Annotated in this window: 47 protein-coding genes, 1 tRNA gene and 2 pseudogenes (2 of these 50 cut by a window edge); 27 read left to right on the top strand and 23 right to left on the bottom strand. The window is 72.2% G+C overall.

Annotation, left to right across the window (positions count from 1 at the left end):
- Nucleotides 1-29: pseudogene (locus PJ985_RS04275) on the top strand (TetR/AcrR family transcriptional regulator); its annotated part reaches 203 nt to the left of the window's first position; the annotation flags it as partial.
- A gap of 68 nt (nucleotides 30-97) precedes the next feature.
- Here PJ985_RS04275 and PJ985_RS04270 read toward each other — a convergent pair.
- The 7 genes from PJ985_RS04270 to PJ985_RS04240 all read right to left on the bottom strand — a co-directional run bounded on the left by PJ985_RS04270 (nucleotide 98) and on the right by PJ985_RS04240 (nucleotide 7459).
- On the bottom strand, nucleotides 98-883 hold the full coding sequence (locus tag PJ985_RS04270; protein WP_271682169.1) for an alpha/beta hydrolase family protein: 786 nt from the start codon (nucleotides 881-883) through the stop codon (nucleotides 98-100).
- A gap of 40 nt (nucleotides 884-923) precedes the next feature.
- Nucleotides 924-1640, bottom strand: a complete 717-nt coding sequence (locus tag PJ985_RS04265) for an adenosylcobinamide amidohydrolase (RefSeq protein ID WP_271682168.1) — start codon at nucleotides 1638-1640, stop codon at nucleotides 924-926.
- Between the two features lie 139 nt (nucleotides 1641-1779).
- Entirely contained in the window at nucleotides 1780-2088 is a 309-nt protein-coding gene (locus PJ985_RS04260) for an anti-sigma factor family protein (protein WP_271682167.1), read from the bottom strand.
- The gene (locus tag PJ985_RS04255) at nucleotides 2085-2654 is read right to left on the bottom strand and encodes an RNA polymerase sigma factor (RefSeq protein WP_271682166.1); all 570 of its coding nucleotides are present in this window, start codon (nucleotides 2652-2654) and stop codon (nucleotides 2085-2087) included. The genes PJ985_RS04260 and PJ985_RS04255 overlap by 4 nt, the downstream gene beginning before the upstream one ends.
- A gap of 76 nt (nucleotides 2655-2730) precedes the next feature.
- The gene (locus tag PJ985_RS04250; protein WP_271682165.1) at nucleotides 2731-5457 is read right to left on the bottom strand and encodes a multicopper oxidase domain-containing protein; all 2727 of its coding nucleotides are present in this window, start codon (nucleotides 5455-5457) and stop codon (nucleotides 2731-2733) included.
- A complete protein-coding gene (locus PJ985_RS04245; RefSeq protein ID WP_271682164.1) occupies nucleotides 5454-6713 on the bottom strand; it encodes a hypothetical protein in 1260 nt (419 codons plus the stop codon). The genes PJ985_RS04250 and PJ985_RS04245 overlap by 4 nt, the downstream gene beginning before the upstream one ends.
- Complete coding sequence (locus tag PJ985_RS04240; RefSeq protein ID WP_271682163.1) at nucleotides 6710-7459, bottom strand: helix-turn-helix transcriptional regulator; 750 nt, start codon at nucleotides 7457-7459, stop codon at nucleotides 6710-6712. Before PJ985_RS04240 ends, PJ985_RS04245 begins: the two co-directional genes overlap by 4 nt.
- A gap of 90 nt (nucleotides 7460-7549) precedes the next feature.
- On the opposite strand from PJ985_RS04240, the gene PJ985_RS04235 reads away from it, so the two are divergent.
- The 9 genes from PJ985_RS04235 to PJ985_RS04195 all read left to right on the top strand — a co-directional run bounded on the left by PJ985_RS04235 (nucleotide 7550) and on the right by PJ985_RS04195 (nucleotide 18989).
- Complete coding sequence (locus tag PJ985_RS04235) at nucleotides 7550-8356, top strand: DUF2249 domain-containing protein (RefSeq protein ID WP_271682162.1); 807 nt, start codon at nucleotides 7550-7552, stop codon at nucleotides 8354-8356.
- A gap of 406 nt (nucleotides 8357-8762) precedes the next feature.
- Nucleotides 8763-9923, top strand: a complete 1161-nt coding sequence (locus PJ985_RS04230) for an MFS transporter (RefSeq protein WP_271682516.1) — start codon at nucleotides 8763-8765, stop codon at nucleotides 9921-9923.
- A 259-nt stretch (nucleotides 9924-10182) separates the two neighbouring features.
- Entirely contained in the window at nucleotides 10183-14028 is a 3846-nt protein-coding gene (locus PJ985_RS04225) for a nitrate reductase subunit alpha (RefSeq protein WP_271682161.1), read from the top strand.
- A 25-nt stretch (nucleotides 14029-14053) separates the two neighbouring features.
- Nucleotides 14054-15766 carry a nitrate reductase subunit beta gene (narH, locus tag PJ985_RS04220; RefSeq protein ID WP_271682160.1) on the top strand — a complete coding sequence of 571 codons (1713 nt, stop codon included), beginning with the start codon at nucleotides 14054-14056 and terminating at the stop codon, nucleotides 15764-15766.
- The gene (gene narJ / locus PJ985_RS04215; RefSeq protein ID WP_271682159.1) at nucleotides 15763-16440 is read left to right on the top strand and encodes a nitrate reductase molybdenum cofactor assembly chaperone; all 678 of its coding nucleotides are present in this window, start codon (nucleotides 15763-15765) and stop codon (nucleotides 16438-16440) included. The genes narH and narJ overlap by 4 nt, the downstream gene beginning before the upstream one ends.
- Nucleotides 16437-17231 carry a respiratory nitrate reductase subunit gamma gene (gene narI, locus PJ985_RS04210; RefSeq protein ID WP_271682158.1) on the top strand — a complete coding sequence of 265 codons (795 nt, stop codon included), beginning with the start codon at nucleotides 16437-16439 and terminating at the stop codon, nucleotides 17229-17231. The genes narJ and narI overlap by 4 nt, the downstream gene beginning before the upstream one ends.
- Nucleotides 17232-17349: 118 nt before the next feature.
- Entirely contained in the window at nucleotides 17350-17556 is a 207-nt protein-coding gene (locus tag PJ985_RS04205; protein ID WP_271682157.1) for a hypothetical protein, read from the top strand.
- Between the two features lies 1 nt (nucleotide 17557).
- Nucleotides 17558-18109, top strand: a complete 552-nt coding sequence (locus PJ985_RS04200) for a YdeI/OmpD-associated family protein (protein ID WP_271682156.1) — start codon at nucleotides 17558-17560, stop codon at nucleotides 18107-18109.
- Between the two features lie 229 nt (nucleotides 18110-18338).
- Nucleotides 18339-18989, top strand: a complete 651-nt coding sequence (locus PJ985_RS04195) for a class I SAM-dependent DNA methyltransferase (RefSeq protein WP_271682155.1) — start codon at nucleotides 18339-18341, stop codon at nucleotides 18987-18989.
- A 96-nt stretch (nucleotides 18990-19085) separates the two neighbouring features.
- On the opposite strand, the gene PJ985_RS04190 is transcribed toward PJ985_RS04195, so the two are convergent.
- Nucleotides 19086-19161, bottom strand: a tRNA-Arg gene (locus PJ985_RS04190).
- 286 nt (nucleotides 19162-19447) lie between these two features.
- Here PJ985_RS04190 and PJ985_RS04185 point away from each other — a divergent pair.
- The 10 genes from PJ985_RS04185 to PJ985_RS04140 all read left to right on the top strand — a co-directional run bounded on the left by PJ985_RS04185 (nucleotide 19448) and on the right by PJ985_RS04140 (nucleotide 32711).
- On the top strand, nucleotides 19448-21091 hold the full coding sequence (locus PJ985_RS04185) for a GTPase (RefSeq protein ID WP_271682154.1): 1644 nt from the start codon (nucleotides 19448-19450) through the stop codon (nucleotides 21089-21091).
- Between the two features lie 98 nt (nucleotides 21092-21189).
- Nucleotides 21190-23214: a GTPase gene (locus PJ985_RS04180; RefSeq protein WP_271682153.1), complete on the top strand. Its 2025-nt coding sequence runs from the start codon at nucleotides 21190-21192 to the stop codon at nucleotides 23212-23214.
- A gap of 256 nt (nucleotides 23215-23470) precedes the next feature.
- Nucleotides 23471-24925 (top strand): thioester domain-containing protein, encoded by a 1455-nt coding sequence (locus tag PJ985_RS04175; protein WP_271682152.1) that lies wholly within the window; start codon nucleotides 23471-23473, stop codon nucleotides 24923-24925.
- A 169-nt stretch (nucleotides 24926-25094) separates the two neighbouring features.
- Nucleotides 25095-26759: an energy-dependent translational throttle protein EttA gene (gene ettA, locus PJ985_RS04170; RefSeq protein WP_271682151.1), complete on the top strand. Its 1665-nt coding sequence runs from the start codon at nucleotides 25095-25097 to the stop codon at nucleotides 26757-26759.
- Between the two features lie 41 nt (nucleotides 26760-26800).
- Nucleotides 26801-27202: an acyl-CoA thioesterase gene (locus PJ985_RS04165; protein WP_271682515.1), complete on the top strand. Its 402-nt coding sequence runs from the start codon at nucleotides 26801-26803 to the stop codon at nucleotides 27200-27202.
- On the top strand, nucleotides 27199-27858 hold the full coding sequence (locus tag PJ985_RS04160; RefSeq protein ID WP_271682150.1) for a hypothetical protein: 660 nt from the start codon (nucleotides 27199-27201) through the stop codon (nucleotides 27856-27858). The genes PJ985_RS04165 and PJ985_RS04160 overlap by 4 nt, the downstream gene beginning before the upstream one ends.
- A 163-nt stretch (nucleotides 27859-28021) precedes the next feature.
- Nucleotides 28022-29380, top strand: coding sequence for a hypothetical protein (locus PJ985_RS04155; protein ID WP_271682149.1), 1359 nt, complete (start codon nucleotides 28022-28024; stop codon nucleotides 29378-29380).
- 219 nt (nucleotides 29381-29599) lie between these two features.
- Nucleotides 29600-30109 (top strand): hypothetical protein, encoded by a 510-nt coding sequence (locus tag PJ985_RS04150; protein WP_271682148.1) that lies wholly within the window; start codon nucleotides 29600-29602, stop codon nucleotides 30107-30109.
- A complete protein-coding gene (locus tag PJ985_RS04145; protein ID WP_271682147.1) occupies nucleotides 30109-32172 on the top strand; it encodes a hypothetical protein in 2064 nt (687 codons plus the stop codon). Before PJ985_RS04150 ends, PJ985_RS04145 begins: the two co-directional genes overlap by 1 nt.
- A gap of 35 nt (nucleotides 32173-32207) precedes the next feature.
- Nucleotides 32208-32711: a hypothetical protein gene (locus PJ985_RS04140; protein WP_271682146.1), complete on the top strand. Its 504-nt coding sequence runs from the start codon at nucleotides 32208-32210 to the stop codon at nucleotides 32709-32711.
- 487 nt (nucleotides 32712-33198) lie between these two features.
- Here PJ985_RS04140 and PJ985_RS04135 read toward each other — a convergent pair.
- Nucleotides 33199-33883, bottom strand: a pseudogene (locus PJ985_RS04135) (alpha/beta fold hydrolase); the annotation flags it as partial.
- A gap of 426 nt (nucleotides 33884-34309) precedes the next feature.
- Between PJ985_RS04135 and PJ985_RS23315 the strand changes: the two are divergent.
- Entirely contained in the window at nucleotides 34310-34993 is a 684-nt protein-coding gene (locus PJ985_RS23315) for a histidine phosphatase family protein (RefSeq protein ID WP_333909826.1), read from the top strand.
- Here PJ985_RS23315 and PJ985_RS04125 read toward each other — a convergent pair.
- The 8 genes from PJ985_RS04125 to PJ985_RS04090 form a co-directional block, all read right to left on the bottom strand.
- Nucleotides 34977-35381, bottom strand: coding sequence for a globin (locus PJ985_RS04125; protein WP_271682145.1), 405 nt, complete (start codon nucleotides 35379-35381; stop codon nucleotides 34977-34979). The genes PJ985_RS23315 and PJ985_RS04125 overlap by 17 nt on opposite strands.
- Before the next feature lie 22 nt (nucleotides 35382-35403).
- Nucleotides 35404-36255 (bottom strand): hypothetical protein, encoded by an 852-nt coding sequence (locus tag PJ985_RS04120; RefSeq protein ID WP_271682144.1) that lies wholly within the window; start codon nucleotides 36253-36255, stop codon nucleotides 35404-35406.
- Between the two features lie 301 nt (nucleotides 36256-36556).
- Nucleotides 36557-37621 carry an ABC transporter permease gene (locus PJ985_RS04115; RefSeq protein WP_271682143.1) on the bottom strand — a complete coding sequence of 355 codons (1065 nt, stop codon included), beginning with the start codon at nucleotides 37619-37621 and terminating at the stop codon, nucleotides 36557-36559.
- Nucleotides 37618-38346, bottom strand: coding sequence for an ABC transporter ATP-binding protein (locus PJ985_RS04110; RefSeq protein WP_271682142.1), 729 nt, complete (start codon nucleotides 38344-38346; stop codon nucleotides 37618-37620). The genes PJ985_RS04115 and PJ985_RS04110 overlap by 4 nt, the downstream gene beginning before the upstream one ends.
- A gap of 96 nt (nucleotides 38347-38442) precedes the next feature.
- The gene (locus PJ985_RS04105) at nucleotides 38443-39408 is read right to left on the bottom strand and encodes an FHA domain-containing protein (protein ID WP_271682141.1); all 966 of its coding nucleotides are present in this window, start codon (nucleotides 39406-39408) and stop codon (nucleotides 38443-38445) included.
- A 16-nt stretch (nucleotides 39409-39424) separates the two neighbouring features.
- Nucleotides 39425-40813 carry a vWA domain-containing protein gene (locus PJ985_RS04100; protein ID WP_271682140.1) on the bottom strand — a complete coding sequence of 463 codons (1389 nt, stop codon included), beginning with the start codon at nucleotides 40811-40813 and terminating at the stop codon, nucleotides 39425-39427.
- A gap of 22 nt (nucleotides 40814-40835) precedes the next feature.
- Nucleotides 40836-42335 carry a protein phosphatase 2C domain-containing protein gene (locus tag PJ985_RS04095; protein ID WP_271682513.1) on the bottom strand — a complete coding sequence of 500 codons (1500 nt, stop codon included), beginning with the start codon at nucleotides 42333-42335 and terminating at the stop codon, nucleotides 40836-40838.
- A 2-nt stretch (nucleotides 42336-42337) separates the two neighbouring features.
- Nucleotides 42338-44482, bottom strand: coding sequence for a tetratricopeptide repeat protein (locus tag PJ985_RS04090; RefSeq protein ID WP_443033400.1), 2145 nt, complete (start codon nucleotides 44480-44482; stop codon nucleotides 42338-42340).
- Between the two features lies 1 nt (nucleotide 44483).
- On the opposite strand from PJ985_RS04090, the gene PJ985_RS23435 reads away from it, so the two are divergent.
- On the top strand, nucleotides 44484-44879 hold the full coding sequence (locus tag PJ985_RS23435; RefSeq protein ID WP_443033399.1) for a hypothetical protein: 396 nt from the start codon (nucleotides 44484-44486) through the stop codon (nucleotides 44877-44879).
- 93 nt (nucleotides 44880-44972) lie between these two features.
- On the opposite strand, the gene PJ985_RS04085 is transcribed toward PJ985_RS23435, so the two are convergent.
- The 3 genes from PJ985_RS04085 to PJ985_RS04075 all read right to left on the bottom strand — a co-directional run bounded on the left by PJ985_RS04085 (nucleotide 44973) and on the right by PJ985_RS04075 (nucleotide 48899).
- Complete coding sequence (locus PJ985_RS04085; protein ID WP_271682511.1) at nucleotides 44973-46232, bottom strand: hypothetical protein; 1260 nt, start codon at nucleotides 46230-46232, stop codon at nucleotides 44973-44975.
- A gap of 34 nt (nucleotides 46233-46266) precedes the next feature.
- Complete coding sequence (locus PJ985_RS04080; RefSeq protein WP_333909834.1) at nucleotides 46267-47325, bottom strand: glutamate ABC transporter substrate-binding protein; 1059 nt, start codon at nucleotides 47323-47325, stop codon at nucleotides 46267-46269.
- A gap of 110 nt (nucleotides 47326-47435) precedes the next feature.
- Complete coding sequence (locus tag PJ985_RS04075) at nucleotides 47436-48899, bottom strand: hypothetical protein (RefSeq protein WP_271682138.1); 1464 nt, start codon at nucleotides 48897-48899, stop codon at nucleotides 47436-47438.
- A 260-nt stretch (nucleotides 48900-49159) separates the two neighbouring features.
- Here PJ985_RS04075 and PJ985_RS04070 point away from each other — a divergent pair, with 260 nt between their 5' ends.
- The gene (locus PJ985_RS04070) at nucleotides 49160-49711 is read left to right on the top strand and encodes a GNAT family N-acetyltransferase (protein ID WP_271682137.1); all 552 of its coding nucleotides are present in this window, start codon (nucleotides 49160-49162) and stop codon (nucleotides 49709-49711) included.
- A gap of 111 nt (nucleotides 49712-49822) precedes the next feature.
- On the opposite strand, the gene PJ985_RS04065 is transcribed toward PJ985_RS04070, so the two are convergent.
- Nucleotides 49823-50452: a GNAT family N-acetyltransferase gene (locus PJ985_RS04065; protein WP_271682136.1), complete on the bottom strand. Its 630-nt coding sequence runs from the start codon at nucleotides 50450-50452 to the stop codon at nucleotides 49823-49825.
- 111 nt (nucleotides 50453-50563) lie between these two features.
- Nucleotides 50564-51529, bottom strand: a complete 966-nt coding sequence (locus PJ985_RS04060; RefSeq protein ID WP_271682135.1) for a mechanosensitive ion channel family protein — start codon at nucleotides 51527-51529, stop codon at nucleotides 50564-50566.
- A 187-nt stretch (nucleotides 51530-51716) separates the two neighbouring features.
- Between PJ985_RS04060 and PJ985_RS04055 the strand changes: the two genes are divergently transcribed.
- The 4 genes from PJ985_RS04055 (at nucleotide 51717) to PJ985_RS04040 (ending at nucleotide 55261) form a co-directional block, all read left to right on the top strand.
- The gene (locus PJ985_RS04055) at nucleotides 51717-52253 is read left to right on the top strand and encodes an HNH endonuclease (protein ID WP_271682134.1); all 537 of its coding nucleotides are present in this window, start codon (nucleotides 51717-51719) and stop codon (nucleotides 52251-52253) included.
- A 180-nt stretch (nucleotides 52254-52433) separates the two neighbouring features.
- Nucleotides 52434-52775: a hypothetical protein gene (locus PJ985_RS04050; RefSeq protein WP_443033397.1), complete on the top strand. Its 342-nt coding sequence runs from the start codon at nucleotides 52434-52436 to the stop codon at nucleotides 52773-52775.
- The gene (gene malQ, locus PJ985_RS04045; RefSeq protein ID WP_271682133.1) at nucleotides 52775-54943 is read left to right on the top strand and encodes a 4-alpha-glucanotransferase; all 2169 of its coding nucleotides are present in this window, start codon (nucleotides 52775-52777) and stop codon (nucleotides 54941-54943) included. The genes PJ985_RS04050 and malQ overlap by 1 nt, the downstream gene beginning before the upstream one ends.
- Nucleotides 54944-55000: 57 nt before the next feature.
- A complete protein-coding gene (locus PJ985_RS04040; protein ID WP_271682132.1) occupies nucleotides 55001-55261 on the top strand; it encodes a hypothetical protein in 261 nt (86 codons plus the stop codon).
- A 176-nt stretch (nucleotides 55262-55437) separates the two neighbouring features.
- On the opposite strand, the gene pepN is transcribed toward PJ985_RS04040, so the two are convergent.
- Nucleotides 55438-57671, bottom strand: partial view of an aminopeptidase N gene (pepN, locus tag PJ985_RS04035; protein WP_271682131.1) — the 3' portion only. Its footprint extends 355 nt past the window's final position; the window shows 2234 of its 2589 coding nt (coding positions 356-2589); its start codon lies beyond the right edge, outside the window; it ends in the stop codon at nucleotides 55438-55440.

Here is a 57671-nt window from a genome sequence, read left to right as displayed (position 1 = left end):
TGTGCTTCAAACTCGACAACCGGCGGATTGTCTGGACGGAGGAGTCCACCCAGCAGTCAGTTGGGCGCTACCTCCACGCCCGTCCCGCAAGGCCGGGTCACGTTGACGCGGGGTGGGCCAGGTAGCGGGAGGCCCAGGCGGCGAGCAGTTCGGCGACCCAGTCGGCGTCCGCCCGGTCGGTGAGCAGGTGGTCGGAGCCGTCCAGGGAGACGAAGGACTTGGGGTGCCGGGCCGTCACGAAGATCCGGCGGGACTGGTCGATGTCCACCACCTCGTCCTGGGGAGAGTGCATGACGAGGAGCGGGATGCCGAGCTCCTCGATGTGGGCGTGCTGCGGCTGGTCGGCGATGTCGTCCAGGAACTCCCGGCGGATGCGGAACGGGCGCCCGGCCAGCTGGACTTCCGCCTCGCCGGTACTGCGGATCTCCTCCAGGGCCGCGGCCGTCAGGTGCCGTTCGACGTTCGACGGGTCGGCCGGTGCGGCCAGGGTGACGACGGCCCGGGTCTCCGGGACCCGGTGTGCGGCGGCCAGCACGGCCGCACCGCCCAGGGAGTGCCCGACGAGCAGCGTGGGAGCGGCGTACTCGCTGCGCAGGTGGTCGGCGGCCAGGACCAGATCGTCGACGTTGGAACTGAAGTGGGTGTGGGCGAAGTCCCCGCCGGATTCCCCGAGGCCGGTGAAGTCGAAGCGGAGCACGCCGTAGCCGCGTGCGGCCAGCCCGCGGGCGATCCGGGTGGCGGCGACCACGTCCTTGCCGCAGGTGAAGCAGTGGGCGAACAGCGCGTACGCCAGGGGTTCCCCGTCGTCGGGCAGCTCCAGCCGGGCGGCGAGGTGATCGCCGTACGCTCCGGGGAAGGTCAGCTTCCGGCTCTTCGCCGCCATGGTGGCTCCGTCTCTCTCCGAAGGGGTGGTGCCCGGTGTCTCACCGTAGAAGATGTCCGCTGCCGTGTACCTCGGCTTCGGCCTCGAGGGCGTGCAGGCAGGCGCGGCGGGTGGCCTGGTGGACGGCGCGGGCGATGCGTGCTCCCCACACCGATCGCGGCCCGGCGAACGGTTCCACCCGCAGACCGGTCTCCGGTGGGAGCGCGGCGACGCACACGGCGTCGGTGGGGGTGCCGGAGGCATCGATGCCCGCGTCACGGAGCGCCTGGACCTTGGCCTCGGTCGCGGTGGCGACGGCGTTGACCAGCGCCGCGTCCGCGAGCGGAACCGGGACGGACACCAGGATGTTGATGGTGCCCGCGGGAGCCGGGCCGGCCTCCCCCCGGTCCGGTGCGGCGGCCCAGCCACGTACGCCGATTCCGGCGGTCACCAGGGCCTCCACCCCGGAGTCCGCGGCCCAGCAGCTGTCCCGGACGGACGCGGCTGTCATCAGGCCCACGCCGCGTCCGGGTGCTCCGTTGTCCGCGGCCAGCCGGGCCAGGTGCACCGCCGGATCGAGCCGTCGGTAACCCGGCGGCACCTGCGCGTTGAGCACCCACTGACGGGTGCCGATGCCGCCGCCCAGCAGGGCACTGCTGCACATCCGCCGGGGGGTTCCGGGCACCCACAGCAGCAGGGGCCAGGTGCCGCCCTGCTCCTCGCGCGAGCGCGGCGGCAGGTCATGCAGTGCGGAAAGGCCGGAGGTCACCGGAGACATGCCGCACCTTAACCCGGCCGGTGGGGACGGCCGCGTGGGGCCGGTGCACCGCAACATGCGGGGGCTGCTGCCACGCCGGCGCGGGAGTCCGGGCAACCGGCCGCGCACGACCGGCGGGTGCATCCGTCGGCGGGTTCGGTCAGCCCGCCCGGGTGTCCCCGCCCGGGCGGGGCGGCTCCTCGCCGCGGGCCAGCGACTCCCCGAAGGCACGCAGCCGGTCAAGCGCGTCGGCCGACGGTGCCGCGCGGCGGTTGAGGGCGTCCTTGACCTGCCGGTAGGCGGCGGCTTCCAGACCGCACTTGTGGCACTCCTCCAGATGCACCGCGATCCGGCGGACGGTCCTCGGGTCGTCGAGCTCGCCGTCCAGATACCGCTGAAGCAGCACATGCACGCGCAGGCAGTGGATACGGCGCTCCTCCGCCGCGCGCCGGCGCCAGGGCCACGTCATCGCTGGTCACCCCGCCTCGGCGCGAGCCCGGCCGCTGCCAGCCGGGCCTTGATCTTTCTGCGTGCCCGGTGGAGCCGGCTCAGCACCGTGCCCTGCGGGATGCCGAGGACTTCGGCGGCCTCCGCGCAGCTCAGACCGTTCACGTCCACCAGCCGTACCACCTGCTGGTGTTTGTCCGGCAGCGCCGCCAGGGCGGCGTCCACGCTCTCGTCCAGGGCGTCGCCGATCACCAGCGACTCGGGGGAGCCGCCGGGGTCGGGGGCGGCGAGCCGCTCAAGGTCGCGGTCGGGGTCGTCCAGCAGGTGCGGTCGGCGACGGCGGTGCCGGTTGATCTCGGCCCTGCGCATGATGGTGAGCAGCCAGGCCCGCGGGTGCCGTCCGTCGAAGCGGTCCACGGCCCGGTACGCGCGCAGCAGGGTCTCCTGCACCAGGTCCTCGGCATCGGCGGGCTGGGCCGTCAGCGTCATCGCCACTCGCAGCAGGACTTCGGTCTCGGGCAGCACCCAGCGCGCGAACGCGGCTTGCCGCCGGGCTTCCGTGCCCGCTCCGGCCTCCTGCTGCTCCACCGCCGGTCACCCCCTCCGTGCGCCGACGTCAGTATCCCGGTTCTGCAGCGGAGCGGGACCGGCGGGGGCGGATCCGTCACGGGAGGACCCGGAACGCGCCCTGGGCTCCGCGCTCGGCGTCGATCATGCGGTGCGAGACGAACGGGTAGGTCCCGGCCTCGGGGAAGGACAGCTCCACGAAGCCTCCGGAGGCCGCTTCCAGGCCGAGCACTTGCGCACCGCCGTTTCCGGGGTCCTCCGGCCGGAGCCGGTGGGCGCCCTCCAGGTAGAGGGTGTCGAACTGTCCGCCGACCACGTGGAAGGCGCTCGGCCGGTTGGGTCCGGCCGCCAGTACCCAGATGCGCACCCGCTCGCCGGTCCGGGCGGTCAGCGGGTCATGGACGTACTGGTTGGCGTACCCGTTGAACACGACGGCGTCCGGCTGTTCGGCCCGCAGCTTGTCCGCGTCGGTGGTGCCGCCCTGAGGCCCCAGGTAGAGCTCCGACTGGACGAGCAGGTACTCGTGGTCGACGGGCGGCAGGTCCGGCGGGTCGATGACGACCGCTCCGAACATGCCGGAGGCGATGTGCGCGGACATCGGCATCGTGGAGCAGTGGTACATCCACACGCCGCTGTGGGTGGCGGTGAACCGGTAGGTCAGCGTCTCACCGGGCGGGATGGTGCGCATCGGGCGGTCGGGTGCCAGCGAGCCGGCGTGGAAGTCGATCGAGTGGCCGAGGGAGCCGTCGTTGACCAGGGTGATCTCGAAGGTGTCGCCCACCCGCCCGCGCAGCGCCGGACCCGGGGCGGTGCCGCCGAAGGTCCACAGGGTCTGCCGTACTCCGGGGGCGACTTCGTGCGCGGTCTCCTCGACGGTGAGGGTGTGCCGGTGCACCCGGGCTCCGGAGCCTTCGGTCGCGGGCGGCAGCCGGGCGTCCCGGGCGGCGAAGCCGTCGTCCGGGACGGCCATCGGGTCGAAGTCCGCCGCGGCGGAGTCCGCGCCGTCGCGGTCCGCTTGAGCGCCGTCCGGTTCACCGCCGTGGCCCGGCGCCTCACTGCCCTCGTCATGTCCGGTGGCTTCGCCCGTGACGCGCACGTCGAACACCATGCCCATCTGCCGGTGGCCGACGAGTGAGCACCAGCCTTCCAGGTCGCCGTCGATGACGCCCGCCTCCAGGGTCTCCTGCTCGCCCGGGGCCAGCCGGCCGGTGCGGGTGCCGTTGCCGAGCACCAGATCGTGGTGATCGTCACCGGTGTTGTGCAGGTCGACCACGAGCCGGTCCCCGGCGGGCACGTCGACGCTGTCCGGGGTGAACCGCATCCCGTTCACCCGCACGGTGACGGTGGTGGTGGCGCCCGTCGCCACCACCTCGCCCCCGCCGACCGCCCCGGCCGTGGTGGGTGGCCCGGCCACGGGGAGGGAGCCCACGTCGGCGGCGCCGCCCCCGGCGACGGCCAGCACGACGAGCGCCAGCCCGGTGGCCGTGCCGCCGAGGACGCGGTGCCGCTGACCGGCGTCCGGGGGCACGGCAGGCGCCTTCGGGGCCGGGTTCCGGCGCGCTCGCCGGTTGGCGAGGACCGCTCTGACCAGGAGCACCAGGAAGGCCACCAGCATGGCGAGCAGCACGAGCGAGGACGTGACGCGCACCGTGCTGGGGACCGGCAGGAGGCAGAGCAGCAGCGCGGCGTTGGCCGCCGCCAGCCGGGCGGGCCACGCCCGCTCCAGTTCACCGGTGGCCGCCCGGACGGCGGCCGGTCCGCCGCCGAGGACGACGGGCACCAGGAAGCTGAGGGCGCCCAGCAGCACCTGGGCGATCCATCCGGCGGCGAGCGGGGCGGTCAGCGCCGGGGTGCGTTGCGCCACCTCCGCCCAGGAGCCGGCCGTCACCAGCAGTGCGGCCAGCGCGAACAGGGTGCCGGTCAGCCAGGCGGCACCGGCCGCCACCGACCAGGTGGCGAAGGAGTGCGGCGGCCGTGCGCGGGCCTCGCGCACCCAGGGCAGGGCGGCGATGACGAGCCCGGCCGCGTATCCGGCCACGCCCAGGGCCGCCGCCGGTGGCGGCCCCAGGAAGGCGGCGGCCACCGCGACCCCGAGACCGGTGAGGAGGACGGGGAGGGCGCGGCGGGCCGCCCGCTCCGCGCCCTCCGCCACCCGGGTGCGCAGCATGGTCGGCCACAGGGTGATGAGCGTCCCGGTGACGGTGAGTCCGACCCAGCCGAGCAGGTTGACGAGTTCGTGGGCCAGCAGCAGCCGGGCCTCGCCGTCGGCGGAGTGACCGCCCGAGGCCATGATCACGCCCAGCGCGGCGCCGGCCGGCAGCAGCGCTGCGGCGGCGATGTAGTAGCGCACGGTCATGGCGAAGCGGGCGGGCAGCGCCCGGCGGAGCATGCGCACCAGCCACACCGCGTGGGCGAGGGCCGCGCCGGCGACGGCGGCGGCGCCGGCTGCCACGAGTCCCGGTATGCCGGCGGTCATGCCGGCGATCACGCCGATCACCCCGGCGTTGAGGGCGGCCAGGCGCAGCACGGCCGGGGTGCCCCGGTCAGCTTCCGGCAGCCGGAGCACGGAGGCGGTGAAGTGCCCCGACCAGATCACGATGGCGTTGCTGACGGCGCCGAGCAGCAGCAGGTGCACGAGCAGCCAGCGGGCCACCGGCACGAACGGATGGGCCACGGTGCTGACGGCGAACAGCAGAAGCCAGGCCGCCACGAGGGTGTTCACCCCGAGGTGCCAGCGGGTGCGCGGTGAGTGCGTCCGGGGGGCGGACGGCTTCGCGGACGGCTGCGGAGACCGCGGGCCGGACGGGGGCGGGAGCGCGGTCACCGCGGGTCCTTCCGGTGGTGCGGGCGGGCGGGGGCCCCGGTGACCGGAGGTCCGGCCGGACGGTGCGGTGCCTCGTCGGTGCCGGCGGGGCGGGGCGGTTCGGCGGTCCTCGGGGCGCCGCCGATGGCGGCCCCCGGCGCAGGGCTTTCCGGCCGGTGTTTCCGGCGGCCGGCGGTCGCCGCCAGGACGACCGCGGCGAGGGCGAACAGCAGGACGGCGACGATGTTCAGTGCCCCGCCGGCCCGCCAGGCCCACTCGGTCTCCCGCAGGTCCCCGGCCAGGACGCGCAGGGCGAGCGAGGCGTGGAGCAGCCAGGCCGGTCCGGCGAGGACGGGGTGATAGGGCAGGGGACGGCGGAGCACCGCGGGCAGGATGACCGGGGCGTGCGCCATGATCATGGAGAGCACGAAGCCGAGGAAGACGGCGTGCACGACCGCGTCGTACAGGTAGCCCTCGGTGAGCGGCCCGCGGAGGAACCACAGGGCGCCGGCGAGCCCCAGCCAGGAGTATCCGGCCAGCAGGCAGGCCGCCGTGTACCGGGGCAGGCCGGGGGACCTGAGGGTGTGCCGGGCGACGTCGTGCGTGAGGAGCCAGGCGACCAGACCCATCAGGGCGGCGCCCAGCAGCAGGGTCCCCGGGACCGGCCACAGCAGGGCGGCGACCGGGCCGGCGAGCACGGCACCGGCGCACAGCACGTACAGGTGACGGGCAGCGGGCGGCAGGACGACCACCCGGGCGAGCTCCCGGCGTTCGCCCGCGATGGTGAGGACCAGGAAGGCCACCAGCCAGGGGAGCAGCCGGGGGACGTCGAGTCCGCCCAGCCACAGCAGCGCCGCGCCGAGGGCCGCCACCGCGCCGGCCGCCTGGGTGAGCAGCGCCGGACTGGGCTGCCGGTCCCAGAACCGCACGTACAGCGCGAGCAGCAGGGCGCAGCCGGCGAGCAGCGCCAGCTGTCCCGCCCGGAGGTCGACGGGGAGTACGAGGAGAATGCCGCCCGCGCCGAGGAGGAGGGGAGCCAGGTAGCCCCAGCGGCTGCCCAGGGCGACCGCCCGCTCCAGGGCCACGAGGGTGCCGGCGAATCCGAGGACCAGCAGCACGCCGTGCACCTCGGGCAGCCGGTCGGCGCGCACCGGGGTCGGCAGCCCGAGCAGCATCAGACCGGCATTGAGGCCGGCGAGGAGGGCGAAACCGGCAGGAAGCAGCAGGAACAACCGCCGGCCGGCCGCACGCCGTGCCCGGTCCGGTGCGCCCGTCACCGGGACTCCTCGGTGCCGTCGGGGCTCTCCGGGTCCGCGGCGGTGCCGGTGGCGGTCCCGGCCGGCTCCGGTGCGGCGTCGAGCCGGAGCAGGCAGGCGCCGGGCTCGGCGAAGGGGTGCAGGGCGACGCGTTCCGGCTCGCCGCCCAGGGCGGCGAGCCCGGCACGCACCAGGCCCGCGTGCACGGTGCAGATGACGCCCGGGTGTTCGCGGGCGACCTCGATGAAGGGGCAGCGCGGAAGCCGGGCGCCGAGGGCGTCCTCGTCCGTCTCGGGGGCGAACCCGATGTCCCCGAGCAGGTCCATGACCCGGCCGCGGGCCTCCCGCGGGGAGGCCGCCGGCTCCTGCCCGGCGAGCAGGGCACGGCCCCACTCCTCGCCGGCGGCGAGGGCGTCCGCCTGCGGATCGGCGCTGGACCGGGCGATCTGCCGGGCGAGCACGGCCGCCAGCCCGGCGTACTCGCGCGCCGCGGACGCCTCCGGCGGGCGGGCCCGGTAGCGCCAGGCGGGCCGTCCGCGGCCAGAGACCGGGGCGCGGGTGCGTTCCGCCAGACCGGCCTCGACCAGGGCGTCCAGGTGCTCGCGGACCGTGTTCGGGTGCAGTCCGCAGACCTCGGCGAACGCGGTGACCGTGACGGTTCCCGCCTCGCCGCGCAGGTGCTGCAGGACGGTGCGGCGCTGCCGGGACACCGGTGGGTGATCGTCGGAGCCGCCCCCGGGGAGCGGGCCCTTATTTTTCACGGACATGTCCGTAGTATATTGCAGGCACCGGCCCACCGGCCCACCGGACCACCCGGCCCGGCCCGGCCGCACGTCAACCGCTGGGAGATGCCCGCCATGACCACCACCAGCCCACTCGTCATCGCCTCCGACCCCGAGGACGCCGCCGCCGTCGAAGCCGTCGAGGCGCACCACACCCACCTGGCCGGTGAACTGGCCGGACGCGTCTCCCTGCTGCTCGACGCCGCCGGCAACAGCCCCGGCGCCGCCGCGGAGGTCCGCGCCGGGCTGGTCGCCTTCTGCGACCGCGAACTCCTCCCGCACGCCGCCGCCGAGGAGTCCGCGCTCTACCCGGCCGCACACCGCGACCCCGCCGCCCGCCTGCTCGTCGACGGCATGCTCGCGGAGCACCGCCGGATCGGAGCCCTGGTGGACGCGCTGCGCGCCGCTCCCTCCGAGACCCGCGGAGCCGGGGAGGCCCGGGCCCTTCAGGTGCTGTTCGAGGAGCACCTGCTGAAGGAGAACACCCTGGTGCTGCCGCTGCTCGCGGGCTCACCCGAGGTGTCGCTGTCGGGCCTGCTCGCCGGCATGCACGACCTGCTCGGCCATCACGCCCACGAAGCGGAGGGCCTTCAGGAGGGTGCGGAGGCGGCCGGTGGCTGCGGCGGCACCTGCGCCTGCGGCGACGCCGAGGAGGCCGCGGTTCCCGAGCTCGACGTCCGGGAGATCCCGCACGCCCTGCGCCACGCGACGGTGTTCGGCGCGCTGGACGCCGTCCCGGCCGGCCGGGCCATGGTGCTCGTCGCCCCGCACGACCCGCTTCCCCTGCTGGGCCAGCTCGAGGACCGGGCGCCGGGCGCCTTCGCCGTCGAGTACCTCGAACGCGGCCCGGAGGCGTGGCGGCTGCAGCTCACCCACCGCTGACACCTCCCCGGGTGAATTGGCCGGAAGCCGCCGGCCGGTTCACCCGCCCGGCCTCCCCGGTGCGGCTGACCGCTGCACCGGGGAGGCCGGGCGGCACAGCCCCGGTCGGCCCTCGCACAGGGCCCTGATGGTCCCTGTCCCCCGACCGGATGAATGCGGACTCTTGACCGGGTACCGGACCTGCACGGTCGCCGGGCACGCATAGGGTGCCTGGCCGGACCTCGGGGTACCTGTCGGGGACCGTACCCGGCCCTGCCGGCACGCACAGGGCACGGAAACGTCAGCCAGATTCACCGATCACGGGACGGATGCGGACGAGATCATGGACAACAAGCCGGGAGCCGGCACCGCCACGCCCTCGACACCCGCCGACGCCGCAGCGGTGTCCGCGGGACGCCGCGGCCTGATGCTGGCTCTGGCCACCCTCGGGTTCGCCGTGAACTTCTGGGCCTGGGCCCTGCTCAGCCCGCTCGGGCCACGTTTCAAGGACATCCTCGACCTGACCGCCTTCGAGCAGTCCCTGCTCGTCGCGGTACCCGTGGTGGTCGGCTCGCTGGGACGGATCCCGGTCGGGGCACTGACCGACCGGTACGGCGGCCGGGTGATGTTCCCGGTGGTCTCCCTCGTCACCGTCGTCCCGGTGCTGTTCATCGGGCTGGTCGGGCACTCGTCCCTCGCGGCCCTCCTGATCGGCGGGTTCTTCCTCGGCATCGGCGGCACCGCGTTCGCCATCGGAGTGCCGTTCGTGAACGCCTGGTTCCCGCCCGCGCACCGCGGACTGGCGACCGGCATCTTCGGCGTCGGTATGGGCGGCACCGCCATCAGCGCGCTCACGACGGTGAACCTGGTCAACGACCACGGCACCGCCACCCCCTTCGTCCTCACCGCCGTCGTGCTGGCCGTCTACGCGCTGCTCGCCGCCCTGCTGCTGCGGGACGCGCCCGGACGCACCATGCCCTCCGGCTCGCTCGGCCGCCGCCTTGCCACCACCGCCCGGCTGCCCATCACTGTCCAGGCGTCCGCGCTCTACGCCGTCGCCTTCGGTGGCTTCGTCGCCTTCTCCGTCTACCTGCCGGTCTACCTGCAGACGGCGTACGGGCTCGAGCCGGCCGACGCGGCGAACCGGATGGCGGGCTTCGTGCTGCTCGCCGTCCTCATGCGGCCCACCGGCGGATGGCTCTCGGACCGTCTCGGGCCCGTCCGGGTGCTCACCCTCTCCCTCGGCGTCGTCTCGGTCACGGCGCTGATGCAGTCCTTCACCCCGCCGCTGGCGCCGCTGGGCACGATCGCGTTCCTGACCATGGCCGCCGCCCTGGGGGCCGGAAGCGGCGCCACCTTCGGGCTGGTGGCCCTCGCCGCACCCGCCGACAAGGTCGGCTCCGTCACCGGCATCGTGGGCGCGGCCGGCGGACTCGGCGGATTCATCCCGCCACTGATCATGGGGGCCGTCTACGGCCTCACCGACTCCTACGCCATCGGCCTCGTGCTGCTCGCCCTGACAGCCGTCGCCGCCGCGGCACTGGCGGTGACCACAGTGCGCCAGGGGCTGGCCGACCGCACCGCCTGACCGGCCGTCCCGCTGCCCGGGGCGGCGCCGTCCCGCGGCACCCCGGGCGCTCCGGGAACAGCAGCGCCCGGGGAATCACCACCGCCGAAAAAAATAAGGACAACTACCCGCTTTTCTGCCGGACATGCCTGTCAGGGACGGAATTCCGCCATCCTTCCCACCCTGATCCGGTCGTGCCGCCGTGTTCACGTTTCCGCCGGTCGGGTGGCCGAAAACGGCAATGAACATGCCGACGCGTTCTCTTGCGTGGAGAGTCTTCATGACCTTGGGTGGCGGCCGTGGGTATCTCACCCACAGGCAGGCGCACCGGGAGGAAAAAACCGTGGCGATGGCGGGAAAAAAGGGGACGGCCGGCAAGGGCAGTGCGGGCAGCAGGCGCGAGGCGGGAAAGCGAACGGCCGGTCCGGACAGTGACCTGACGGATGCTCTGGTGGGCACCAGACGATTCTTCACCCGCTCGGACGTCTCCGGCGACCAGCGGACCCTGTACAAGATCGGCGGCCGGCAGGCGGACAGCTTCTACCGCGACCGCTGGAGCCACGACAAGGTGGTGCGCTCCACCCACGGAGTGAACTGCACCGGCTCGTGCTCCTGGAAGGTGTACGTCAAGGACGGCATCATCACCTGGGAGTCGCAGCAGACGGACTACCCGTCCGTGGGGCCGGACTCCCCGGAGTACGAGCCGCGCGGATGCCCCCGCGGCGCCGCCTTCTCCTGGTACACCTACTCGCCCACCCGGGTGCGTTACCCGTACGTGCGCGGCGTGCTCCTGGAGATGTACCGGGAGGCCAAGGCCCGGCTCGGGGACCCGGTGCTCGCCTGGGCCGACGTGGTCTCCGACCCGAAGCGCTCCCGCCGCTACAAGTCGGTGCGCGGCAAGGGCGGCCTGGTGCGGGCGAGCTGGGACGAGGCGGCCGAGATGATCGCCGCCGCCCACGTCCACACCATCAAGGAGTACGGCCCCGACCGGCTGGCGGGCTTCTCGCCGATCCCGGCGATGTCGATGGTCTCCCACGCCGGCGGCGCCCGGTTCTACTCCCTCATCGGCGGCGCGATGCTGTCGTTCTACGACTGGTACGCCGACCTGCCGGTCGCCTCGCCGCAGGTGTTCGGCGACCAGACCGACGTGCCGGAGTCGGGGGACTGGTGGGACGCCGGCTACCTCATCATGTGGGGCTCCAACCTGCCGGTGACCCGCACCCCGGACGCCCACTGGATGGCCGAGGCCCGCTACCGGGGGCAGAAGGTCATCGCGGTCGCCCCGGACTACGCCGACAACGTCAAGTTCGCCGACGAGTGGGTGCCCGCCCGGCCCGGCACCGACGGCGCGCTGGCCATGTCGATGGGGCACGTCCTGCTCAAGGAGTTCTTCGTCGACCGCCGGGCCGGCTACTTCGACGGCTACGTCAAGCGTTACACCGACCTGCCGTTCCTGGTCACCCTCGACAGCTCCGGCGACGGCCCCGGCGCGCCGTACACGCCGGGCAAGTTCCTCACCGCCGCCGAACTCGGCGGCGAGGAGGCCGACGCGGAGAACGCCGTGTTCAAGACGGTTCTCCTCGACGCCGGCACCGGCCGGCCGGTGGTCCCCCACGGCTCACTGGGCCACCGCTACGGCGAGGCCGGTGCGGGCAAATGGAACCTCGACCTCGGCGACACCGACCCGCTGCTGAGCATCGCCGACGCCCCGGACACCGCCGGCGGCCCGCCGGAGTCCGTGGAGGTGGCGCTGCCCCGCTTCGACACCCCGGACGGCACCGCCGGGCAGCTGCGCCGCGGAGTGCCCGTGCGCCGGGTCGGCGGCCGGCTGGTCACCACCGTGTTCGATCTGCTGCTGGCCCAGTACGGAGTCGGCCGCGAGGGCCTGCCGGGGGAGTGGCCCACCGGCTACGACGACGCCGAGCAGCCGTACACCCCGGCCTGGCAGGAGGCCATCACCGGAGTGCCGGGCCAGCAGGCGGCGCGCATCGGCCGTGAGTTCGCCGCCAACGCCGAGGAGTCCAAGGGCCGGTCCATGATCATCATGGGGGCCGGGGTCAACCACTGGTTCCACTCCGACACCATCTACCGCTCCTTCCTCACCCTGACGACGCTGGCCGGCTGCCAGGGCGTCAACGGCGGCGGCTGGGCCCACTACGTCGGCCAGGAGAAGGTCCGGCCGATCACCGGCTACTCCGCCATCGCCACCGGCGCCGACTGGAGCCGTCCCGCCCGCCAGATGATCCAGACGGCCTACTGGTACCTGCACACCGACCAGTTCCGCTACGACCCGTTCGGCGCCGACACCCTGTCCGCGACCACCGCCGGCGGCACCTTCACCGGCAAGTCCACGGCCGACGTCATCGCCCAGTCCGCCCGCATGGGCTGGATGCCGTCCTACCCGACCTTCAACCGCAACCCGCTCACCCTCGCACCGGACGCCAAAGCCGCGGGCCGCGAGGTGGGTGACTACGTGGTCGACGAGCTGAAGAGCGGCCGGATGCGCTTCGCCGGAGAGGACCCGGACGCACCCGAGAACTTCCCCCGCATCCTCACCGTCTGGCGGGCCAACCTGCTCGGCTCCTCCGCCAAGGGCAACGAGTACTTCCTCAAGCACCTGCTCGGCACCGACTCCGCCGTCCGCGCCACCGAAGCACCCCCCGGCGCGCGGCCCCGCGACGTGAAGTGGCACGAGGAGGCCCCGACCGGGAAGCTCGACCTGCTGCTGTCGCTGGACTTCCGGATGACCAGCACCACCATCTACTCCGACATCGTGCTGCCGGCCGCCACCTGGTACGAGAAGCACGACCTGTCCACCACGGACATGCACCCGTTCGTGAACTCCTTCAACCCGGCCATCCCGCCGCCCTGGCAGACCCGCACCGACTGGGACGCCTTCCACACCATCGCCCGGGTTTTCAGCCGGCTCGCCGCCGGACACCTGGACACGGTCACCGACGTGGTGGCGGCCCCGCTGATGCACGACACCCCCGACGCCATGGCGACCCCCTACGGCCGGGTCCGCGACTGGAAGGCGGGGGAGTGCGAGCCGGTCCCCGGCCGCACCATGCCGAAGCTGGTGCCCGTGGAGCGCGACTACACGGCCGTCGCCGACAAGATGGGCGCACTCGGCCCGCTCCCCGACACCCTCGGCGCCACCACCAAGGGCATCACCTTCCGCGTCGACCGGGAACTGGAGTACCTGCGCCGCAAGAACGGCACCGTGCGCGGCGGAGCAGCCGACGGCCGCCCCTCCATCGCCCGCGACTCCCAGGCGTGCGAGGCCATCCTCGCGCTGTCCGGAACCACCAACGGACACCTCGCCACGCAGGGCTTCCGCACCCTGGAGCAGCGCACCGGCGTGCAGCTGGCCGACCTGGCGGCCGAGCACGAGGGCAAACAGATCACCTTCGCCGACACCCAGGCCGCACCCGCGCCCGTCGTCACCTCCCCCGAATGGTCGGGATCGGAGTCCGGCGGCCGCCGCTACTCGCCCTTCACCATCAACGTCGAACGGCTCAAGCCCTGGCACACCCTCACCGGGCGCCAGCACTTCTACCTCGACCACGACTGGATCGCCGAACTCGGCGAATGGATGCCTGTCTACCGGCCGCCGCTCAACATGCACGCCCTCTTCGACGAGCCCGAGCTCGGCCACCAGGGCGAGCTCGGCCTGACCCTGCGCTACCTGACCCCGCACAACAAGTGGTCCATCCACTCCGAGTACCAGGACAACCTGTTCATGCTGTCGCTCTCCCGCGGAGGGCCGACGATCTGGATGAGCACCCCGGACGCGGCGAAGATCGGCGTGCACGACAACGACTGGATCGAAGCCGTCAACCGCAACGGCGTCGTCGTCGCCCGCGCGATCGTCTCCCACCGGATGCCCGAGGGCACCGTCTACATGCACCACGCCCAGGACCGGCTCATCGACGTGCCCCGCACCGAGACGAACGGACGCCGCGGCGGCATCCACAACTCCCTGACCCGGCTGCTGGTCAAGCCCACCCACCTCATCGGCGGCTACGCGCAGCTCTCGTTCGCCTTCAACTATCTCGGTCCGACCGGCAACCAGCGCGACGAGATCACCGTCATCCGCCGCCGCAACCAAGAGGTCCAGTACTGATGACGCAACGGAGCGGAGCGCGCGCATGAAGGTCATGGCCCAGATGGCGATGGTGATGAACCTCGACAAGTGCATCGGCTGCCACACCTGTTCGGTCACCTGCAAGCAGGCGTGGACCAACCGCACCGGCGTCGAGTACGTCTGGTTCAACAACGTGGAGACCCGCCCCGGCCAGGGATACCCCCGCCGCTACGAGGACCAGGAGACCTGGCAGGGCGGCTGGGAACTCAACAAACGCGGACGCCTGTCGCTCAAGTCCGGCGGCCGGTTCAAGAAGCTCATCACCATCTTCTCCAACCCCAAGCTGCCCGCCCTCGACGACTACTACGAGCCCTGGACCTACGACTACGAGACACTGATCAACGCACCGCTCCAGGAGCACACCCCGGTCGCCCGCCCCAAGTCGCTGATCACCGGCGAGGACATGAAGATCTCCTGGTCCGCGAACTGGGACGACGACCTCGGCGGCTCCAACGACCACGGCGACAAGGACGTCCTGCTCGCGGGCATCGAGGAAAAGGTCAAGTTCGAGTTCGAACAGACCTTCATGTTCTACCTGCCCCGCATCTGCGAGCACTGCCTGAACCCCTCCTGCGCCGCCGCCTGCCCCTCCGGCGCGATCTACAAGCGCAGCGAGGACGGCATCGTCCTGGTCGACCAGGACCGCTGCCGCGGCTGGCGGATGTGCGTCACCGGCTGCCCGTACAAGAAGGTCTACTTCAACCACCGCACCGGCAAGGCCGAGAAGTGCACCTTCTGCTTCCCCCGCATCGAGGTCGGCCTGCCCACCGTCTGCTCGGAGACCTGCGTCGGTCGGCTGCGCTACATCGGCCTCATGCTCTACGACGCCGACGCCGTCCTGGAGGCCGCCTCCACCACCGAGGACACCGACCTCTACGAGGCCCAGCGGAACGTCTTCCTCGACCCCAACGACCCCCAGGTCATCGCCGCCGCCGAAGCGGAAGGCATCCCGCGCGACTGGATCGAGGCCGCCCAGCGCTCCCCGATCCACGCCCTCATCAACACCTACAAGGTCGCGCTGCCCCTGCACCCGGAATACCGCACCATGCCGATGGTCTGGTACATCCCGCCGCTCTCCCCCGTCATCGACGTCATCCGCGACACCGGATACGACGCCGAGGACACCGGCAACCTCTTCGCCGCGATCGACGCGCTCCGCATCCCCGTCGACTACCTCGCCCAGCTGTTCACCGCCGGCGACCCCGCCCCCGTCGACGCCGTACTGCGCCGCCTCGGCGCCATGCGCTCCTACATGCGCGACATCAACCTCGGCCGCGAACCCGACGCCTCCATCCCCGCCTCCGTCGGCATGAGCGAAGAGCACATGTACGACATGTACCGGCTGCTGGCACTGGCCAAGTACGACGAGCGCTACGTCATCCCTCCCGCCCACGCCGAACAGGCCCACGGCCTCGAGGAACTCGCCACCGAGTGCAGCCTCGACTACGAGGGCGGCCCCGGTATGGGCGGCTCCGGGCCGCTCGGTGAATCCTCCGGCGGCCCCGACCCGATCGCCGTGGAGAACTTCCACATGCTGCAGAGCCGGCAGACCTCCGACACCACCGCCGCGCCCGACGACAAGGGAGCCAGGGTGAACCTCCTCAACTGGGACGGCAAGGGCCGCCCCGACGGCATGTTCCCGCCCAACCCCTCCCACGGCAACGGGGACGACGCGGGCCGCACCGCATCCGGCGGGGAGGTCGAGCCCAAGCCATGACCCCCAAGGACACCCTGCGGCGCAGGAGCAACCGGAACCGCAACGACACCTGGACCCCGGCCGCCTGGCAGATCCAGTCCCTGCTGCTGGCCTACCCCGACGACCAGCTGCTGCGGCACACCGCACTGGCCCGCCGCACCGCAGCCGCCCTGCCCCCGCCGGCCGGCCACCCACTGGACCGCTTCCTCGACCACGTCGAGCGCACCCCGCTCACCGAACTGGCCGCCGACTACGTCGCCACCTTCGACCACCGCAAACGGTGCTGCCCCTTCCTCACCTACTACGCGCACGGCGACACCCGGAAGCGCGGTGTCGCCCTGCTGCGACTGAAGCAGGCCTACGCCGCCGCCGGGATGCGGCTCACCGACGACGAGCTTCCCGACCACCTGGCCGTCGTCCTGGAGTTCGCCGCCGCGGGCGACCCGGCGGCCGGCGCCGCCCTCCTCCAGGAACACCGGGCGGGCGTCGAGCTGCTCCGGCTCGCCCTCACCGACCTGGGCTCCCCCTGGGCCCACGTGCTGGAGTCCGTCTGCGCCACCCTGACCCCGCTGGCCGGGGACGAACGGCAGGCCGTTGCCCGGCTCGCCGCCGAAGGGCCGCCCGAGGAGCAGGTCGGTCTCGCCCCCTACACACCCCCGCAGTTCATGCCCGACCCGGTGGAAGGCCGCCGATGAAGCCGCACGCCCCCCTCCCCACGGACCTCCCGGCCGGCGCCCCCGCCCTGGCCGCCGCCGGCGACAGCGCCCTCGACATCTTCCTCTGGAACGTCCTGCCGTACCTGGCGCTGGTTCTGTTCGTCGGCGGACACCTCTGGCGCTACCGCTACGACAAGTTCGGCTGGACCACCCGCTCCTCCCAGCTCCACGAGAGCCGGCTGCTGCGCATCGGCAGCCCGCTGTTCCACTTCGGCATCCTGGTGGTGATCCTCGGCCACATCGGCGGACTGCTCATCCCCAAGAGCTGGACCGAGGCCGCCGGCATCAGCGAGGACGCCTACCACGTCACCGCCGTGGTCCTGGGCACCATCGCCGGCATCTGCACCCTGGCCGGCATCGCCATCCTCGTCTACCGGCGCCGCACCGTCGGCCCGGTCTTCAGCGCCACCACCCGCAACGACAAGTTCATGTACGTCCTGCTGCTGCTCGCCCTGATCACCGGCCTGGTGGCGACCGTGGACGCCAACGTCACCGGAGGCGGGTACGACTACCGCACCACCATCTCGCCCTGGTTCCGCGGCATCTTCACCCTCTCGCCCGACGCCTCCCTGATGAGCACCGCGCCCTGGCTGTTCCAGCTGCACGCGCTCAGCGCCCTGGCGCTGTTCGCCGTCTGGCCCTTCACCCGCCTGGTGCACATGCTCACCGCCCCCGTCGGCTACCTCACCCGCCCCTACATCGTCTACCGCAGCCGCGACACAAACATGGGCTCCCGCGCCCCCCGCCGCGGCTGGGAGCGCGTCAAGTAGGGACTACCCGCAGCCTGTTCTGCACGGCACCGCACCGCCCCCGGCCCCGCCCCGGCCGGTCCCGGCCGGTCCCGGTGACCTGGTGCCGTGTCGGCCACGCGGCACTAGCATGAAGGCCATGCGCATGCTGCCCCGCATCATCGTCCGTGACCCGGACCGCGCGTCGGCGTTCCACCAGGAGGCCATGGGTGCCGAGGAGGTGTTCCAGGCACCCGATCTCGACGACGGCCGTCCGGCCGCGATGGCCGGCCTGTTCGGCGACCTGCTGGGCGTCCCGCACGACCGGCACCACCGCGATGTCCTCCCGGCCGTCGGGCGGTCCTGACATGGACGTGCTCGAGTTTCCCGACGCCGCCGGGTGGGAGGCCTGGCTGGAAGCGGAACACGAGGTGCGGTCCGAGGCGTGGCTGCTGATCGGCAAGCGGCACTCCGGGGCCGCGCTGCTCCCGAACAACGAGGCGCTCGACGTGGCGCTGTGCTTCGGCTGGATCGACGGTCAGCGCAGGGCGCACGACGAGGTGTCGTACCTCCAGCGGTACGTGCGCCGCAGGCCGAGGAGCACCTGGTCGCAGGTCAACGTGGGGAAGGCTGAGGCACTGCTGGCGGCCGGGCGCATGCGGCCGGCCGGGCTCGCGGCGATCGAGGCCGCCCGCGCGGACGGACGGTGGGAGGCGGCGTACGAGCCGCAGCGCACCGCCGAGGTGCCGCCCGACCTGGCGGCCGCGCTGGCCGGCGACGCCCGCGCGCAAGCCGCCTTCGCGCGGCTCGGCCGGTCCGACCGCTACGCCGTGATCCTGCCGCTGCTCAAGGCCCGCACACCCGAGACGCGGGCGAAGGCCCTGGCCCGGGCGATCACCCGGCTGACCGAAGAGCAGTAGGTCCCGGCAGCCCGCCTGCCGCCGGGGTTCCGCGTGGTCGAGAACGAGCGACACCGCCCGCCCGGCCGCCGTACGGCCGAGGATCGCTGCGAACATCCCAAACGCCTCGCGCGGGATCTCGACTGTGCCGGCCCCGATCAGCACCGGAACTCCTTGCCCGTCCAGGGGTGGCGAGCGAGCCGGCGCATCACCAACCGCTCGACGGCTCTGCCCGCTAGGGTCCTTGCTTGTGCTTGATCTCTCCTCGCATCACCGTGCGACAGCGGACGCCTACGATGCCGTCGCCGTCCGCTATGCCGCATTCGCCCGTCACGCACTCGATGCCCTTCCGCTGGATCGCGCGGTGCTCGCCGCGTTCGCCGAGACGGTGCGGGCCGTCGGCCCCGGGCCCGTCGCGGAGCTGGGATGCGGCCCCGGGTGCGTCACCGCACACCTGAGAGATCTGGGGCTGGACGTCTTCGGCGTCGACCTGTCGCCCGCGATGATCGATCTTGCCCGTGAGGCATACCCCGACCTGCGGTTCGAGGTCGGTTCCATGGACGCACTGGACCTGGCCGACGGCCGGCTGCAAGGCATCGTGTCCTGGTACTCGGTCATTCACACCCCACCGCAGGACGTGCCCCCGTACCTCGACGAGTTCCGTCGAGTACTCGCACCTGACGGAACTCTCCTGCTCGCCTTCTTCGAGTCGGACGGTGAGCCGCCCACGGCCTTTGACCACAAGGTGGCGACGGCCTACCGATGGCCGATCGACGAGCTCGCGGGGCTGGCCGGTGCGGCCGGCTTCACCGAGGCCGGCCGGATGCTGCGTGAGCCACACGAAGGCGAACGGTTCCGCCGGGGACATCTGCTGATGCGCCCCGGGAAGCAACCCGGGTGATCACGGCCGGCCGCATCACGAAGGCACCTGGTCCATGAGCGATGTGCTCACGCCTCTGCGGCGCCGACCCCAGCATTTCTGCAGGTCAGGTAGCGTTGGTGCCCCCGGCAGGACTCGAACCTGCGGCCAAGTGCTTAGAAGGCACCTGCTCTATCCACTGAGCTACGGGGGCCGGGTCTCCGTCACGGCGTGGACAGCGCCCCCGATGACCTTCCCGAGCACAGGATACGGCTCCCGGGGGGTTCGTCCCGTTTGCTTCACTGTTGTGCTGTCGTGTGGAGATCCAGTGAAGCAGCCCTGATAATCGCAGGCGGGCGTCCCCCACGCAGTGGTTTGGGCCGCCGTATGCGGGGGTGTTGCTCACTCGTTATGCCCGTGAGAGCGGTCGCCGGTGTGGTTTCGGGCGAGTTCGGCGGAATATACTTCAGAAACCGGCGAAACTTGGGCATTCTTCCCGTGTGGCAATCCTGGACGCACGGCCCGACCTGCTGGACGCGCTCACTCTGCTCCGAGGGTGCGTCGCCTCGGCGCGCTTCCCGCTGGCTCTCCCCGGCGCCGAGCGGGCCCGGCGCTCCCGTGCCGAGCTGCTCGCCCAGCTCGACGGCTACCTGATGCCGCGGCTCCGGGAACCGGACGCCCCGCTGCTGGCCGTCATCGCCGGCCCCACCGGAGCGGGGAAGTCGACACTCGTCAACGCCCTGGTCGGCCGGCGGGTCAGCGAGGCCGGGGTGCTGCGCCCCACCACCCGCACCCCCGTCCTCGTCTGCCACCCGGAGGACCACCACTGGTTCGCGGCCCGCCGGGTGCTGCCGCAGCTCGGCCGGGTGTGGCTGCCCCGGCGTGAGGACGACGAGAACGTCCCCGCCGCCCCGCCCCCGGCCACCCCCGACGGCCTGCCCGCCGTGGCGGTGGAAACCTCCCGGGCAATCCCCCGGGGACTGGGCCTGCTGGACGCTCCCGACATCGACTCGCTCCTGCCGGCCAACCGTGATCTGGCCGCCGACCTGATCTGCGCGGCCGACATCTGGGTGCTGGTCACCACCGCCGCCCGCTACGCCGACGCCCTCCCCTGGCACCTGCTGCGCAGCGCCCGCGAGTGCGAGGTCACGGTGGCCACCGTCCTGGACCGGGTGCCGCACCAGATCGCCCCCGAGGTCTCCCGGTACTACGCCGGCCTGCTGGACCGGGCCGGGCTCGGCGGTATCCCCCGGTTCACCGTCCCGGAGCTGCCGGAGTCCGCCTCCGGCGACTCCGGGCTCCTGCCCGCCAGCGCGGTCGCCGGGCTGCGGGACTGGCTCACCCAGCAGGTCCAGGACCCCGCCGCCCGGTCCGTCACCGCTTTCCGCACGGCCGCCGGCACGCTCCGCTCGCTGCGCGGACGGGTCGGCGCCCTGGCAGGCGCCGCCTCGGCCCAGCACGCGGCAGCCGCCCGACTGGAGCAGCAGCTGGCCGAGGCCTACGCGACGGCCGCCGAACGGGTGACGTCCTGTCTGGAGAGCGGCGGTCTGCTGACCGGCCAGGCCCGGGCGCACTGGCTGGCGTTCCCGGTGGACAGCAGCGGCGACGAGCTGTCCCACGCCCTCACCGAAGCCCTCGGCACCCTGCTCGCCGAGGCGGCCGTGCAGGCGAACGAACGGACCACGGCGGCCTGGCGGCGCGAACCGGGAGCCCCGCAGGGCACCTTCGAGGACTCCAAGGGCGTCCGGGAGCGCACCGGTGTCCTGGTGCGCCGCCTGCGCCGCTGCCTGGAAGAGCTGGCCGACGAGGCAGCCCGGGCCGCCGGTCCGGCCCGGGGGCGGGCCGCCGAGTTCCGCTCGGTGGGCGATGCCGAGGAGACGGCCGCGCTGCTCCTCACCGAGCTGCTGGGAGGCCGGGAGGCCGCACCGGCGGGCAAGGCGCTGGACGCGCTGTTCGGCCCGGAGGGCCGGGCGGCCGTGTGCGAGCAGGGCCGGCAGCTGCTGCGGAGCTGCGTGGAACAGGCCCTCACCGGAGAGCGGGTGCACCGCGGCACCGCGCTGCACCGGCTGGACGTCACCGCGGATCACCAGGTCGAGCTGGTCGCCGCGTTCTCGGCGGTCCGTCGGCGCATCCCGGTCCCGTAGCGGTATTGCCCAGGTCCCGCTCCGTCGTCCCGGACGGCCGGGACAGGAAGCGGGAGCAGGTACGGCCTCGCCAGAGCACAGGAACAGGAGGGATCGCAGTGCGCAAGGACACCACGAGCCCGGCGCCCACCCCGCCCACGGCCACCCGCGACGCCGGCACCGGCGCTCCGGCCGGCCCGGAGGGCGCCGCCGGCCCGGACGGGGCCGGCGCAGCCGTCACCGGCACCGCGTGGAACGGCAGCTGGGACGACGGCTTGATCGCCCGCCGCGTCCGCCCCGGGGAACGGGTGCCCGGCGCCGGCCCGGCGCAGAACCTGAGCCCGGACCCGGAACAGGCGACCGCGGAACCGGACGAGGACGCCGAAGCGCCCGGGAAGGAGGCCGGGGAAGACCTCGCGGAACGAACCGCGGCAGAAGCAGCCGAAGAGGAAGTACCGCAGCGCGAACCGGTGGTCGCAGGGCCCCCGCCACCTCCCGAGAACCTTCCCGAGACCCCCCAGGACCTGGCGCTGCGCATGCGCCTGGGTGCACTCCGGGAACTGGTCGGCCTCTCCCGCACCCGCCTGGACGGCAACGAACTCGCCGAGGCGGGCCGGGTGCTCGACGAGGCGGCGGCCCGGACCCGGCTGCCGCGGGCCTACACCACCGTCGCCCTCGCGGGAGCCACCGGGAGCGGCAAGTCCACCCTGTTCAACGCCCTTGCCGGCGCCCAGCTTTCCGAGGCGGGAGTGCGCCGGCCGACGACCTCCGGTGCCGTCTCCTGCACCTGGGACGCCGGCCCGGGACCCGGCCCGGAAGGGCTGCTGGAGAGGCTCGGCATCCCCGGCCGGGCCCGTCGGCGCGCCCACGTCATCGACCCCGCGCTGCGCGGCCTCATCCTGCTCGACCTGCCCGACTACGACTCCTTCGCCCGAGGACATCGGGAGCAGGCCGACCGTCTGCTGTCGCTGGTCGACGCGGTGATCTGGGTCGTCGACCCGGAGAAGTACGCCGATGCCGTGCTGCACGAGCGCTACCTGCGGGCCTTCGCCGGACACGCCGAAGTCAGCTTCATCGTCCTCAACCAGATCGACCGGCTGCCCGGCGAGGCGGCCGACGCGGTGCTGCACGACGTGCGGCGGCTGCTCGACGACCGCGGGATCGCACTGGACGAGCACGGGGAGCCCGGTGCCACGGTGCTGGGCGTCTCCGCGCTGAACGGCGAAGGGGTGCCGGAACTGCGCCGCGCGGTCGGGGAGCTGGTGGCCGAACGAACCGCCGCGGCCCGGCGGCTCACCGCGGACGTGGACGGTGCGGCCCGGCGGCTGCGGCCCGTCTATCTCGCGGAGAGTGTGCAGGCCCCGGCCGGGCTCACCGCGCGGGCCCGGGAGGAGTTCGAGGACCGGCTCGCGTCGGCGGTGGGTGCGGAGGCGGTCGGTCAGGCCGCCGAACGGGTGTGGCTCCGCCGCGCGGACCTCGTCTGCGGCACCCCCTGGGCGCAGCTCGTCCGCCGCCTCGCGGACGGCAGGGCCGCCCGCCGCGGAGAGCCCGCCGTACTCAGCAGCCGCCAGCAGGCGCTGCTGAAGCCCCCGGTTCTCTCCCGTCCGGCGCTGGATCAGGCGGTACGCCGGCTCGAGGACGACGCGTCCGCCGAGCTCCCGCCGCCGTGGGAGAAGGCCGTGCGGTCCGCTGCCCGGCGCGGGGCCCGGGACCTGCCGCGGGCGATGGAGACGGAGCTTGCCCGGCTGCCCGGCCGGGCAGCCGGGGAGCGCCGGCGGATGCTTCCCTTCCCCGGCTGGTGGATGGGCGCGGCGGTCGGTCAGGCCGTCCTGCTGGCGGCACAGCTGCTGGGCCTGTGCTGGATGCTGCTCGCCGTGTTCGACCAGCCGGTGGTGGCCCGCTGGCTGCCGCTGGCGCTGCTCGGCGCCGGGGCGGTGGGCGCGCCGCTGCTCTCCTGGTGCTGCCGGCTCGCGGCCCGTACCCCGGCCCGCGCGTGGGGGCAGGAGGAGGAGACGCGGCTGCGCCGGATCGCGGCCGCCTGCGGCCGCAATCTGGTTCTGGAGCCGGTGGCGGCGGAGTTGCTCCGGTATCGGGAGGCGCGCGAGCAGTACGTCGTCGCGGCGGGTCGTATCGACCCTGGCTGAACTCCCCGCCGCTGCCGGGCTGTCCGGCCCGCCTGTCCGACCGTCCGGTCGTGTCGCGGCGAACTGCCCGATCTGCAGGGGTTTTTACCGTCCGTTCCATAACGATTAGGAGTCGGTATGCTTAACGTTCCGGAGCGGTGGGGACTGCCGTCCGTTACCTCCATACGATCCCCTCGTACGCACGGGGCCGTTGATGAGCTCGCCGACGAGAGTTGCGGCTGCGGTCCGAGTGCTTGTCGTGGAGGGGAACTCATACATGATTTCAGTACGGAGGCGGGCCCTCACCCGCCTGGCGGCCACAGCTGCGGCCACCGGCCTGCTCGCCGGCGGCGCGATCGCGACCGCCGGGACGGCCGTCGCCGACGAGAACGTGCGCAACGGCGGAGCGACCGCCACCCTTGGTGGCCTGGAGACCTACGACGGCGTCAAGGTGGGCCGACAGGTCGTCAAGGCCGGCCTGTTCACCATGGATGTCCACGGTGGCGGAACGGTCAAGACCTACTGCATCGACTTCATGACCGGCGCCAAGACGGGCTACGACTACAAGGAAGCCAACTGGGACGCGACCTCGCTGGCCGGTAACGCCGACGCGGGCAAGATCCACTGGGTTCTGCAGAACTCCTACCCCCGGGTCGACGACCTCAACGCCCTCAGCGAGACCGTGGGCCTGAAGAAGACGCTGACCAAGGAGCAGGCCGCGGCCGGCACCCAGGCAGCGATCTGGAAGTACAGCGACAACAAGGACGCCCAGCCGACCAACAAGAACGCCCAGCAGCTCACGCAGTGGCTGCTGGACAACGCCGTTCCGGTCGAGCAGGAGCCCGCCCCCAGCCTGGAGCTCGACACCCTGCAGGTGTCCGGCAAGCCCGGCGGCGAGCCCCTCGGACCGGTCACCGTGACGACCTCCGCGGAAACCGTCACCGTCACCCCCGACGCCTCCGCAGCCGCGCAGGGCGTCAGCCTCGTCGACGGCGAGGGCAACCTCGTCACCGACGGCACCCCGGTGACCAACGGCACGCAGCTCTTCTTCGACGTGCCCGAGGGCGCCGCCGACGGCAGCACCTCCTTCACCGCCACCGTCACCACCAAGGTGCTCGAAGGCCGTGCCTTCACCGGCATGGCGGCCGACCCCACCCAGACGATGATCCTGGCCGGATCCTCCGACGTCTCGGCCAAGGTCGAGGCCACCGCCACCTGGAAGTCCGAGGGCCCGAACCCCACGTTCGACGCCCGTGAGGACTGCGTGGACGGCGGTGTCGAGGTCGTCGTGAACAACTCGGGCGACCAGCCCTTCGACTTCACCCTGGACGGCAACGACTACAGCGTTCCCGCCGGTGGCGAGCAGAAGGTGCTCGTGAGCGTCGAGAACAAGCAGGAGTACCGGATCAGCATCGTCGGTGCCGACGGTGAGGAGCTCCACGAGCCCTTCACCGGTGTCCTGGACTGCGCGACCGGCGGCGACGAGGGCGAGACCGAGGGCGGCGAAGGCGGCAAGGAAATCGTCGAGGACAACGACCCGGCCCCCGCCACCACGGGCGGCCAGGGCGGCGGCGAGGAAGAGGAGCCGGCCGGAAGCGACGACCCGAACCTCGCCGAGACCGGCAGTAGCACCAGCCCCGGCCTGATCGCCGGCATCGCGGTGGCCCTGCTGGTCGCCGGTGGCGGCGCCATGTTCTTCCTGCGCAGGAAGAACGCCACTGCCGCTGAGTGACGAAAAGTCACCGGTGAGTGAACAATCGCTGGGCCTGAGGACATCCTGAGGCAAGCGACAGGGGCGGGACCCGGCCGGGTCCCGCCCCTCCGTTTTCTTCCCTGGCAACCCATGCGGCAGTATGGGTCTGATTACCACAGCCCGCTTATCGAATGCCGGACGGTTTCTCTTGGCTGAGTACATCTACTCCATGCACAAGGCGCGCAAGGCGCACGGCGACAAGGTCATTCTCGACGACGTCACCCTGGCCTTCCTCCCCGGTGCGAAGATCGGCGTCGTGGGCCCCAACGGCGCCGGAAAGTCCACGGTGCTCAAGATCATGGCCGGTCTGGAGCAGCCCTCCAACGGCGAGGCGTTCCTCGCCCCGGGCTACACCGTCGGCATTCTGCTCCAGGAGCCGCCCCTGGACGAGTCCAGGACCGTCCTGGAGAACGTCCAGCAGGGCGTCGCCGAGGTCAAGGGCCAGCTCGACCGGTTCAACGAGATCGCCGAACAGATGGCGACCGACTACACCGACGCGCTGATGGACGAGATGGGCAAGCTTCAGGAGAAGCTCGACCACGCCAACGCCTGGGACCTCGACGCCCAACTGGAGCAGGCCATGGACGCCCTGGGCTGCCCGCCCGGCGACTGGCCCGTGACCACCCTCTCCGGAGGCGAGCGGCGTCGCGTCGCACTCTGCAAACTCCTCCTCGAACAGCCCGACCTGCTGCTCCTCGACGAGCCCACCAACCACCTGGACGCCGAGTCCGTGCAGTGGCTGGAGCAGCACCTGGCGAAGTACCCCGGCACCGTCGTCGCCATCACGCACGACCGGTACTTCCTGGACAACGTCGCCCAGTGGATCATGGAGCTCGACCGGGGCCGCGCCCACGGCTACGAGGGCAACTACTCCAAGTACCTGGAGACCAAGCAGACCCGGCTCAAGGTCGAGGGCCAGAAGGACGTCAAGCGGGCGAAGCGGCTCAAGGAAGAGCTGGAGTGGGTCCGCTCCAACGCCAAGGGCCGGCAGGCCAAGTCCAAGGCCCGGCTCGCCCGGTACGAGGAGATGGCCGCCGAGGCGGAGAAGACCAGGAAGCTGGACTTCGAGGAGATCCAGATCCCGCCGGGCCCGCGGCTGGGCAACGTCGTCGTCGAGGTGGACAAGCTCGGCAAGGCGTTCGGCGAGAAGGTCCTCATGGACGGCCTGTCCTTCTCCCTGCCCCGCAACGGCATCGTCGGCGTGATCGGCCCCAACGGCGCGGGCAAGACCACCCTGTTCAAGATGCTGCAGGGCCTGGAGGAGCCGGACTCCGGCAGCATCAAGGTCGGCGAAACCGTCAAGGTCGCCTACGTCGACCAGAACCGCGCCAACATCGACCCCAAGAAGACGCTGTGGGCCGTCGTCTCCGACGAGCTCGACTACATCAACGTCGGACAGGTCGAAATGCCCTCCCGGGCCTACGTCAGCGCCTTCGGCTTCAAGGGCCCCGACCAGCAGAAGCCCGCGGGCGTGCTCTCCGGCGGAGAGCGCAACCGGCTGAACCTCGCCCTCACCCTCAAGCAGGGCGGCAACCTGCTGCTCCTCGACGAGCCGACGAACGACCTCGACGTGGAAACGCTGTCCTCCCTGGAGAACGCCCTGCTGGAGTTCCCCGGCTGCGCCGTGGTCGTCTCCCACGACCGCTGGTTCCTGGACCGCGTCGCGACCCACATCCTCGCCTACGAGGGCGAGTCGCAGTGGTTCTGGTTCGAGGGCAACTACGACTCCTACGAGAAGAACAAGATCGAGCGGCTCGGACCGGACGCTGCCCGGCCGCACCGCGCCACCTACAAGAAGCTGACCCGGGGCTGACCTTGCGACACGCATTCCAGTGCCCGCTGCGCTGGTCGGACATGGACTCCTTCGGGCACGTCAACAACGTCGTCTTCCTGCGGTACCTGGAAGAGGCCCGGATCGACTTCATGTTCCGGCTGGCCCGGCAGGCCGCCTCCGGCGCCTTCACCGGCGGCTCGGTGGTCGCACGGCACGAGATCGACTACCTCCGGCCGCTCGTCCACCGGCACGAGCCGGTCACGGTCGAGACCTGGGTGACAAAGCACGCCGCCGCCTCGGCGACCCTCTCCTACGAGGTCAAGGACGAGGCGGAGGTGTATGTTCGCGCCTCCACCGTCATCGTGCCCTTCGACCTGGAACAACAGCGTCCACGGCGTCTGACCGCCGAGGAGAAAACCTTCCTCGAGCACTACTACGACGACGCGGCCGGCGGTCCCGACCGGCGAAGCACCGCCGGATGACCCGGCTGACCTTCACCGACACGGCGGAAGCAGCGGGCCTCGCGGCCTTCCTGGAACGGCATCTGCGCTGGGACAAGAAGGCCGCGGTCCGGCTCCGGGCGAGCGGCGGCGTCCTCGCCGTCTTCGCCCGGCCGGCGCGCTTCGAAGTGCTGGCGGTCCTGACCGGCAGGCTGAGCGAACCGGAAGGAACGGAGCTCGACGCCACCGTCTCAGCCGGTGAGCTGCTCGAGGGCATCGACGAGCAGAACACCTCGGCGGCTGTCCCCGGGCCGGTCACCGGCCCGCCGTGGAGCGGGCTGCTGCCCCCGCGCGGCGGCTGGCAGCCCCGCGCCGAACTGCCCGGCGCGGACGTCCGCGCCGCCGCCGCCGCGGTGGTCGCCGAGTTCCGACGGCGCACGGAACAGCTCGCGGCCGAGGAGCGCACCCGCACGGCGCTCGACGCGCTGGCCGAGGAGATCTGGTCCCGCACGCTCGCGGACACCGGCCTCCCGCTGCGCGCGGTGCACGCCGCGCACGCCCTCGGCTTCCTGCGGTCCGACGCCCCGGTGACCGTCCTCTCCGCCGGATCCTGGCTGCGGCTCCGCACCCCGCGCGGCTCCATAGCCGTCCGACGGGGCGGCCCCGCCCCCCTCACCGTCACCCCCCTGTCCCCCTGACCCGGCTGCCCCCGTCACCCCCGCTCTTCGTAACCCTGTCGCGCACCGGGAACGGGTCCCGGGGTCCGGGGCGGCCCCCACCCCAGGGTGGTGCCCCTGGCGGACGGGGGCATGCTCGGAACTGCGCACAGCATCCGTCGACCGAGGGGGAGTTCTCCACCGGATGACACACCTCGCCCGGCAGTTCCTGGTCGCCGGAACACAACTTGCCACGGCCTCGCTCCTCACCGGCCTCGTGGGGCTGCTGCTCTTCATCCCCCTGACCGACCACACCACCGCGGTTTCCGCCTACGGCACCGCCCTGATGGCCATGTCCGTGCTGACCCTGCTGGCTTCCGGCGCCACCGTATGGGTCGTCCAGCGGCTGTCCGGCCGGCCCGGTAGCGCCCCCTCCCCAGGGACGGGGAAGCGGAGCGGTTCCCCTCCCGAGTCGGACGCAGCCGAAACAGCACTCGCGGACATTTGCGCGGTCGTCCTCGCCGGAATGGCAGCGCTGGTTCCGCTGCTCCTCGTCGTGGGCACCGCCATCGCCCTCACCGATGGGGGCGGACTGGGGACCGTGGCCTACTGGGCGCGGGTCCCCGGCATGCTCTTCGTCCCGATGAGCGCGGTCCTCTCCGGACTGCTCGTGCTCGAAGGGCGCCAGCGGGTCCAGCTCCGCATCGCCGGCGAGAACCTCCTGCTCGTCACCGTGGCTGCTGTGACTCTGTCGCGGTTCTCCCTGTCGCCCGAGGCCGTGCTGATAGCCGTCGGCCTCATCGGTGTCGCACTCGACGGGTTCACCTTCTTCCGGCTGTGGCTGCGGCTCGGTACCTCCCGCACGAGGCTGCGCACCGCGCTCCGGGCAGGCCGACGCCAGTTGTGCACCGCCCCCCGCGTCCACCTACGCCGCCTGCCGTCCCTCGCCGCCGGGACCATGGACGGCCTCGTGATGATGAGCTCCTTCCTGGTCATCGTCCTGGCCGCCAACCAGGTCAGCGCCGCCACTGCCGCGGTCACCGCGATGCTGGTGAACGTCGCCAGAACGCTGATCGTCCCCCTGAAGCAGTTCGGCATCGTCGGGGGCCGGCTGGCCCGCTCCGCGGAAGCGCCGGAGGGCACCGAGCAGCGGCTGCGCCTCTACACCACCTGCGTCACCCTCCTGCTGGCGCCGTTCGCTGTCGTGCTGCTGCTCTTCCCGTCCGTGGTGAGCGGCTTGGCGGGTGGGGCCTTCGCCCACCCTGACGCCGAGACGGTGATCCGGCTCCTGGGAGCACAGCTGCTGTTCGAAGGCATCACCGGTTTCGGTGCCTCGGCTCTCAAGATTCTGCTGTCGCCGGGAGCGTCGCTGCCCTACCTGGCGGCGGTGATGTACGGGCTGGTGGTCCCCCTGATCCTGGCGCTGGCCGTCACAGGACACCTCACACTCATCCTGCTCTGGACGGTCATGCTCGGCGGCCGCATCGCCTTCGCCGCAGCGGTCGTCCGGCTGTGGCTGCGCCGCCGGGAACCGGAGCGGGAAGCGTTGTCGCCCCCCGTCTAGCGTCGGCTCCCCCCACCTGGGCGCGCCCTTCACCGGGCCTGCCCCGGCGGTGACAGAGCTGAGGACCGGGCCGGGCGGCCACACCGGCCGCCGCTGTGGGCACCGAGGGGGCGCCCATCCCTAACCCAGCTGGCAAAGTCCGCAGTTGAGCGGGCACACTGGGTGCACTGGTGGGGTGGTGCCCCGGGCGGGCACCGGGGAGCTGTCTCGGGGGGACACGTGTCCAGCGGTCATGACGGGGCCGGTTCGCGGCTCAACAGCATTGCTGACGATGAGGTGCCCGGGGGGAACTACATTCCGCCGGGGGATGGCTTCGAGGTGCGGGAAGTCGACCTTTCGCCGATCCGGGATGACGCCCGGGATCTGCGGCTGGGCATGCTTCCGGTCATGGAGCAGGCGGGCAACAGCTACAGCGCGGCTGCGGATCTCAAGGCCGAGGACCTGCACAGCGGAACGGCGCTGCACGCCACGACGCGGCGGTTCCACCGGCAAACAATGAATCTGCAGTCGGACCTGCAACGTATTGAAGAACATCTGGGCATCACGATGAGCACGCACGCAGGCCTGGACGAGGCGTCCCGGGGCGCTCTGGCGCACATTGCCTCGACACGCTCGTCGTTGCTCGATGTGTTCGACGTCCCGCCGCCGGGCTCCGGAGAGGGCCGTGGCGGAGATGCTGGCGCCCCACGGCCTGCCGAGGAGCACCCGCACTTCAGGAACCTCCTCTGATGGCCCGTTATGAGAACGTGTATCAGGTCAGGCTGAGTCATCTCGCGGAGGCGCGGGATGAGTGGAAGACCGCCGCTGACGTGCTGCGGACGAAGGCGTCGGATGCCCGGCTGGGTATGCGAGCGAAGGCGGAGGCCGCTCGCTGGAGCGGAGAGAACGAAAACATCGCCCGCCCTTTCGTGATGGCCACCGCTGACCGCTTCGAAGACGGCTACCAGCAGGCCAGGAGCGTCCACAATATTCTCGATGACCTTCACACTGCCCTTTACGGTGCCCAGAAGAAGCTCAAGAGGCTCGAAGTCGAAGCGAGTGAGAAGCGCATGTACGTGGAACGCTCCGGGCGCGTCATCGCACGCGATCTTCCGCCGGGGTCCGAGGTGTGGGCCGAGGACCATCGGCAGGACTGGGGAGCCACGCAGGAGGAGGTGGACGCCATGGCTGCCAGCATCTCCGCGGTGCTTGTTGCCGTGGACGAGGCGGATGCGCAGGCTGCGGAAGCCCTGCTGCGGCTCGCCGGAGAGGACGAGGACTACTACACCGGAATTAGTTTCGCGGGCCTGGGCCAGGTGGGGGACCAGCTCAGTGCCGAGGCGGCGGACGAGGCCCTGGCCATGTACCGCAATGGTGATCTGGAGACCGATGAGGGCCTGCGGCACTTCGACTCACTGCTCGCTGAGTACGGGGATGATGAGACCTTTGCCGAGCGCTTCGCTACCGGTCTCGGGGCAGAGGGAACCCTGACCCTCTGGGCCGATCTCCTCGACCCGCACATGCATGGCGACATCAGTGAAGAGCGCGAAAAGAGGCTGAACGCTCTGCACAAGAATCTGGGAGTGACCCTTGGTCTTGCCACGCAGAGTGAGAGTGGGGCGATGGTGCGGTGGCAGGAGGAAATGATCGGGCTGGGAGCCCAGCGTATCGGTTCGGGAGGCAGTGCCAGTCCCTATGGCTTCCAGACGATGAGCAGCCTCATGACAACCGGCACGTATCATCCCGACTTCCTGCAGGGCTATGGGAACGCCCTCATTTCCTTCGAGCAAGACATGCAGCCGCCGGGGTCGGGTTGGCGTCCGACCTCCACCACCTACCAGGCGCTTCTGGGGGAGGCGTTCCACTGGGATCCGATGTCCGGTTACATGCAGGCGTTGAGCCGCACGCCCGATGCCGCCACTGACATTTTCATCGACGAGGACACCGCCCAGTACCTCCTCAAGGACCGGCCCTACGACAATCTTCCTCCCACGGGTGGAGAGGAAGGAGGGTGGGCCGCCCGCCACGCCATCGGCGATGCACTGCATGCCGCCTCTACCGGAATAGACCCGAACGACCCGGACGCGGCCTTCATCGATCACACCCCGAGGCACCGGCGTACTCTCATTCAATCCCTGGAGCTGTTTGCGGAGATGGGTGACGACCTTCCGTATGAGTATCGGGAGCCCATGGCACGGATTCTCGCCAACCATGGTACCGCCACACACGAAACCATGAGTGACGTCAGTGGCAACCCGCCTTTCGATGCGCGACACCTACAGGAAGTAGCGAAGCAACTCTTCAGAGATCAGGATGCTCACGCCATTCTGAACGTGGGCCTTAATCAGGCTATGGTGGCGAGCTTCCATGACGAATCCATCCGGCCTGAGGACTCACTTGACGCTGCCGGCCAGACCATCGGCTATCTCGAAAAAATTCGCTACCAGGCCATCGAGCTCGACAAGGAAGATCCCACTTGGGAGAAACACTGGAGATATCATGGTCCCGGCGCGCTTCTGAACGCACTCCCCGTCATCGGAGATGTTGCGCAGCGAGGCGCTGACATCGCTTCCTCAGCCTGGCTCGATGATGAACTCGCTCGCATCAAAGATGATACGGAGGAGAGGAATCGCGAGATCTACACCGAGAGAAAGGGTCAAATCAGTACCATTGGGGATGCTTGGTACGAAGTGCATAAAGACTGGGCGCAGGGAGAGACGGGTTACTCTGAGAAAGGAGCGCAGTATAGATTGCAACAAGCGGTTCAAGGAGGGAAGAGCGAGGCGGCTGGACGCGAGGGAGAGACGGGATGAGTGGAATGCGATCCGCATGGGCAGGTGTGGTACCCGTGGCACTCGTGGGAGTGATTTTGAGTGCTTGCACAGTAAATGAGGATACTGCGCCTGTATCAGGTTTGCAGGGTCTCCCGGAACAGATTTGCAGAATGCAGGTCCCAACCATTGATCTTGCTCCGCTACTTCCTCAAAGTGGCGAAGTGCGTGTTCATAACACCGACTCTCGCCACAGCTTCACCAGCTGTCGAGTATATGTGAACGACGCCCTGGTCTTTGACATGAACCTTTTTCTCGTTGATGAGTATGGCACCGAGGATGAAGGCCCTCTTTTTGGGCTCAAGAATATCCAAGAAGTGGCAGGTGAAGGGGTGGGGGTTGCGGATAACGGCGCTTACGCGGGTGTGGAGTGCGGAGTCCCGGGTGCCCTGGTCTTGGATTTGGAATTTATTGTTTATCATGAAGAAGTTGCGGATGTGGAGCAGCGACGCGAAGATATTGAGGCTTTTATGTATTCTCTTGCTTCTGCGGCTAAAGAGAGCGAAAAGTGTACCGGGTAGTTCTGTGACGCGTGCCGATCACGCCGGAGACAATTTCGCTGATGCGTGACGCCCGGCCACGGCCGCGCAGTGGCCTCGTCGCCGGCTCAGGTCGCAAGACCGCCTAACAGGCCGACGACTCTCGGCCACGTCGCTAAGGCGGGCGTCCGGCTGCGCAACGCGGTGCACCGCGTGCGCGCCCTCGGCAATCCGTGCCGTCACTGCTGATCCGTCAGGGGGCGCAAATGCGGCGCCGCTGGAGTTCCCTTATGTGCTCGGCGGCCCGGCGCGGGGCATCACTTTCGGTATCGACACGCTCGGCACCGATGACAACGCCCTGGAGGCGTTCCGGTTCGCCGACCGGGCGATGGCACTCCAGCGGCGCAACACCGACATCGCGGGGCGTCGGACCGGTCGGGAGGACGACCCGGCCTCCTACCGGGAGGCCTACGAGCAGGTGTGGGCGAGCGGCAAGGAAAAGGCCAGTCGGCGTCCGTTCCAGCTGGCCGACGACGGAGACCCCGGCCGCGGTGAGGGCGTCGGCGCCCGGAAGCGGGCCGTCGGCCTCGGGCAGCAAGTAGGTGCGGGGAATCCTCAGGTTGAGCAAGGTCTCACGCATGGTGGGGACAGTGCCGTGCGTGAGGTAGACCGCACTGCGGTGCAGGGCCGTACGACCGGCCAGCCGCATCGTGGACCACCAGTGAGGGCCGGCCCGGTCACGGACCTCTTCCCAGCCGCCCGTCACAAATTCCTGCTCGGAGTAGGCGGCGATCCCGCTGCTGCCCGATGAGGCGGGTGTGGGCGGGATGGGGTCGAGGTTGGCGTCCACCAGGACCAGTCGGGAGACCAGGTGCGGGTGCCGGGCGGCCAGGACGATTGGCCACCGAGCCTCCCATGCTGTGGGCGAACAGTTCGGCGCCGGTGACACTCGCGCAGGTCAGGGCTGCGGCGAGCGCGTCCGCATGTGTTTCGAGCGTGTAGTCGAAGCCCGTCGGACGGTCACTGATGCCGTGGCCGAGCATGTCGACCAGCAGCGAACGGCGGCCCGCGAGCAGGGGATGGACCGCGATCTCCGTGAAGTAGGCGGGCGAGGTGGCGCCCAGACCGTGCACGTAGATACGTGAGGGCTCCTGCCCCGGCAACTCGACCCAGCGGATCCGGTCCCCCTCGGGTGTCACTGAGGCACTGCGCACGGTCTGGCTCCCCTGCCATCGAGGTCGGTGGAGAGACGAGAGTAGCCACCGGCCTTCAGCGCAGCCCGGCCGGTCCACTGCTCCCGTCCACTGCGCCGGGCCCCTTAGCCGGGCCACCCGAGCCCGCGAGGCTCACCCTCGCCTGGCCCGGAGCGCCGAGCCCGTTCCTCGCCCCCGTCACGGACCGCCGTCCGTCCCGGGGCGTGACGTGATGAGCGGTGGCGCATTTCCACGTCGAATGGCACGGTTTTCACGTGGAAATGCACCCGATCACCGCCCGATGCACCGCCCGGGGGACGGACCGGGCGGGTGGAGAGAGGGACGGGCGGTTGGTGGGGGAGAGTTGGTGCGGGCGTTACCTGTCGGTCAACGGGGTGACCGCGCTGGGCTTCCGTGGCGGAGCCGATCCGGGGCATGGTGTGAAAGGTGAGCTCGCTCCGTACCGGCGGTGAGGAAGACACCCAAGAGGACGGACGCCGCCCTGGCGCCGGCGGCCTGACCGTGGGAGGGGACGATGGTGATCCGGCTCGTCTACGAGACTCACGCCATCACCACCGACAACGAGGTTGGAATCGCCACCGGTTTGCTGCCGGGCGTTCTGTCAGCGGCGGGCCGCCAACAGGCCAGGGAACTCGGCACCGTCGGCGTGACGACGACATCGCAGCGGTGTTCACCTCGGACCTGCACCGCGCCGTGGACACCGCGCGCATCGCTTTCGAGGGCACCACGATGCCGACCCACCAGGATCACCGTCTGCGTGAATGCGACTACGGTCACCTCAACGGCTGTCCGCAGGAAGTCCTTGCCGCGCTGCGGTCCCGCCACATGGACGTGCCTTTTCCCGGCGGTCAGAGCTACCGCGATGTCGTGCGGGCCACCGGAGACTTCCTCACCGACCTGACCCGACGGCAGCCGCGTTCTGCTGATCGCCCACTCCGCCAACCGATGGGCCCTGGACTGCCTGCTCACCGGCACCGAACTCGCGGAAGTCCTCGAAGGTCCCGTTCACTGGAAGCCCGGCTGGGAGTACACCGTCCCCTCCGGCGGGTCCGCCACCGGCGCACCCGCCGGGCCCTTCCGGGCACAGCACTGACTAGTCCGGGGCGTTGACCATGGACGCGGCCGCGTACACCAGGTACTTCCACAGCTCAGCCTCGTGCTCGGCGTCGAGCTCCAGGCTGTCCACAGCATCCCGCATGTGCCTGAGCCAGGCGTCGTGCGCTGCCTGGTTCACCGTGAACGGAGCGTGCCGCATCCGAAGGCGGGGGTGACCGCGTGCGTCGCTGTAGGTGCGGGGACCGCCCCAGTACTGCATGAGGAACAGGGCCAGGCGCTCCTCGGCGGGGCCCAGGTCCTCCTCCGGATACATCGGCCTGAGCAGCGGGTCCTCTGCCACGCCCTCATAGAAGCGCCGGACCAGCTTCCGGAAGGTCTCCTCACCGCCCACGCGCTCGTAGAAGGTGGTGCTCTGCAGGCTGCCGCGCGGAATCTCCATCACCCCTCCATCGTCGCAGATGCCGTCATCCGCCGGGGCAGGGCCGGCTCCCCTGCGGGGAGGGCGCATTTCCACGTGAAACAGGAGGGTTTTCACGTGGAATCGCGCCCGATTCAGCTGTGAGGTGCGGGCCCGGCGGCCGGGTACCGGCGGAGGACGCGGCGGAAGCCGGGGCAGTGGACGAGGTCTTGTAGCGGCGGACGTCGCGCTCGTGGTCGGCGCGAGTGCCGTGCCAGGCGTAGCCCTCGATCTCGATCAGGAGCCCTTCGGCCCTGAACCCGAAATCCGCGCGGATCCTGCGGCCCCCGGCGCAGGTGAGGCGGACCTGGCTCTCCGGGCGCAGCCCGGCTTCCTGCATCCGTACCCGCGCCACGGACTCGGCGGGGGATTCGGCCGCCGGGTCCGTCCGGGCGAGGACGCCCAGCGCGCGGGTGCGCGGACGGCCGGTGAGGCGGGTGTCCAGGGCGGAACGGAGGCCGGACAGGGTAATGAGCCGCTGGTGGAGCGCGCTGTCCGGGCTGGCCACCGCCTCGTCGACCTCTGCCGAGCGCAGGAGATCCACGAGAGTGCGGGGCAGCGAGGTCGCGTGAAGCGAGGTCGCGTGATGGCCGAGGGGCCGCACCACGTCGGTGGCGGGCAGAGTTGCCCGGTGCACGGTGAGGCCCGGGACGCTGGGCCTTCGCCGGACCGGAACAGTGATCTCCAGCCGGTGCCGGAGCACGGCGAGCCCGTGCAGCCCGGCGGCCGACCGGTGGCTGGCCACCGCCTCCGGGACGAGCTGCTGGACGGCGGTCATCCGCAGTGTGGGCGTCGGTGGGGCGCCCGGCGGGGAGTAGATGCCGGGCGCCAGCCGGTGCCACTGCTCACGGCGGAGCACGTCCTCTACGGTCCGTCGCGGAACCCCGGCGTGCACCGTGTCCGCGATCCGGAGCACTCCGCCGCTCCGGACGCTGAGCGCCCGCCACGCCCGGGCGAATCCGTTCCGGCCTGTCCGCAGGGAAGGCGGAGGGTAAGGCGGAGGGGGAGGAGGGACGTGGGCTTGGGCTCGGGGGTCAGGGGTTGGCTCGGGGGTCGGCATGGGACCAGGAGAAGTCCGGGGCGGGGGAGTCCACCAGCCCTGTGGAAAACCCCGCCCGGGCCGACGGGAACCCGGCTGCCCACAGGGAGCGGGCGGGCGGCTACGTGTCGTCCCAGCGGAAGAGCTTGGCGGCGACGGCGGTGACGACCGCGGCGAACAGGAGCAGTCCGCCCATGGTGGGCAGTGCGTCGCCCCAGCCTCCGCCCCGCGACAGCACGTCCATCATGGCCTCGTTGAGGTACTTCAGCGGCATGACGTTCGAGAGGTGGCCGAGCCAGGCGGGCATCATGTCGAGCGGGAAGAAGGAACCGGAGAGGAACGCCATCGGCAGGATGACGACCTGCAGTGCGCCGTTGGCCGCTTCCTCGGACTGCGTCAGGGCGCCGATCAGCAGGCCGACGGCCATGAAGGCCATCGTGCCGCAGGCCACCAGCGGGACGGCCAGCCACCACTGGTCGCTCAGCTGCAGTCCGTAGTACGGGAGCCGGGCCACGCCCAGGAAGATCGCGAGCTGGGCGAAGGCCAGCCCCAGGCTCACCCCGACGCGGGCCCCGATGACGGTTCCCGGGCTGATCGGGGCCAGCCACAGCCGGCGCAGGATGCGCTTCTTGCGCCAGCTGACCAGGGTGAACGCCGACATGAAGGACGCGCCCATGGCGACCGCCCAGCCCAGCAGGCCCGGGGTGTAGAACTGGATGGCCTGGACCGACTCGTCCTCCACCCGGTCCGTGTTCAGCAGGTAGGCCGGCGGCTGTCCGGTGGCGGCGACGTTGGCGCTCTGCACGAGGGAGTTGACCAGGCCCTGGACGTTTCCGGCCCGGGCCTGGTCGGCGGCGGAGAAGCGGAGCTGGATCACGCCGTCCTCCTCCCAGACCGCGGCGTCCGCGTCGCCCTGCCGTACGTCGTCCAGCGCCTGCTCCCGGTCGGCGGAGCGCTCCAGCCGCAGGGCCTCGCCCAGCGAGGCGAGTTCGTCCTCCGCCAGGTCGTCGAGGACGGCCACGTCGCCCACCTGCACGACATGTGCCCGGGGCGCGGTGTCGCCCCGGAACATCGCACCGAACAGCACCAGGAACATCAGCGGGAAGAGCAGCATGAAGAAGACTGCGGTCCGGTCCCGGAGCAGCCCGAGGACCATGACCCGGGACAGGCTCCGGAATGCTCTCACTGCCGGTACTCCCGTCCGGTGAGCTGGAGGAAGACGTCCTCCAGCGTGTTGACGCCGAGCTCGGTGATCAGCTCGCGCGGCGGGCCGACCCGCAGTATTCGCCCCTTGTCCATGATCGCGACCCGGTCGCACAGCACCTCGGCCTCGTCCATGTAGTGGGTGGTGAGCACGACGGTGCGGCCGGCCGCGTTGATCTCACGCAGCAGGTCCCAGAGGTTGCGGCGGGCCTGGGGGTCCAGGCCCGTGGTCGGCTCGTCGAGAAACAGCAGTTCCGGTTCGTGCACCAGCGCGCAGGCGATGGAGAGCCGTTGTGCCTGGCCGCCGGACAGCTGATTCTCACGGACGTCCGCCTTGTCGGTGAGCCCGACCGTCTCCAGCATCGTGTCGGCCCGTTCGGCGGGCACCCCGTACAGCGAGGCGAACGTGCGGATCTGCTCCCGGGCGGAGAGCTTCTCGAAGAACGCCGAGGACTGCAGCTGGACGCCGATCCGCTGGAGCAGCCGGGGGTTGCGCGGCCAGGAAGGCTCACCCAGCAGCATGGAGGTTCCCTCGTCGGGTTCCCGCAGGCCCTCGATGATCTCCAGAGTTGTGGTCTTCCCCGCTCCGTTGGGCCCCAGGATGCCGTAGAACTCGCCGCTCCTGACCTCGAGTGTCACCCCGTCCACGGCCTGGACTTTTCCGTAGCGCTTGCGCAGTCCTTCAACGGTGATCGCGGGGATACTCATGCGGAAATCGTAGGCGTTGGGAGAGGCGGGCCGGTACCGGATTGCCCAGGTTGGGCGGGTGTTGCTGCGCGGTGGCCGGTCAGCTCCGGCGCTGGGTCAGCCCCGGCGCAGGGTCAGCGTCGTCCAGGCTCCGACGTGGATGCGGTCGCCCTCTTTCAGCGGGACCGGCACGAAGGGCTGGATCGGCTCCTCGGCACCATTGACCGTGGTGCCGTTGGTCGAGTCCTGGTCGACCACCGCCCAACTGCCGTCCGGCTGCTGCACCAGGAGCGCGTGCTGGTGCGAGACGCCCGGGTCCTCCGGCGGACGCGACAGATCCACGTCGGGTGACTCCCCGGTGGACTGCCGGCGCCGGCCGATGGTGATCTGCCGTCCGCTGAGCGGGATCTGCTGCTCGGGGGAGTAAGCGGGCAGGTGCAGCTGGCCGGCCTCCGGACCGGAGCGGCGCATCATCGCGGTGAAGTACTCCCGGTCCGGGCCGACGCTCAGCAGCCAGCCGGAGGGCCGCCCGGACGCCGGGGCCGCCGGTGGAGGGACGGGTGCGGAGGCCGGTGGGGGCGGCGCGGAGGGCGGGGGCAGCAGCCAGTCACCGCTGGGCGGGGACTGCGGGGCGCCGGCCTGCTGGAAAGCGCCCTGCTGTGCGTACTGCTGCTGGCCGTAGTGCTGTTGCTCGTACTGCTGCGGTTCGTACCCCTGCTGCTGCCCGTACTGCTGCTGCGGGTCGTGGTGCTGCCGGTCGTGGTGCGGCACCTGCCCGTAGTGCCGCTCCCCGGCCGGAGCTCCGGCCGGGGAGGCGGCCGGAGCCGCAGGGGGGAAGTAGGTGGTGGGGGAGTGGGTCAGGAAGTTGTACCGGCACTCCTCGCAGAACGGCGCCTGCGCCTCCCGCGGTGTGCGGCACTGCGGGCACAGTTCGGCGTGGGCAGGAGGCGGGCCGCTGTTCGGGAATCCGGCGGGCGTGGGTGGGGGCGGGGGTGCCATGCCGCCGGTTGCGGGCATGCGGTGACCGCACACCTCGCACCAGTCCCCGGCCGTCGCATGATGGCCGTTCGGACAACTCGGCATCGTTGCCTCCCCCTTGTTACTTCTTCACCCGGACCGTCTTGGTGGACCGCGTCTCGAGGGTCATCTCGTCGGCGTCGGCGACGCGCGCCTTCAATCGAACAGTACCGTTCGCCGCGTCCGCCACGTCCACCACCTTTTCGAGCAGCTGCGCGGTGTCCCGGTTTCCGGAGCGGTGGGCGAGCTGCACCGCCCGGCCCAGTTTGGCGGTCGCCCCGTCCATGTCCCCGAGCTTGCGCAGGTCAAGTCCCTGCTGGATGGCGTCGGCCAGTTCGGCCTGACCGGTGTAGTGGGCGACCTGCGGGCTCATGCGGGTGGAGGCTGCGGCGTCCGCGGTCCACACCGCACGGATCAGGCCCTGTGACAGGCGTCTCGCGGTGCCGTCCGGCTCCCGGGCGACCAGGGAGGCCCGTCCCGCCAGCATCTCCTGCCCGACGCCGGCGGCCGGCACCCGCACGCACACGTGGTAGTCCCGTGACTCCTCGCCCCAGGAGCCGGTCGGGTAGTCGCCGGTCCGCACCCCGCTGTCCTCTCGGCGGGCCGTCAGGTCCTCCATGGTGGGTGCGACCTGCTTGACGTACTGGATCTCGGCGCCCTGCGGAGTCCACAGCCGGAGGGCGACGTCCGCGATGCCCTTGGCCATGGCGGACTCCATCATGGCGGTGAAGTCGCCGGTCAGGGCCCCGGGGTCGGCGACGATGTCGGCGGACCCCAGCAGTGCCGAGGCGATCGAGGTGACCTCCTTGACCTCCCAGTCCGTGCCCACGCCCCGGGCGTCGCAGGTGAAGCGGCCGGCGCAGGCGTCCAGCGCCTGCCGCAGCTCCTCCGGCGGCTCGTGCTCGTTGCGCCCGTCGGTCAGCAGGATGCCGTGCCGGATGGCGGCGGGAGTGGAGGAGAACAGCCGGTCGGCGAGGGTGAGCCAGGTGCCGATCGCGGTCCCGCCCGAGGGGTGCAGCCCGCTCAGCGACGCCTGGGCCTCGGCCCGGGTCGTGGCATCGGCGACCGCCAGCCGGCAACCTCCCGGGTACACCTCCGTCGCCCGGTGGGTGCCGGCCACCACGGCGAAGGCGACCCCGTCCCGCAGCGTGTCGATCGCGGCCCCCGTGGCCAGCCGTGCGCCGTCCATCTTCGCCGGGGGGTAGTCCATCGAGCCCGAGCAGTCGACCATGATGACCACCGCCGCGGCCGGCCCGGAGACCGGGAGGCCGGAAGCGGAACCGGGATCCGGGGCCGTGCCGGTGCCCGCTGCCGGCCCGGCCGTGGCCGGGAAGGCGGCTGCGGCGGCCGGGCCGCCGGTGGCGGTGACCGTCACGATGGCGTTGACCTCCCGGCCGCCCTCGGGAAGGTACTCGTTCTGGTGCACGTCCACGGAGAACCGCGGCACGGTCGGTCCTGCGGGATGGGCCATCTGCGGAACCCTCCAGGGGCTGCTACTCGGGGCGGGGAACGGTCTGCGTCGGGGTCGGGGTGGGCGGGGGCCCGGCGGCCGCCCGGGCTCCCGGACCGCCGCCCCGGGCATCCCGCCCGTCGGCCGCCGGGAACGGCACCACCGTCACCGTCACGTTGTCGTGCCCCCCGGAGTCGAGGGCGTACCTGACCAGCTGCTGGGCGCACCGCAACGGTGCCGTGCGGGCATCGGCCGGCACCAGCGCGGCCATCTGCTCCGCGGCCTCCGCGTAGTTCCACAGCCCGTCCGTGCACACCAGGACCACGCCGGGGCGGTCCGGCTGGTACGAGGCGGTGTGCGGTTCCAGGTCCGGGTTGTCCGCCCCGAGCCAGCTGGTGATGGCGTGCGCACGGCGGTCCGCCATCGCCTCCGCCTCGGTCAGCAACCCGGCGGCCACCATCTGGTGGGCCCAGGAGTCGTCCTCGGTGAGCCGCGCCGGTGCCGCCGTGCGGTCCTCCGGGATCCAGTAGGCACGGCTGTCCCCGACCCAGCCGACGGTGAGCGTGCCTCCGGCGGTGACGGAGGCGGCGAAGGTCGACGCCGGGGCGTTCTTGCCGGGCACCTGCTCCTCGCCGGCCAGGGCGTTGACCGCCCGGGAGGCGTCCAGCACGGCGTCGTGCATCGCCTGCGGGCCCGGAACACCGCGCGCCAGTGCGGCCAGCAGCGATTCCCCGGCGGCTTCGGCGGCGGCGGCCGAGGCGTCGTGCGGCCGGTGGGACGAGGAGACCCCGTCGCACACCACCGCGATCACCGCGGGCGTCCCGTCGGGCAGCGCGGTCGCGGAGAGCGTGAAGGCGTCCTCGTTGCGGTGATGCCGCAGGCCCAGGTTGCTGACGCCGGCCACGCCCTCCAGGCTGCGCTCCACATGGTCACGGTCACCGGGCTGGGCGCGCCCGCAGCTCCCGCAGTAGCCGTCGGTGCCGACCGGGCCGTCGGCGCACACCGCGCAGGGCAGCGGATGGGCGCCCGCTGACGGCAGTGCGGTGTCCCGGAGCCTGGGGTCGGCCGGCCGGACGGGGTCCGGGCCGGCGGTGCCGTGCTCGGCGGCGGCCCCGTGGCGCGGGTCGGGTGAGGCGGGGCGTCCGGACGGCTGCGGGGGGTGGTCAGCCCGCGCGGACTGCGCCTGCGGCTGCTGCGGCGGCTGCACCACGGACGCTGCCGCCGGGGGCGCCTGCGGCTGGTCCTGCGGCGGGTGCGGGTGCGGGTGCGGGTACGCGGTCGGGCCGGGCCCCGCCGAGGGCTGCACCGGCGGGGGCTGTACTGGCTGCACCGGCGACGCCTGCCGCCGGGCAGGCGGGGCCTGCTGCGGTGGCGGGAGGGTGAAGTCCGGCTCCGTCGGGGTGCGGACGGGCCGCGGCGGGTGCGGGGGGACCTCGCCCTGCCCGGCCGGCAGCTCCGCGCCGCAGACCCCGCAGTAGCGGTCGCCCTTCTCCAGCGGCTCCCCGCAGCCGGGACATGTGGACAGTTGGTCGAGCTGCGGCATCGTCACACCCACGTTCTTGGGCGGAGGCGGTTCGCCGCCTCCACCAGATCGATCCGTTCCTTGCTGCTCGGCGCCAGCCTGGCCAGCACCCGGTACGAGTGTTCCAGCCCGAGCCTCATCCCGGTCTCATCCAGCGGTCTGCCCAGCAGCAGGTGGCTTTCCGGAGGCCCCGGAGGCCGCCCCGCCCCGCCGGCCAGCAGCCAGTCCAGCGCGGCACCCAGCACCTCACAGGACAGTTGTTCCCCCCGTACCGGTTCCAGGCCGCGCTCCCGGAGATCGGTGACCTGCAGCGCCGCGGCCCGCAGGTCCGGCAGCAGCTCGTCCGTCGCCGCCCGCCCGCGCAACCGGGCGCGCACGCCGGCCACCCGCGCCGCGGTCCAGTACGCGGAGGTCTCCGGCACGGACTCCAGGGCCCGCACGGCTCCCTTCCGGTCGCCGGCCGCCAGCCGCACCCGGGCCAGGCCGAACCCGGCGCTGACATGGCTGGGATCGGTTGCCCACACCAGCTCGTAGTAGTCCGCGGCATTGTCCAGCTGGCCCAGCACCTCCGCACAGAGCGCCAGCGCCAGCTTCGGGGCCACCTCACCCGGGAAGGCGTCGTACACCGCGTCGAAGGCCGTCGCGGCGGTCTCCAGGTCGTCGTCCAGCAGCGCGGCCAGTCCGCGGTACCAGACCACCCGCCAGTCGTCGGCGTGGTGCTCCTCCAGCGCGGCCAGCGCCCGGTGTGCGGTCTCCCGCGCGTACTCGCCCGGGGTCTCCATCCATGCCCGCAGTTCGTGCAGCCGGCGTTCGACGGAGTCGACGGGGGCGGCCCGCAGCGCCGCCAGCAGCTCGGCCGGTGTGGAGGTGAGGAGCCCGGCCAGGAAACCGGCGTTCGGGTCGGCCGGGTCGACCCGCGGCACCGGCAGTGCGGGGACGGCCTCCCGGACCTGTACCGGGGCCGTCACCGGTGCGGAGGGCCCGCCGGGCACCGCCGGCAGTGGTGCGGGGCCGGTACGGCGTGCGCGGCGGCCCCGTCCGGCCCGCACGCCGAGCAGCGACACCTCGCCGTCCCCGCGCGGCAGCAGCTCGGTATCGACCACCCGCGGCTCCGGCCCGAACAGCGAGGACACCGCGGGCCGCGCCTGACCGGTCCGCACCGCGACCACCTCCCGCAGCACCCCGGTCAGCTGCTCGGCCATCTCCTCGGCCGAGGCGAACCGGCGCAGCGGGTCCGGATCGGTGGCCCGGACCAGGAACCGGTAGAAGGACTCGTACCGCTGGAACACCTCGATGTCGGCGGGCTCCGGCAGGGTGTCCGCGTAGCGGTTGGCGTAACCGGGGAAGTCGAAGGTGAGCACCGCCAGGGTGCGGGCCACGGTATAGAGGTCGGAGGCCACCGAGGCGCCGCACTCCGCGATCTCGGGTGCCTGATAGCCGGCCGTGCCGTAGAGGGCGCTCCGTTCGTCGTCCATCCGGCGCACCGCGCCCAGGTCGATCAGCTTCAGCTGGTCACCCTGCTGGATGGCGTTGTCCACTTTGAAGTCGCAGTACAGCAGGTTGCGGCTGTGCAGGTGGCCGAGCGCGTCCAGCGCCTCGATCCCGTACGCACACGCCTGGTCGACGGGCAGTGGATCCCGCTGCCCGTCCGGTGTCCGCCGGGCGTTGGCTATCTCCTTGAGGGACTTGCCGCCCACGTACTCCATGACGATGTACCCGTCCAGGCTGCCGGTGCGCTGGTCCAGGTGCTCGACGAAGTTGTAGATCCGCACGATCGTGGAGTGCTCGATCTCCGCCAGGAAGCGGCGCTCGGAGATCGCCGCCAGCATGGCGTCCTCGTCACCGGTGTCCAGCAGGCCCTTGAGCACCACCCACCGGTCGGAGACCGCCCGGTCGATGGCCAGATAGATCCAGCCGAGACCGCCGTGCGCCAGACATCCCGCGATCTCGTACTGCCCCTTCACCACGTCCCCGGCGCGCAGCTTCGGTACGAAGGAATAGGGGTGCCCGCACGTGGTGCAGAACCCCTCGGTGCGCCCGGGCCGGCCGCCGCGGGAACGTCCCACCGCCACCCCGCAGTCGGCGTTCCCGCAGAACCGCTTGCGTTCCGGTACCTCCGGGTTGTCCAGCACCGCCGTCCGCGGGTCCGGACGTGGTACCTCCGGCACCGTGATCAGCCCGGCGCCCAGCCTGCTGCGCCCGGAGGAGGCCGTGCCGGCGCGTGAGCTGCGGACCGACACCGACCGTGAGGACAGCGGTCCGGCGACCGAACGGGACAGCCGGCCGGAGACCGACCGGCGGGAGGCCTGCGACCGGGAGGTGACGCGGCTGGACGCCGAGGAACGTTCGGAGGGGGCGGCCCCGGAGGCTGCCGCGCTGCCCGGTCCCCGGGGGCCCGGGACACCGCCGGCACCGGGCGCGCTCCCCGCGCTGCCGGAACCGCCCGCACCGCCGCCCGTACCCGCTGCGCTGCCGGTCCGCCCGCCGGCCATGCTCGCGGCCGACACCACCGGGGCCAGCCCGCAGGTGTCGCAGTACCGCAGGCCGCCTCCCATGTCCTCGTAGTGGCCCGGGCACCCGGGCCGCTGACAGCGCGCCGCCTCGTCCGCGCCCCTGCCCGGCTCCGCCTGCTGCGGGGCGCCCGGAGCGCCGGAGGGCTCACTCACGATGCGTTCCTCCCTCCGGGTGCCGGTCCACCGGCCCCGACTGCCGCGGAAGCACCACGTCCGACGCCGCCTCCTGGTACCGCCGCACCGCCTGCTCCGCGACCCGCAGGTCACAGGGGGCGGACCACAGCATCCGCCGGGCGACGTCGTAGCGCTCGGTCAGCATCGGGTCGCCGGCCCGGCCGAGCCGGGCCGCCTTCGCCTTGTACGCGTCCAGCCGGCCGCGCAGCTCGGCCCGCACCGCCAGCGGTGCGGTGACGGCCGACAGCGACTCACGGGCCCGCTCCAGCTCCTCCTGCGCACGCTGCTCCAGGGAGTCCAGCAGCGGCGACAGCCGGTGCCACTGGGAGCTGCGGCGGTAGTGCGCCGCGGTGGTCAGCTCCTCCTGCAGCGCGGTGGGCGGGCCGCTGACCGCGGGGACCTCGGACGCGGCGATCTTCGCCAGCACCTCGCCGCGCGCGGTCCGCGCCTCCGCCAGCGTGCGGTCCGCGCGGGACAGCACGTCCCGCAGCCCGATCAGGCGCTCCTCGGCGTCCTTGCGGACCCCGATCACCGCGTCCACCTCGCGCCGGATGTCGTCCAGCGCGCGGGCCGCCGTGTCGTAGCGCCCGGTGTCGGGGCGCCCGCCGCCCGGCGCGCTGCTGCCCCCGTTCCGGTGCCAGAACGCCAGTGGGTCGCTGATCACCTCCCGGCGCAGCGCGGTGAGCTCCGCGGTCACCTGCTCCAGATCGTCGCCGGCCGGATGTTCACCGGGGCGGACGCCCACCGAGTGCGCCAGCTCGCTCAGCCGGCGCAGCTCCGCCGACAGCATGTCGATCCGCGCGGGGAGCGCCGACCAGACCGCGTCGGCGGCCACCACCACGTCGAGGACCTCGGCGTAGCCGTCGTTCATCCGCTCCACCAGCTCCGGCCAGCCGACGTGCTCGGCCAGCCGGTCGCCGCCGGAGAGCACCATGCTCTTCTCCGTCAGCAGCCGGGACAGCACCTCCAGGTCCTCGCGCGCGGGGGTGCGGCGCCGGCCGCGGACCTCGCGGGCCGTACCCAGAGCCTGGGTGCAGATGTCGAAGTCGGCCCACAGCCGTGTCACCGTCCGCTCGGCCCGCACCCACCGCTCCCGGGTGGTGCCGCTCAGCTCGGCCCCTTCCAGCAGCCGGCGGCCCGCGTGATCCTGGAGCGCCAGCAGCGAGGACTCGATCGCCTCGTGCTCCGCACCGATCCGCGCGAGCAGCCGGTCCGCCTCCTCCCGGCTCAACACCTGGTGTCTCCCTGTGGCTTCGCCATCGTGATCAGTCCCTGTAGAGCGGGTCGGGGGGCGCCGGAGCGGACCCGTTCGCGTGGTCCATGTGGGCGGCCAGCCAGCTGCCGTACGCCTGCTGCCAGCCACTGTCGGCGCCGCCGCCGCGGAAGTCCTCCAGCGCCCGGTTGACCCGGCGCACCAGGTCGGTGTCGTCGAGGTGCATCGCGACCCCGTAGGGCTCCAGCGTGAGCGGGTCCCCGATCAGGTGCATCCCCGGGTCCTGTGCCGCGTGGCCTGCCGCCAGCGCGCTGTCCGTGATGAGCGCGTCGGCCTGGCCCAGCTGTATCAGCACCAGGCAGTCCAGGTGGTTGCCCACGTGGAGGAGCTCCGCCCCGAGTGCCCGTCCTTCCGCTTCGAGCAGGTCCTCGGCGGCGGAACCTTCCGCGCTGCAGACCCGGGCGCCGTCCAGGGAGCCGTCGAAGCCGGTGATGTCGGAGTGCCGGGGCGCGAGCACCTGCTGCCCGGCCTCGAAGTAGGCGGTGGAGAAGGCGACTTCCTGCCAGCGGTCACAGGTGATGGACATGGTGCGTACCACCATGTCGACCTCCCGGTCCTGGATCAGCCGCACCCGCTCGGAGGTGGGCACGGCCCGGAGCACGATCCGTGGGTCCGGCCCGAGCAGCTCGGTGGCGATGGCCCGGGTCAGATCGATGTCGAAGCCGACGATCTTCCCGGTGTCCGGGGTGCGGTAGCCCCACAGGTAGCTGTTCTGGTCGACCCCGACGACCAGCTCACCGCGCTCCTGGATCCGGCGGACCGCCACTCCGGTGTCCGGGGACGGCGCCAGGCTTTCCGCCGGATCCCGTCCGTCGGCGCACACCTCCCGCTCGGCGAGGTGCCTGACCCGGTCCCCGGGCCGGTGGTCACTGACCGTGGTGGCGGGGTCCGCCCCGCCCCGCACGGCGGGGCGGGCTTCCCCGTCCTGCGGGAGCGCACCGGCGAGCATGACGGCCGCCAACGTGGTCCCGGCCGCCGCGAGGGCCCACGCGAGCCGGTTGCGTCCCCGGGGGCGGGACCTGCCGTGTTCCGCTGTCCGCGTCGTCCGCATGGTCGGCACGCCCGTCTCCTCCGTGACCGCCCGGCTTTCCGCCCGGCTTTCCGTCCGGTGCCGGGCGCCCCCCGGCCGTTCCGTCTCCCGGCCCGCGCCGGCGTTCCGTCTCACCGGTACTCCGACAGGCGGCGGCCGATCCCCAGGACCGCGGCGGCCGAGCCGAGCAGCGCCAGCAGCAGCGCCCCCACCGTCAGCCCGGTCAGCGCCGTCCGGCCACGCTCCGCGGCCTCTTCGAACTGCCGCTGCTCGTGGTCCACGGCCTCGGCCAGGCTGTCGTTGACGAGGTCGAACGCCTCGCCGGTGGACTCCCCGGCCGGGGAGCCGTCCTCGGAGGCGGCCACGTCGCCGGTCACCAGGCTCACCGCGGTCTCGTAGTCGCCGGCGCGTTCCCGCTCCATGGCCACCGCGTGCCGGTCACGCCAGGTTTCGGCACCGCGTACCGCTTCCCGTACCGCCTCGCGGCCCGCCTCGTCGTCGGCGAGCGCGAGGGCCTCGGCGAGCACACCACCCGGTGCGCCGGGCGGCCCGGCGATGCCGGTCATGTGTTCCTGGTAGCTCTCCGCGAAGGCGGTGCCGGCTCCCCGGGCGACCAGCGTCATGTTCTCGTCACCGCGGGCCTGCAGGGCGCCGGCCCAGGCTTCGTTGAGCGCCTGTACCGACCGGGCCCCGGTCCGGTCGGCCCGGTCCAGCGCGGAGCTCGCGACGCCGTGCGCCCCGGCCAGCCACAGCAGCAGCACGGCAGTCGCCGCGGTGGCCGCCAGCAGGCCCGGGTTGAACACCCGGTGGGTGCGCAGGAAGTGGCGCCGCTGTGCCCATCCCAGAGCTACCAGGGCCAGCGCTCCGGTGAGCAGCGCGAACCATGGCCAGGCGCGGGCTTCCCGGTGGTCGGCCGTGTACCGGGCGGTCTCCGACCGGTGGAGCCGGTCGGCGGCGGGCAGCATGGTGTCCTGCATCATCCGGTCGGCATGGCGCAGGTACGCGCCGCCCAGGGGCAGCCCCTGCCGGTCGTTGGCGCGGGCGGTCTCGGCCAGCCCTGTATAGAGGGGAAGGTGCGTGTTGAGCGCGGCGATCTCCGGCTGCGACTCCGCGGAGCCCGAACCGTGGGCGGCTGCGGCCGTGATCAGCCGGGCGGCTTGGGCGATGTCCTCCTCGTAGCGCTCCCGCACCCCGGGAGGCTCGGCGCTTCCGGCGAGGAATCCGGCGGCGGCCGTGGTGTTCGCGTCGACGAGCGAGCGGTGGATGCTCGCGGCGTCGGAACTCAGCGGCTGGCTGCTGTCGATGACGGTCCCGGCCGCCGCGGTCCGGTCGGCCACCTGCCAGGCCGTGGCCCCTCCGAAGAGGAGCATCAGACCGGCCAGCAGCGCGCCGATGATCCGCAGCCGCCCCGGTTCGGTGCGGGAGCCCGCCCGTAGCCGTGCCAGCGTCTGCGACCAGGCGGGCTGCCGTGGCGGCGCGGTCCCCGTACCCGGCTGCGGCACGAGCGGCGGGGCGGCGGGAGGAACGGGAAGGTGGCCGGACGTTGCCCTGTCTGCCGTCTCGACTGCGAATGGTGCGGTCGGCAGCTGTGTCACGATCCCGGGCCCTCCCCCTGACGTCCGGCCCCGGCGCCACGTGACTGTGACGCTGCGGCCATGCAGCAGTATGGCTGTTCTGCCCTGTGACGGCACAACTCTTGGCGGGATCCTGTCCAAACGAGGTCCGGCGAATCCCCGGGCCCGCGCGGGCCGTTCCCCTCCTGGCGCCGCCGGCCACCGGCTGCCGCGGCGGCCCGCCCGGAGCGGCAGGGGGCAGCCGGCGCTGAGGATGCAGCGGGAGGCGGCAGAATTGGCGCATGACGACAGGAGTGGGGCACGCGCTGCCCGGGCAGGTTCAGCTGTTCGGCGAGGGCATCGCGCTGCGCGACTGGGACGAGAGCGACCTCCCGGCCATGGTGGAACTGTTCGATGATCCGGAGATCGGCCGCTGGACGCCGCTTCCCCTGCCGTTCGATGCCGAGGCGGCCCGTGACCATCTGGTCAGAGGACGGGACGGACGATCCGCGAACCGCTTCCTTCAGCTGGCAGTGGTGACGGAGGCGGGGGAGCCGTGCGGCGAGGCGCTGGTCGTCTGGGAGGGGGAGGACCGGCGGGAAGCGGAGCTGGGGTACTGCATCGGGGCGCGGTTCCGCCGTCGGGGACTGGCCTCCCGGGCGCTGCGGGTGCTCACCGGCCACGCCCACCGGGAGTGGGGTGTCCAGCGGGCCCTGCTGCGGATCGAGCCGGAGAACGCGGGCAGCGTCGCGGTCGCCCGGGCCGCGGGATACCGCCTGACCGAGGACCCGCCCGTGCACCGGGAGATCAAGGGCCGCCTCTCCGCGCTGCGCACCTGGCGGTACGACGGATGACGACAGGCGCGGATCCCGGCCTCGTGGCTTCGGGGCGACGGATGCGCCTGCGACGAGCGTGACTCCGGTGCTGCGCGTCTGCCGGGGGACGGACGGGCCGCGGACGGCGGGTCAGAGCCGGCGGGCCAGGTACAGCGTGGGGTGGCCGGGGTCGGGCGGGGCCAGTTCGTGGAAGCCGAGCCGGTCGTAGAACGCCCGGGCCCCGGTGTTCTCCGGATTCATGCCCAGGTGCACCCCTGGCACCCCCCGGTTCCGCAGCGCCGCGAGGTACGTCTCCATCAGGCGGCGGCCGAGGCCCCGGCCCTGACCGTGCGGCAGCAGATCGATGTGCAGGTGGGCCGGGTACTCCTCGGCGAACTCCGGCACGAGCATCCGTTCCGCGTGGTGCAGCAGGTCCCGCAGGCGCTCGTCCGGCGTCTGCGGGGGACCGTCCGGCGCGGGGAAGCGTCCGGCCACGGTGGGCAGCCAGCGCTCCCGGAAGCGGGCGTAGAAGCGGGTGCTGTCCGCCGCGCCCAGCACGTAGCCGAGCGGGCGGGTCCCGTCGTCCGCGACGAAGACGAGGTCCGGCACCAGCGCGGCGTACGGCGAGGCAAAGAGAGCCGGAAGGATCTCCGGGTCCTGGAAGTGTCCGGTGGCGTCGCCGCCGACGTGGCCGGTGCGCACGCAGATGTCGCGCAGCGCGTCGTGGTCGGACGGCCGGTAGGGGCGGACCGTGACGGCGGAGTCGGTGACGGGAGCCATGCGTGTCATCCTCCGCGAGGAGCCGTGGCCGGCACAAGAAGCTTTACGCGGGTGCCGGGTGCCGGGTGCCGGGTGCCGGGTGCCGGGAGGCACTGCCGGGGCCGGCGGGCGTCACCCCTCTTTGTCCGCGGGACGCACGCCGAGCTTGCGCAGCGACAGGCCGGCGGCGTCGACCTGCTCGATGCCCTCCGCGTCCAGGGCTTCCTTGATCGCCTGGCGCAGTGCCCGCTCGGTTTTCGCCGCCGAGCCGGGCAGCGTCTTGGCGGTGGCCTTGACCACCATCGAGTCCAGTGAGACCGACTCCAGCCCCAGAACCTCCACGGGCTCCCACAGCAGTTCGTCCCACGGGCTGGTGCGGGAGAGCCCTTCGCCCGCCGCGGTGATGAGCTTGCGGAGCTGCCCCAGGTCGGTGTCCGCGCGCACCTCCACCTCCACGGCGGCGGTGGACCAGCCCTGGCTGAGGTTGGCCACCCGCTTGATCTCACCGTTGCGGACGTACCAGATCTCCCCGTCGTCGCCGCGCAGTGTGGTGACCCGCAGGCCGACCTCCAGGACGGTGCCCACGGCCTCACCGCTGTCGATCTTGTCGCCCACCCCGTACTGGTCCTCCAGCAGCATGAAGGTGCCGGTCAGGACGTCGGTGACCAGATTGCGTGCACCGAAGCCGATCGCCACGCCGACAATGCCGGCGCTGGCCACCAGCGGGCCGAGCTGGATGCCGAGCTGGGACAGCACCATGAGGCCGGCGGTGCCCAGGACCACCAGGGTGGTGACACTGCGCAGCACCGAGGCGATCGCCGCCGACCGCTGCCGGCGCCGCTCGGAGTTGACCAGCAGCCCGCTGCGCACGCCGCCCGCCCGCTCCTGGCGGTTCGTCCGGGTGATCATCTTGGTGATCGCCCGCCGCAGCGTCGCCCGCAGCACGAAGGCGATGACGAGTATCAGCAGGATGCGGAGGCCGGCCGCCGCCCAGGCCTCCCAGTTCTCCTCCACCCAACTGGCGGCTTCAGCGGCGGTCTCCGGGGTCCCGGCGGGCAAGGAAGGACCGGTCCGGTCGTCCGGGGAGGCTGCGTTCACTCCTTCACCGTAAGGCCGTCCGGACGGCTCGCCGGACGCCACGAGGGCCGTCGGCACCTCTGTGGCGCACTCCACTCGCCGGTCACCGCTTTCCCCCGCATGCTGGCGCTCGGCGCCCTGCTCAGGACACACTGAGAGAGATCGTCCCGGCACCAGCCACGTGCCGCCGACGGAACTGGAGGCGCCTGTGCCGCATGTCCTGGTCCTCAACGCGTCGTACGAACCGCTCGGTGTCGTGCCGGTCCGCCGTGCGGTCATCCTGCTGCTGCACGAGAAGGCAGTCAGCCTGGAGGACTCCGAGGCACTGCTGCGCAGCGCCACCCGTGCGATACCCGCCCCCAGCGTGGTGCGCCTCAAGCGGTACGTGCGGATTCCGCACCGGGGTGCGGTGCCGCTGACCCGCCGGGCGCTGTTCGCCCGGGACGGCGGCCGGTGCGCGTACTGCGGCGAGGTGGCCACCAGCGTCGACCACGTGGTGCCGCGCAGCCGGGGCGGGCAGCACGCCTGGGAGAACGTGGTCGCGGCCTGCCGCAGCTGCAACCACGTGAAGGCCGACCGGCATGTCGCCGAGCTCGGCTGGCGGCTGCGGCACGCCCCGGGCCCGCCCTCGGGTCAGGCCTGGCGGATCATCGGCACCGGTCACCGTGACCCGCGCTGGCTGCCTTACCTCAAGCCGTACGGGGCGGACGCCGCGCTGGCCCGGATCGACGCCCGGCCCGGGTGAAACGGCGGGCCCCCTGCGCTCCGGCCCGCAAGATGTGGCAGCCTGGTGCGTGGATGCGGCAAGATTTGCGTCAGAGCGGACGTGAGTTCGATTACCTTCCTGTAACAGCCAGGGATGCTGTCGCGGTGATTGGGTAAAGCCATAAAGGCGCCAGCATCCAGCCATCGAACGGAGAACACCGTGGCCGCACCCGCTGAGCTCGATACCCCCGCCCTGATCTCGCTGCCCGCGCAGCCGGACCGGGCGGACGACGGAGAGCCTGCCAAACAGGACGTCCCGCATCTGTGGGACGACACCGGAGAGCTCGACCTCTCCGACCTGTCCGACCCCGACTCGGGTCTGGACGGATACAGCTCCAACGGCGTCTCCGAGGCGCCGCTGACCAGTGAACCTCCGCTGGCCGACATCGCCCCGCTGACGTCGGAGCAGCCCCTGGCCGCCCAGCTCCCGCTGACCTCGGAGCCCACCGGCAGTGGCCTGTACACCGATGTGCGCAGCGGCGCGGAGGCACTTCCCGTCTGATGAGCCCGCTGACGCGGCTCGCGGCGGCGCACGGCGTCGCCACCTCGTACGAACCCGCTCCCGGCCGGCGCATCCGTGTGCCGAAGGACACGGTGGTCGCCGTGCTCGCCGCACTCGGTGTGGACGCTGCCACACCGGGCGCCGTCCGGGAGGCCCTGGAGCGGCAGGACAGGGGCACGGACGGTCCGGGTCCGGGGGGACTGCTCCCGCCGACGGTCGTGCACCGCCCGGGAGGGCCGCCCGCCCTCCCCCCGCTCCCCGCAGGCACCACCCTGCGGGTGGAGACCGGGACCGGGGCTCTCCTCGACTGGAGCCCGCCCCGCGCTCCGCTCCCCGGCCGCCCTCCGGCGGCGGGGGCACCGGGGGCCGGGCAGGCCCGGCCCCCGGTGGCCGACAGGCCGCCGCTGCCGCTCGGGCGACACCTGCTGCACGCCGCCGCCCCCGACGGCCGTACCGGGCGCGCCACTCTGATCGTGCCCCCTGCCCGGCTCCCCGTACCGGACCGGCGGAGCTGGGGCCTGCTGGTCCAGCTCTACTCCGTGCTCTCGGCCCGCTCCTGGGGCATGGGGGACCTGGGGGACCTGACGGAGCTCGCCGACTGGGCGGGTCGCTCGCTGGGTGCGGGGTTCGTCCAGCTCAACCCGTTGCATGCGGCCGTGCCCGGCCCGCCGGGCGAGCCGACCGACGCGTCGCCGTACCGGCCCGCCACCCGCCGGTTCCCCGATCCGGTGCACCTGCGGGTGACGGACCTCCCGGAGTTCTCCCTCCTGGCACCGCCCGCCCGGCAGCAGGCGGAGGAACTGGTGGCCCGGGCCGCCAGGCTGCGGGACGCGGTGCTCGTCGAGCGGCGGCCCATCGACCGGGACGCCGTCTGGGAGCTCAAGCGCGCAGCACTCGAACTGGTGTACGCGACCCCGGCGCCCCCCGGCCGCCGGGCCGCGTACGCCGCGTTCCTCGCCGGCCGGGACCGGGCCCTGGACGATCACGCGACCTGGTGCGCGCTCGCCGAGCTGCACGGCCCCGACTGGCGCAGCTGGCCGTCCGGTCTGCGTGACCCGCGCTCCCCGGACACCGCACGGGCGCGCACGGAGCACCGGGAGCGCATCGGCTTCCACCGGTGGCTGGCCTGGCTCACCGACACCCAGCTGGCCCGTGCGCAGCGCACCGCAAGGCAGGCGGGCATGAGTATCGGCCTGGTGCACGACCTGGCGGTCGGCGTGCACCCGCACGGCTCGGAGACCTGGGCCCAGCAGCACGTGCTGGCCGCCGGGATGTCCACCGGCGCCCCGCCGGACGCCTTCAACGCCCGGGGCCAGGACTGGGGCCTGCCGCCCTGGCGCCCCGACGCGCTCGCCCGGGCCGGCTACATGCCGTACCAGGAGCTGCTGGCCGGGCTGCTGCGTCACACGGGTGCGCTGCGCGTCGACCACGTGATGGGCCTCTACCGGCTGTGGTGGATCCCCGAGGGGGCGGCACCGACGGACGGCACGTACGTGTCCTACGACGCCGAGGCCATACTCGCCGTGCTCGCCCTGGAGGCCCACCGGGCCGGGGCGGTCGTGGTGGGGGAGGACCTGGGCACCGTGGAACCGGGCGTCCGCGAGGACCTTGCGGGCCGCGGCGTCCTCGGCACCTCGGTGCTCTGGTTCGAGCGGGATCACGGGGACGGGGCCCGCCCCGACCCGCTCCCGCCCGAGCAGTGGCGCACCGGCTGCCTGGCCACCGTCACCACGCACGACCTGCCGCCCACCGCGGCCCGGCTGAGCGGCGACGACCTGGCGCTGCGGCGGCGGCTCGGCCTGCTGGACGGGGCCGACCCGGACGCCGCCTGCGCGGCCGGCGCGGCGGAGACCGCCGAATGGCTCGCCCTCTTCGACCGGCTCGGCCTGCTTGCCCCCGGGGCGGACGAGGCGGAACAGATCGCGGCGGCCTACCGCTTCCTCACCCGTACCCCCGCCCTGATGACCGGGGTCTGGCTGCCCGACGGCGTGGGCGACCGGCGTCCGCAGAACGTCCCCGGCACCAGCGACACCTACCCGAACTGGATGCTGCCCGTCGCCGACGGCACGGGCCGTCCGGTGACGCTGGAGGAGCTGGCCCGCTCGCCCCGGGTCGCCGCCCTGCTCAGGACGGTCGCCGACGGACTGAGCAGCGCCCCGGTGCGCTGAGGGCACCCCCGCCGGGCGTGCCCGGCAGGCGTTGGCTAAGTTGGAACGGTGCTCACCATGAACCGCAAGCGGGTCGCACGGGCCGGAGCCGTCACGCTCGGCACGGTCCTCACGACACTGCTGATGATGCTTACGTCCCCCGCCGCCGGTGCCCTGTCACGTGACGACCCGGGGCCCGGCCTCAGCGTCTTCGAGACCCTGGCCTACTTCGTCGTCGCGCCGCTGGCGCTCTTCGGCCTGATCGCGGTCCTGGTCGTGCTCGGTGACCGGCCGAGGAAGGACACCACCTCCAACGTCCGGCCCGGCCGGTCCGACTGACCGGCACCGCCCGGCCGACCGGCACTCCCTCGGGAGCGGCCCGAGGCCCCGGCGGTGCGAGCGGTCCTGGCGGTGCCCCGGGCAGTAACCCGACGGTTCCCTGACCGGGTGGCCCTCTCCCGACACACCGGAGCCGGGGCCGGAGCGATCCCGCTCCGGCCCCGGCTCAAGGGCACTCAGCCCCCGGCAGCGCCCGCGCCCGCAGCCGCCGCGGCGTCCGCGGCCCGCGCCCGCAGCGCCCGCTCGACACCCGCGCGGCTCTCGGTCACCAGCCGGCGCAGCGCCGCAGACGGCTCCGCCGCCGCCAGCCACGCGTCCGTCGCGTCCAGCGTGGCCTGCGAGACCTGCAGCGTCGGGTAGAGCCCGACCGCGATCTGCTGGGCCATCTCATGACTGCGGGACTCCCAGACCTGCTTCAGCGCCGCGAAGTACTTCGCGGTGTACGGCGCGAGCAGCTCACGCTGGTCCGTCTGCACGAAGCCGCCGATCACCGCCTCCTGCACGGCGTTGGGCAGCTTGTCGCCCTCCACCACCGAGGCCCAGGCCTCGGCCTTGGCCTCGACGGACGGCCGCGCCGCCCGCGCGGTCGCCGCGTGCCGCTGACCGGCGGAGGTGGCGTCCCGCTTCAGCTCCGCGTCGATCTCCTGCTCATCGGCCCTGCCGGTCGCGGCCAGCCGCTCCAGGAAGGTCCAGCGCAGCTCGGTGTCCACGGTCAGGCCCTCGAGCGTCCCGGTCCCGTCCAGCAGCCCGGCCAGCAGGTCCAGCTGCTCCTCGGTGCGCGCCGCGGCGGCGAACGCCCGTGCCCAGGCCAGCTGGTGGTCGCTGCCGGGAGCGGCGGCCCGCAGGTGCTCCAGCGCCGCCTCGGTCCACCGGGTCAGACCGGTCTCGCGCCAGTCGGGGTCGGCGTACAGCTCCAGTGCGAGCTTCACCTGGCGGTGCAGCGACTGCACGACCCCGATGTCGGACTCCTTGCCGATGCCGGACAGCACCAGCGACAGGTAGTCACGGGTCGCCAGCTCGCCGTCCCGGGTCATGTCCCAGGCGGAGGCCCAGCACAGGGCCCGCGGCAGCGACTCGGTGAAGTCGCCCAGGTGCTCGGTGACGGCGGCCAGCGACTCCTCGTCGAGGCGGACCTTGGCGTACGACAGGTCGTCGTCGTTGAGCAGGACGACCGCCGGGCGCTGCCGGCCGGCCAGGGAGGGGACGTCCGTCAGGGCGCCGTCCACGTCCAGCTCGATGCGGTCGGTGCGCACCAGGTGCCCGTCCACCAGCTCGTACAGGCCGACGGCGATCCGGTGCGGACGCAGCGTCGGCTCACCGACCGCGCCGGCCGGCAGCGCCGGGGCTTCCTGCCGCACGGCGAAGGAGGTGATCACCCCGGACGCGTCGGTGACGATCTCCGGGCGCAGCACGTTGATCCCGGCCGTCTCCAGCCACTTCTGCGACCAGGTCGTCAGGTCCCGGCCACTGGTCTCCTCCAGTGCCTTCAGCAGGTCGGGCAGGGTGGTGTTGCCCCACTCGTGGCGCTTGAAGTACGCCTGCACCCCGGTGAAGAACTCGTCCATGCCCACGTAGGCGACCAGCTGTTTCAGGACCGAGGCACCCTTGGCATAGGTGATGCCGTCGAAGTTGACCAGCACGTCGTCGAGGTCGCGGATCTCGGCCATGATCGGGTGCGTGGACGGCAGCTGGTCCTGCCGGTAGGCCCAGGTCTTCATCTGATTCGCGAAGCTGGTCCAGGCGTGCGGCCAGCGGCTGCCGGGCGCGTGCGCCTGGCAGGCGACCGAGGTGTAGGTGGCGAACGACTCGTTCAGCCACAGGTCGTTCCACCACTCCATGGTGACCAGGTCACCGAACCACATGTGGGCCAGCTCGTGCAGGATCGTCTCGGCCCGCGCCTCGTACGCGGCGTCGGTCACCTTCGAGCGGAACACGTACTGGTCGCGGATGGTGACCGCGCCCGCGTTCTCCATCGCGCCCGCGTTGAACTCCGGCACGAACAGCTGATCGTATTTGGCGAACGGGTACGGGTAGGCGAACTTCTCCTCGAACCAGTCGAAGCCCTGCCGGGTGACCGCGAAGATCGCCTCGGCGTCCAGGTGCTCGGCCAGCGAGGGCCGGCAGTACAGGCCCAGCGGCACGCTGCGGCCGTTCCCCTCCCAGGTGCTGTGCACGGCGGTGTAGGGGCCGGCGATCAGCGCGGTGATGTAGGTCGAGATGCGCGGCGTCGGCTCGAAGCTCCAGACGTTGTCCACCGGCTCCGGGGTGGGAGAGTTGGAGATGACCGTCCAACCCTCCGGGGCGGTCACGGTGAACCGGAACGTCGCCTTCAGGTCCGGCTGCTCGAAGGAGGCGAACACCCGCCGGGCATCCGGCACCTCGAACTGGGTGTACAGATAAGCCTGCTCAT

The sequence above is a fragment of the Streptomyces sp. ACA25 genome, assembly GCF_028200735.1.
Taxonomy (GTDB): domain Bacteria; phylum Actinomycetota; class Actinomycetes; order Streptomycetales; family Streptomycetaceae; genus Streptomyces.
Note: the sequence above shows the minus strand (reverse complement) of the source record. Positions and strands in the feature narration are given on the sequence as shown.

Coding starts and splice junctions, on each gene's coding strand:
- PJ985_RS04200 (WP_271682156.1), top strand. CDS start 17,558: ATGGACGTGCTCGAGTTTCCCGACGCCGCCGGGTGGGAGGCCTGGCTG.
- PJ985_RS04225 (WP_271682161.1), top strand. CDS start 10,183: ATGACCTTGGGTGGCGGCCGTGGGTATCTCACCCACAGGCAGGCGCAC.
- PJ985_RS04065 (WP_271682136.1), bottom strand. CDS start 50,452: ATGGCTCCCGTCACCGACTCCGCCGTCACGGTCCGCCCCTACCGGCCG.
- PJ985_RS04095 (WP_271682513.1), bottom strand. CDS start 42,335: ATGCCGCAGCTCGACCAACTGTCCACATGTCCCGGCTGCGGGGAGCCG.
- PJ985_RS04260 (WP_271682167.1), bottom strand. CDS start 2,088: ATGACGTGGCCCTGGCGCCGGCGCGCGGCGGAGGAGCGCCGTATCCAC.
- PJ985_RS04165 (WP_271682515.1), top strand. CDS start 26,801: ATGGACTCCTTCGGGCACGTCAACAACGTCGTCTTCCTGCGGTACCTG.
- narH (WP_271682160.1), top strand. CDS start 14,054: ATGAAGGTCATGGCCCAGATGGCGATGGTGATGAACCTCGACAAGTGC.
- PJ985_RS04230 (WP_271682516.1), top strand. CDS start 8,763: ATGCTGGCTCTGGCCACCCTCGGGTTCGCCGTGAACTTCTGGGCCTGG.
- narI (WP_271682158.1), top strand. CDS start 16,437: ATGAAGCCGCACGCCCCCCTCCCCACGGACCTCCCGGCCGGCGCCCCC.
- PJ985_RS04105 (WP_271682141.1), bottom strand. CDS start 39,408: ATGCCGAGTTGTCCGAACGGCCATCATGCGACGGCCGGGGACTGGTGC.
- PJ985_RS04270 (WP_271682169.1), bottom strand. CDS start 883: ATGGCGGCGAAGAGCCGGAAGCTGACCTTCCCCGGAGCGTACGGCGAT.
- PJ985_RS04155 (WP_271682149.1), top strand. CDS start 28,022: ATGACACACCTCGCCCGGCAGTTCCTGGTCGCCGGAACACAACTTGCC.
- PJ985_RS04100 (WP_271682140.1), bottom strand. CDS start 40,813: ATGGCCCATCCCGCAGGACCGACCGTGCCGCGGTTCTCCGTGGACGTG.
- PJ985_RS04080 (WP_333909834.1), bottom strand. CDS start 47,325: ATGCGGACGACGCGGACAGCGGAACACGGCAGGTCCCGCCCCCGGGGA.
- PJ985_RS04265 (WP_271682168.1), bottom strand. CDS start 1,640: ATGTCTCCGGTGACCTCCGGCCTTTCCGCACTGCATGACCTGCCGCCG.
- PJ985_RS04235 (WP_271682162.1), top strand. CDS start 7,550: ATGACCACCACCAGCCCACTCGTCATCGCCTCCGACCCCGAGGACGCC.
- malQ (WP_271682133.1), top strand. CDS start 52,775: ATGAGCCCGCTGACGCGGCTCGCGGCGGCGCACGGCGTCGCCACCTCG.
- PJ985_RS04205 (WP_271682157.1), top strand. CDS start 17,350: ATGCGCATGCTGCCCCGCATCATCGTCCGTGACCCGGACCGCGCGTCG.
- PJ985_RS04145 (WP_271682147.1), top strand. CDS start 30,109: ATGGCCCGTTATGAGAACGTGTATCAGGTCAGGCTGAGTCATCTCGCG.
- PJ985_RS04240 (WP_271682163.1), bottom strand. CDS start 7,459: ATGTCCGTGAAAAATAAGGGCCCGCTCCCCGGGGGCGGCTCCGACGAT.
- narJ (WP_271682159.1), top strand. CDS start 15,763: ATGACCCCCAAGGACACCCTGCGGCGCAGGAGCAACCGGAACCGCAAC.
- PJ985_RS04070 (WP_271682137.1), top strand. CDS start 49,160: ATGACGACAGGAGTGGGGCACGCGCTGCCCGGGCAGGTTCAGCTGTTC.
- PJ985_RS04175 (WP_271682152.1), top strand. CDS start 23,471: ATGATTTCAGTACGGAGGCGGGCCCTCACCCGCCTGGCGGCCACAGCT.
- PJ985_RS04040 (WP_271682132.1), top strand. CDS start 55,001: ATGAACCGCAAGCGGGTCGCACGGGCCGGAGCCGTCACGCTCGGCACG.
- PJ985_RS04110 (WP_271682142.1), bottom strand. CDS start 38,346: ATGAGTATCCCCGCGATCACCGTTGAAGGACTGCGCAAGCGCTACGGA.
- PJ985_RS04160 (WP_271682150.1), top strand. CDS start 27,199: ATGACCCGGCTGACCTTCACCGACACGGCGGAAGCAGCGGGCCTCGCG.